Genomic DNA, 57,671 nt, shown 5'->3' on the forward strand with positions numbered 1-57,671 from the left:
ACACACGTAGCCCTCCGGCCAGCGGCACTCAAGCAGATAGTCCAGACACGCCTTCTCGTCGCCAAACCGCGACTGGAACTCCAGAATCGTCCGCGGAAAATCCGGTCTCGACATTTACCCAGAATACCTGAGCTAACCGGATACCCACTATGCAGCTTATGCCGACATCGGCATAAGCTGCAGAGCAAGACGCCATTGTCGGTGCTGGTACTTCCACCCTGCGACCAATAGGTGATGTGGTGGGCTTCGCACCACGGAGCCGGCATCGTGCACGAAGGAAACGCGCAGCCTTTGTCCCGGGCGGTAATTGCTTTACGGATGTGGGCCGGGAAGATCCTGGAGGACCGGCCGATATCCAACACCTGCCCTTCACCACCGAGGACCACGGGAACGATGTCGGCGTCGCAGGCGATTTTCCGTAACGTGGCCGCAGGGACCGGACCGCTGAACGTAAAGCTCCCCGTGCCGCGTCGCGATCCGCCGGAGCGCCCGGGTTGTCCAGATTGCCCGAGGAACGTGAGTTGCCCGGCTTCTTTCAGCGGCGTCAGGAGGTCCCGGTGATCGATGGTGGCCATGATCTGGGGCCGCTGGCCTCCGGCCGCGGGCATCGCCCCGGTGGCGAGGGCAATCTTGCAGGCGCCCAGCAATCCGTCCAGGAGTTTCTGCGCCCTCGTGCGGCGGTCCAGAGACGCGGCATCATCACCTGAACCACCCGGCAGACCATCTGTCCGACCGTCTGCCGGAGCGTTTGCCGCCCCGCTCCCGCCGCTCGCGTCCACCGCGTGGTCCCCGGATCCGGGCTCCCCGGACGTGCGCGTCCGGGGATTGGTGGCGGTGTTCATCACGGTGAGCAGGTGCTCGTACTGGTCCTGGGTGGCGAAGATTTCCACATGCTGCAGCCCGTGTTTGGGTTTCCGGAGGAAAGCGCCCTGGAGGTGGCGCAGGGCTTCTTCGCTGGGCTCGGCACCGTCCTGGTCGATCGCGTCGGTCCAGCGGCGGGCGATCCTGGCCAGGAAATCGGCGTCGTTCTCGACCGCTGTCATGGTCAGCGCGTGTTCCATGTCCGCGGCCGTCTCGGGACTGCACAGGGGCCGGACGCGTTCCAGAGCCATGGTGATGGTGGTGGCCGGCCGGGACGCGATGCTCCCACAGGCCAGGGCCGCGGCCACTTCCCCATACCGCGGCTCGATCCGTTGCCCCGTGAGCGAGCGGCCCGGCAGCAGGTCCTCCGCCAGGGCAAGGCGGCGCCGGGCCTCCGCCGCGCCGATCCGCAGCAGCGAGCGCAGGTGCTCGCCGGTGTTCCGGAACTCCCGGACCGCGGCGAGTGCGTCACCGGCAGCGAGCCCGCCGCCCTCGGCGTCGGCCCTGTCACCGGCTGCTCCACCTTCAGTTTCTGGGCTGCGGGGACCATCGCTGGAACCGCCCGCGCGGGCTTCGGCTCCCCAGCCCGTCGTCCAGCCGGTCCCGGCGGTCGGCTCCTGCTGCCGGATCCGGTGCAACTGCCCCGCGGCGACGAGCTGCAAGTAGTCCAGGGTGCGGGAGAGTTCCTCCACGCCGGAGGCAAACGCGGCCGAGTCCTGCAACCCCAGCGGCCCGACGTCGTCCACCGCGGTCCGCGCCAGCGACCGCAACGCTCCAAGAGCACCCTCCAGAACCCGCTGCGGACCACCGTCACCGCAGCCGTGAGCGCCCAAGCGGTCCTCGCGCGGATCCAGCGGAGCGAGCCCGCGCAGCCCTGGCGCGTGACCAGCCGCAGCCACCATCCGCGGCGCCCGCACCCCGCCGGGCACAGCGCCCTGGCGGCTGGTGAGATGTCCGATCGCTTCCATGGCAATACTCTGCCAGCAGGCACCGACAAAATAACCCGCTTACGATCGGGAACGCACCACACGTTATGGACAGTTCTGTACGCAACGTACATTTTGCTGCACTTTCCGTACTATCGAGCCCACGACCGATATCGCCATTACCGAAGCCCGGAACCATCTGGCAACCATTGTGGACACGGCACACCGCGAGCGCGAGCCGGTATTCCTGACCCGCCGCGGAATTCGGGTCGCGGCAGTGATTGATTCCGCCGAGCTGGAGCGCCTTCGCGAAGCCGCGGAAGAACTTGAAGACATCCGGGCCGTCGCGCAAGCTTCCGCCCGAGGGCCGCCGTCGAGTCCAAGCAGCCATCGAGTTGCTGGCCGAGACTCCGCCCCCCCGGCGCCAAGAAGCTGGCAGGGCGGGTCGAGGGGCGCGTCCGAACGGGAGATTATCGGATGCTCTACCAGATCGACGACGGCCGACTCGTCATCGTCGTCGTTCAGGCCGGTCGTCGCCGCGAAATCTACCGCGAGGGAGTCCGGCGGCAATATTCGCCGTTGTCAGTGGCGAGTGATCCTCAACGCGCTCGAGTCACCGACAGAAACTTCGGCCTCACCGCCGATCGGGAACGTGAAGATAGGCGAGGTGTGGCCGAAATCGGCATTGGCGAGCACCGGCAAGCCTACAAGAACGGGTTGTTTGGCCACGATCAACGCCAGCAGTTCCCTCGTCATTCGGCTTGCCTCCTGAAAGCGACCTATCACCAGACCCCGTATGCCCGCTGCCTCAGGCGTCTGCAAAAGCGACGCAAGGTCCCTCGCAAATGTGGCCGGGTGGCTTTCGAAGTCATCCTCCAAGAAGAGCAACGCAGCAACTCGTTGCTGCTGAATCCGCCGATTACCGTCAGGATTCCCGCTACTTCCTGATCCGAGAAGGCGGCATGAAGATCGTCAACTCGCGACTGCACCGACGACGTAAGAAGCCCATCCATTTCGTCGACGTGCTCCCCGAAGGAAAGTCGCAACCCCATTTCGGCGAAACGCCTCTCGATGTGGCTGGTGTTGTCGTGCTCCGTGACCACAGCGCGGCTCAATGCGGGCGCGACCACCCGCACCAAGTCACCGCTACGAAATTTGGGCGGGTAGATAGAAGGCATGTGCTCGACGCTAGCAAACGCAGTGCGCCCAACCACGCCGATAGACGGAGGTTTCACCTGAGGCAAGGTATGCAGTTCCGCGGACCTTGACCAAGAGTCATCGTGACCCTGTTGCAGGGTGACGCGCTTACCTAGTATTGGCCCATGAAGGAATGGGCCCGGCAGCACCCATATCTTGCCATGGCCATCGGCTATGTTCTTTTCTTTGTGTTCGCCACAGCTGTTTGGATGGCAGTTGGACGGCACAGCCTAGCGGACTCCGCTATCACCGCCTTTGTGTGGACATTGGGCTACTGGCTTCTTGCGGTCTTCGGAATACGGCGAAGCCGTAAGACCAAAGCCCGTCTCGAAGATAACGGCCAAATCATGGCCTACATCCGCTACCCGGGCTCCCGGCCCGGCTCGCTCAGCAGCATCTGGAACCAAGGTATCGCGACCCCCAGCGCCGGGTCTATCCATTTCCAGCCAGCGGTGTACGACACCCTGGAGCCGTCAGGACGGGCGACGACGATCAAGGTCCAGGGTCTGCTACCTGGGCGCCGAAAAGTCAGCGGCAAGGACCGTAAGTACATCCAGGTCTATGGAATCGAGGCAATGACCGTGTTGACGGACGAAGGCAATGTGGAGATCGCCGCGCACCCTGAATCACTGGACAGGCTGAGTGGGCTTCTAGGGCGTTAGGCAACCGGCTGCAAAGCCTACATATGCACGTGCAACCGTCGCGCCGCTTCGGAGATGGATCCGGTCAGCGAGGGGTACACGGTAAAGGTGCTCGCGAGGTCGTCGACGTGCAGTTTCTGTTTCACGGCAACGGCAATCGGGAAGATGAGTTCGGAAGCGTTCGGTCCGACGACGACGCCGCCGATCACGGTGCCCGAGCCCTTACGCGCGATGATCTTGACGAAGCCGTCCTTGGAGTTGCGCATCTTGGCGCGGGCGTTGCTCAGCAGGGAGAGCATGACGACGTCGCCCTGGTACTTGCCGGATTCGAGGTCGGCCTCGGAGACGCCCACAGAGGCGATTTCCGGTGAAGTGAAAATGTTGGAGGCCACTTGGTGGAGCTTGATCGGCATGACCGCGTCGCCCAGGAAGTGCGCAACAGCAATGCGGCCCTGCATGGCCGCGACCGAGGCGAGGGCCAAGATCCCGGTGCAGTCGCCAGCGGCGTAGATGTTCGGCGCGGTGGTGCGGGAAACGCCGTCGACCTTGATGTGGCCGGACTCCGTGACAGCGACGCCTGCCTCTTCCAGCCCGATTCCGGCCGTGTTGGGGATGGAGCCGACACAGACGAGGCAGTGGCTGCCCGAGACGGTGCTGCCGTCGCCGAGCGTCACCTTCACGCCGGCGTCGGTCCTTTCAACGGCCTCCGCGCGTGAGCGGGACAATACGCGCACGCCGCGGCGCTTGAAGACACCTTCAAGGACCTGGGCGGCGTCCGTATCCGAACCCGGCAGCACCTGGTCGCGGCTCGAAATGAGCGTGACGTTCGAGCCAAGGCCGTTGTAGGCCGAAGCGAATTCGGCGCCGGTCACGCCGGAACCGACGACGATCAGGTCTTCCGGAAGTTCCTCGAGGTTGTAGATCTGTGCCCAGTTCAGGATGCGCTCACCGTCAGGCTTCGCCGTCGGCAGTTCGCGGGGGTGGGCGCCGACGGCGAGAAGAATTGCGTCGGCCGTAATCGTCTTGATGCCGTCCGAGGTGATGACCTCGATGGTGTGGTTGTCCAGGAGCTTTCCGGAGCCCATCAGCATCTCCACGCCAAGGTGCTCAAGGGCCACCCGGATGTCGTCCGACTGCTCCCGCGCGAGGTGCATGACCCGGTCGTTGATGTGGCCCAGGTCAGCGCGCATCCCCGGCGCCACATCGCTGCCGTCGACGGCGAACTTGACTCCCAGCTCCCCCGCCTCGCCGACGCGGGTCATGAGATCCGCCGTCGCTATCAGGGTTTTGGAGGGTACGACGTCGGTGAGGACGGCTGAGCCGCCGAGCCCGGCGCGCTCGATGAGGGTTACCCGCGCTCCCAGGTGCGCCGCGACCATGGCCGCTTCATATCCGCCTGGACCTCCGCCCAGGATCGCGATTCGTGGTGAGCTGAAGTCAGGATGCATGGTCACAATGTTCAATTCTCACTTAATGCCGACGGACCCGCCACTAAGCCCCACCTGAGAACTCCTCCAGGGGCCCTTGCCGTCCCCACCAGTGCCCTGTTCAACAGCGCGCGCGGCACTGTAGTTTGTACCAGTGAGTAACACAGAGCTGATGAACACAGACCCATTCGAGGCCGCCAAAGCTGCGGCCGACTACATCGCGGCGGAGACCGGCATCGAATCCCACGACGTCGCGCTCGTGCTCGGCTCAGGCTGGGGCGCGGCTGCTGATCTCATAGGGGAAACGACGGCGACCCTCACGGCGTCGGAAGTTCCCGGCTTCCACGCTCCTGCCGTTGAGGGGCATGTGGGCACCATCCGCTCGGTCCTGACGAAGGAGGGCAAGCGGGCCCTCGTCCTGGGCGCGCGTACCCACTACTACGAAGGCAAGGGCGTCCGCGCAGTAGTCCACGGCGTGCGCACGGCCGCGGCAGCCGGATGCAAGACCCTGGTGGTGACCAACGGTTGCGGCGGCCTGAACGAATCCTGGACCCCCGGCACACCCGTGCTGATCAGTGACCACATCAACCTGACGGCGGCTTCTCCCCTTGAAGGCGCCACGTTCGTCGACCTCACGGACCTGTACTCCTCCCGCATCCGCGGCCTGGCCCGCGAAGTGGATCCCACGCTCGACGAAGGCGTCTACGCCCAGTTCACCGGCCCGCACTACGAAACTCCGGCCGAGGTCCAATACGCCAAGCGAATCGGCGCGGATTTGGTGGGCATGTCCACTGCTTTGGAAGCCATCGCCGCCCGGCACGCGGGCATGGAGGTCTTCGGCATCTCACTGGTGACCAACCTGGCCGCAGGCATCAGCCCGGTACCGCTGAGCCACCAGGAAGTCATCGAGGCAGGCCAGACGGCGGGCGCACGCATTTCGCGCCTCCTTGCGGACATCATCGCCAAACTTTGATCGAGGAGCCGCGGGGAGCCAAGGCTCCCCGGCTCCTCCGGAGTTCGTAGCACAGTAGAATTTGAGTGATTCTCCGCCGTAGTGCTCGACCCGGAAAGGACCGCCGATCATGACATCCGCGCCTTTCCGGTTTTTGCGAACGGGCCTGATCGGTTCAACCATTCTGGGGTTCGCCGCGGGTGGGCACTTGGCCGGCGGCGGAACCCTCCCGGCACCAGCCATTCTGACGGCGCTCTGCGCCCTGACAATCCTCCCCGTCGCCATCCTGACGCGCACCCGCCTGTCGCTGCCCGTCTTCGCAGGGCTGCTGGGGGCCGGGCAGCTCTGCCTTCACTGGGCGTTCTGCGCGCTGTCCGGGGCTTCCTCCACAGGGCCGGTGCAGTCCGGGCATGCCGGACATGTTCCCTTGGCGCCAGCCTCGGAAACCGTGAGCGCCATCGCCTCGACCCCCGCCGCGGCAAGCGACTGGCAAATGCTCGCGGCACACACAGTCGCTACCCTGGGCACGGCGCTGGTGCTTGCGCGCGGCGAACAAGCACTATGGGCCCTGGCGGCGTGGCTGCGCCCGTTGGTCCAACTGCCCGCTCCAACAGCGGTCCAACCACTTCGCGCCCCCACCCCTTGCCCGGCCCCGGACGTGCGTCCTCGTGCCCTTCCCGGCCTTCGCCTTCCCTCCCGGCGTGGCCCGCCGGCTTTGGTGTCCGCCGCCTGAGACTCTCCCCTTTCACCTACGGGCAGGGACAGGCGGCGACCCGCTGCCTTCGCCGGCCCGGACACACGTCCGGCCCGGTCCCTCACCGCTTTTCCTTTGTGAAGGGGCATCATTGCCATGAAGACCTCCCGCCGCCGTACCCTCAAGACTGCCTGCGCCGCCACGATGGCCGCCGGGCTGCTCGCCTTCGGCGTCTCAGCCGCCTCCGCACACGTCAACGTCAATCCCGACGACCCCGCAGCGGGCGGCTACACCCACCTGACTTTCAACGTCCCCAACGAGTCCCCGACGGCCAAGACCAACAAACTCGAAGTCTCGCTCCCGGCCGACACGCCGTTCAACTCGGTGTCGGTGAAACCGGTCGAGGGCTGGACGGCCGAGCTCGTCACGACCATCCTGCCCAAACCCGTCACGGTCGCAGGGGCAACAGTGACCAAGGCGGTCAGTTCGGTGGTTTGGACCGCGGACGCAGCGCACCAGATCGGGCAGGACGAATACCAGGCGTTCTCGATCTCCGTAGGTGTCCTGCCCGATGCCGGCACCACCATCACCCTGCCAGCGATCCAGACGTACACCGACGGCACGGTAGTGAAGTGGGACGAGAAAACCGTTGAAGGACAGCCTGAGCCGGAGCACCCGGCTCCCTCGTTCGTGACCACGGCCAGTGACGCCGACGCATCGGCGGCTCCCACATCCTCCCCGCCCGTGACCCCGGCTCCGTCAGCTGCGGCATCGACCACATCCAGTGACGCCGGATCCACGGCCGGCTGGTTCGGCCTGGCCGCCGGGCTCATCGGGCTGGCCGCGGGCGTCACCGCCCTCGTGCGAACCCGCTCCACGAAGGCCAATTAGCGCCGCCCACGAACAACCGAACTGCCCGCGCCGGACCCCGGCGCGGGCAGTTTTGCATCCCGCATCAGATAGCAAACCTGGACATTGGGCCGCAAGAACGAGCCCGGGGGCGCGTTCCGCCAGACCCACGTCGGATTCTGCTGGATCATTCCGTCCCTCTCAGGCTGCGGCCGCGAGATTCCGGAGTGTCTTAGTTTGTCCATTCGAATGATTGGGCAAAATCCGATGCGACGCCACCGAAGCGAGATGGTAGGAGGGGCTCAGGGTTGCCGGTGGGTTCACGCCCCCGATCCAGCCGACCTCGCAGCACGCAGCATGCGACACCCGTCAGACGTCGCCACGACAATTTTCCAACGCCTGTCAAGTCAATTCGCCCCCGCGTTAATGACGCGTGAGCTTTAAAAATAAATCAGATTTATTCAGAAACATTTGACCCGCCACACTTTCCATGGCACGCGCGCGGTGTAAAAATGTAAACGCTTGCGCACATATGTCTGACATGCGGCCGGAGGCCGGGAACGGCGCTCGAAACACGAGTTGCAGCCGCATTCAGCGCACGTCAAGCTTTGAACGGTCCCGGCAAGTCGACGTGCCGGACCGAAGGATGGGGGCTTCCTAAGAATCCCCCATCCACCCGACACGATGGCGTTCCTGACGACGCCATCGGTGTTACCGGGAACGCCGGAGTTCGGACCAGGGCTTGCGCCCATTCCACGTAGTCCAACCTCCGCGAGAAGAGCAAGCATGAAATCTCACTCAAACCCCAACAGGCCACGCCGCCGTCTGCGGTCGGCAGCCGCTTTTGCGGCCGCTGCCAGCGTGGCCGCTACGGTGCTCATGGCATCCCCGGCAGCGCAGGCAAACCTGCCTGCCGACAAGCCGGCCACCACGATGCCGGCCCCCACGCCGGGATTCCCGCTGCCGACGGTCCACACACAGGAAGCCTTTGATCCCGCAGCAGCCTTCACGTCCAAGTGGACGCGGGCGGATGCCAAGCAGGTCATGGCCCAGAGCAACCCGAACGTGGCCCCCGGCCAGAACTCCATGAGCCCCAACGTCACCATGCCGGAAATCCCCAAGGACTTCCCGGCGATGAACGACGACGTCTGGGTCTGGGACACGTGGTCCCTGACGGACCAGAACGCCAACCAGATCAGCTACAAGGGCTGGGACGTCATCTTCTCCCTCGTCGCCGACCGCCACGCAGGCTACGGCTTCGACCAGCGCCACTGGAACGCCCGCATCGGCTATTTCTTCCGCAAGACCAACGCAGACCCCGCGAAGGACAAGTGGAACTATGGCGGACACTTGTTCCTGGACAACACCTCCATCGGCAACACCGAATGGTCCGGTTCCACGCGCCTCATGCAGGGCGACCACGTCAACGTGTTCTACACGGCCACCACGTTCTACGACCGTGCAGAGCGCAACGCGGGCGGCGGCGGCATCGCTCCGGACGCGGTCATCGCCAAGGCTTTGGGCAACATCCACGCCGACCAGAACGGTGTGACCTTCGACGGGTTCCAGCACACGAAGCTGCTCGAACCGGACGGCAAGCTGTACCAGACCAAGGCCCAGAACGCCGGCTTTGCCTTCCGTGACCCGTACACCTTCGAAGACCCGGCCCACCCGGGCAAGACGTATATGGTCTTCGAGGGCAACACCGCCGGAAACCGCGGCGACTACAAGTGCACGGACGCCGACCTTGGCTACCGGCCTGGTGATCCGCACGCCGAAAACACCAATACAGTGAACACCACCACGGGCTCGTGGTTCCAGACCGCGAGCGTCGGCCTGGCTGTCGCAGACAACAAAGACTTGACCCAGTGGCACTTCCTGCCGCCGATCCTGTCCGCCAACTGCGTCAACGACCAGACCGAGCGCCCGCAGATCTTCATCCAGAATGAAAACGGCCAGAACAAGTACTACCTGTTCACCATCAGCCACCAGTTCACCTACGCCGATGGCATGCGTGGTCCCGACGGCGTCTACGGCTTTGTTGGCAACGGTGTCCGTTCGGACTTCCAGCCCGTGAACAACTCGGGCCTCGCGCTCGGCTCGCCGACCGACCTGAACCTGCCGGCGAACAACCCGAGCGGCACCCAGTCGGCACAGCAGAACGGCCGTCAGTTCCAGGCCTACTCGCACTACGTGCAGCCCGGCGGCCTGGTGCAGTCCTTCATCGACAACGTTGACGGAGTCCGTGGAGGTTCCCTCTCCCCCACGGTAAAGATCAACTTCGCCGGTGGAATCACGCAGGTTGACCGCAGCTTCGGCAAGAACGGCCTCGGCCCGTTCGGCTACCTCCCCACCAACGTCCGCGTCGGCGGGGAAGGCCTCTACAAGTAGGCCACAGTCAAAACCCGCCGGGCAGGCAGGGGATTTGCTGCCTGCCCGGCAAACATGGGGCGTCCGGTTCACCCCGGGCGCCCCGCTCCACAACCCAGGAAGTCCCATGCTCCACTCTCCCCAACGCCCGTTCCGGCCCGCCCGAAGGGCGGTACTCGCCGTCGTCGCCGTCGTCCTGGCAATGTTCGCGAGTTCCTGCACCCCGACGCCGGACGCCTCACCGTCCGCCGGGAACCCGCCGCCCGCCGTCGGAACTTCTGCCCCGGCGCCGTCCGAATCGGATCCGTGGCGGCCCGCCGCGCACCTGACGGCATCGCAAAACTGGATCAATGATCCCAACGGGCTTGTCTACGAAAACGGCACCTATCACGCGTTCTACCAGCACAATCCGCACGGCAACTTCTGGGGAGATATGTCGTGGGGCCACTCCACCAGCACCGATCTGGTGCACTGGACCCAACAGCCGGTAGCCATGGAAGGCTCCGCCAGCGAGGAAATCTTTTCCGGCGCCATCGTTCCGGATACCAACAACGCCTCCGGCCTGGGCACCGCTCAAAACCCACCGCTGGTTGCCCTCTACACCAGCTCATACGGCGACGGCGGGGCTCTGCCCAAGGGTAGCCAGGCCCAGTCCGTGGCCTACAGCCTGGACCACGGGACGTCCTGGACCAAGTACAAAGGCAATCCGGTGCTCAGCCTGAAGCCGGCGTCGAACAACTTCCGGGATCCCAAGATCACCTGGTACGAGCCCGGCAAATATTGGGTCATGACCACGGTGGTCGCTGACGCCCAAGTAGTGAAACTCTTCAAATCCACGGACTTGCTGCACTGGAACTTCCTCAGCGATTTCTCGGGGGTAGGCGCCCAAGGCGGTCTCTGGGAAGTTCCCGAGCTGCTCCAGATGGACGTCGATGGCGGCAATGGACTGAAGAAGTGGGTCATGATCCTGAGCATCAACCCCGGCGGCATCGCGGGAGGCTCCGGCATGCAGTACTTCGTGGGCGATTTCGACGGCACCCGGTTCACGGCAGAAAAAGCGGCAAAACCGGGTGACCCGCTGACGGACTCGCAATGGCTGGACCATGGAGCGGACTTCTACGCTGCCAACACCATCACCGCGGCTCCCGGCGGAAAGCCGGTGTTGCTCGGCTGGATGGGGAATTGGGACTATGCGCAGTCCGTACCGAGCACCCCGTGGCGCGGATCCATGGCCATCCCCCGCCAACTCACGCTCGTAGACACGGGACGCCGCTTCGAGCTCCATTCCACCATTGCCCAGGCTGCCACGGATGCGCTCACGGACGCAAAGACCAGTGAAGTACATGGCGAAAACCTCACCGTCACTGACTCCACGGAGTCCCTCGGCAGCGACTTTGGATCCCGAACCCAGCTGATCGACGCCGAAATGGACGTTGCGGGCTCCGCGGACGCAGGCATTGTACTGCGGGCTTCCGCGGACGGGAAGGCAGGCCTCCGCATCTCGTACAACCGCGCAACGCAGACTCTCAAAGTGGACCGCTCGGCAGCCGGAACCTCAAATTTCTCGCCGAAATTCAGCCCCTACCACCAAGCTTCCGTGCCCATGAAGGACGGCGAGGTCCATCTCCGTATCCTTCTGGATTCCTCGTCCGTGGAAGTCTTCACACAAGACGGATCGACTGTCATCTCGGACATCTTCTTCCCGCAGTGGGGCGACACGCGTGCGGCAGCCTTCAGCGCGGGAGGCGCGGCGAACTTCAAGCTCAGCAGCACACGGATGCACACCTGACACTCTGCAGCCCAACTGACTCGCACTAGTTGTCGTTTAGACGCCTCAAAACGACAACTACTGCGAGTCAGTTGGGTGGGGCGGACACCGCACTGTGACGGCTGACATAGCCGGTGACCTCCGCATTCATACTCTTTGACGATAGCTTTATCCCTATGACATCGAGCGATGCCGAATTTGAAAAGCTGATATCCGACGCCGGCGAGTGGGCTGCCCAGGACCCGGACCCGATCACTGCGGCGGCACTGGCCGAACTGACCGGACTCGCCTCCAGCGGCGTCGCTGCAGCCCGTCAACAGCTTGAAGACAGCTTCAGTGGAACGCTGCAGTTCGGTACCGCGGGACTCCGGGCAGCCCTCGGTCCTGGTCCCAACAGGATGAACCGCGTGGTGGTCAGGCGGGCAGCGGCAGGTTTGGCGGCCTTCCTCAAGGACGCCGTTGAGGCGGCTTCCCCCGGAACGCGGCCGCGCGCCGTCGTCGGCTATGACGCGAGGCACAACTCGGATGTCTTCGCACTAGAGTCTGCCGCCATCTTCACTGCCGCAGGAATCGACACCTTCCTGATGCCTTCAGCGCTTCCCACCCCACTGCTGGCTTACGCGGTCCGGTCCCTTGATTGCGACGGCGGCGTCATGGTCACAGCGAGCCACAATCCGCCGCAGGACAACGGATACAAGGTGTACCTCGGCGGCCGGACCGTGGAGGAAAGCGGTCGGGGGTCCCAGATCGTGGCACCCTACGATTCGCAGATCGCCGCAAGCATCGAAGCCGTGGGCCCTTTGGCTTCCATTGAACTGGCCGAATCCGGCTGGACTGAGCTGCCCGATTCCATCACCGGCGAGTATGAGGCCGCAATGGCCGGCCTGGCTGACGTCGAAAACTTCCCGGCCCGTGAGCTGAAGATCGTCCTGACCCCCATGCATGGCGTGGGCGGTGAGACCGCGGTGTCGGTACTCAATGCGGCAGGCTTTACGGACGTCTCGCTCGTGGAAGAACAAGCAACACCGGATCCGGACTTTCCCACGGTCAGTTTCCCCAACCCGGAAGAACCCGGCGCGCTCGACCTGGCTTTGGCTGCCGCAGCGCGTTCGGGTGCCGACATTGTGCTGGCCAACGACCCCGACGCCGACCGCGCGGCTGTAGCGGCAAAGGACCCTGATACTGGTGCTTGGCGGATGTTGCGGGGCGACGAAGTAGGCGCCCTGCTCGGAGCACATGTCGTCGCCCGGCACGCCGCGGACACCCGGCAAGGCGACACGAGCCGGGGCGTTTTCGCGAACTCAATCGTCTCGTCCCGGCTGCTTTCCCGGATCGCGGCGGCAGCAGGCTTCGCGCATGAGGAAACGTTGACGGGATTCAAATGGATCTCCCGGGTGCCGGGACTTGTGTACGGCTACGAGGAAGCCTTGGGCTACTGCGTGGCGCCCGAACTCGTCAGGGACAAGGATGGCATTTCCGCCTCCTTGCTCATCGCCGAACTGGCGGCGGCGGCCAAGGCCGAGGGAAAGACGATCTTCGACACCTTGGACGAGATCTACCTTGTGCACGGCCTGCATGCGAGCGACCAGCTCAGCATCCGGGTGGCTGACCTTGGTTTGCTGGACGCCATGATGAACCGGCTCCGGGCCGATCCGCCGGAGTCCTTCGGCGGTTCGGCCATCGAGACCTTTGTGGATTTGGCCGAAGGAAGCGAACAGCTGCCGCCTACGGACGGCCTCCTCTACCTGACCAAGGACCTAAGCCGCGTCATCATCCGGCCCAGTGGCACCGAGCCAAAGCTCAAGTGTTACTTGGAGGTCATCAAATCGGTCGGTTCCGCGGCGGAACTCTCAGAAACCAGGCACTCCGCGCGGACCACTTTGGACCACATACTCGCCGACGTCCGTGAAGCGCTGGGACTCTAGCCTAGAGTTCGACTTCGACGAAGCCATCAACTATGCGGGTCTTGAATACCGGAAGCCGGAGCCCGGGGTTGGAATAGCACTCACCGGTCTGCAGGTCGTAGACCTCCTTGTGCAACGGCGAGGCGATGGTGGCGCGTGATCCCCGGGAACCGGTGATGCCGCGGGCCATGACGTTAGCCAAGGTTGCGGGGTCCTGCTGGGCTACCGCATAGACATTGTCCGCGTCGAGGCGGAAGAGCGCCACCTGCACGCCGTCAATCAACGCTGCCTCGCCCCATGCCGGTTCCAGCTCGTCCAATGGGCATACACGGTGCCAACCGGACGCGGTCGGTGCGCTCGTCAGTTGTTCTTCCCGTTCCAGAATGACGGTCATGTCAACCCCTCTCGCTATGCCTGCAGCCGGACAAATGCTGCCCTTTCCTTTCAGGCCGTGGCCGCCGAGCGGCCATACCTTCAAGGTAGGCGGGGAGTGTTTCACCGGAACGCAGTCAATGTGTCCGGTGCGTAAAAGAGACCTCACACGTCCCGACATCCAATCGTGACCCAGAAGTTAAGACCACGAAACAAAAGGGAAACTGAAGAGAAACTGCCCGTCCGTAGTCTGAAGTGACAAGTTGCGGAGCACGTTCTGCGGCGTATGCGAAAGGCCACCAGTGACCGGACACACTTCCACCCCAGAAAACCAGCGCCGTATTGTTGTCGCCGGCGGAGGCCCTGCGGCCCACCGTTTTGCCGATGCCATGCATACCCGCGGTCTCGAGGGCTGGCACGTCACGGTCCTGACCGAGGAAGAACACGTTCCCTATGACCGGGTCACGCTGAGCAAGGCGCTGACCGATGTGGACTATGACCTCACCTTGGGCGACATGTCCATGTGGGAGCACGAATCCATCTCCCTGCGCACTGGCGAGCGGGTGGTCAAGATCAACCCCGATGCCAAGTCCGTGGAGACCGCGGCCGGCAACACCTACGACTACGACCACCTGGTAGTGGCCACCGGCTCGGACGCGGCACAGCTCCCCTTCCCCGGCGGCGAGCTCGCCCACGTCTACCGCACCCTCGACGACGTCTGGGCCATCAACAAGGCCATTGCCGAACTTACGGAGAAGCTCGGCCGGACCGTCAAGACCGTGACCATTGGTGGCGGCCTCCTCGGTCTGGAAGCGGCGGCCGGCACCATGGAGTTGGGCGCCCAGGCCACCGTCATCAACGGTTCGCGCTGGCTCATGAACGCCCAACTGGATGAGGGCGCGGGCCAGGCATTGGGCCGACTGGTCACTGCGAAGGGGCTGGAAGTCCTTACGGGAACCTACCCCGCCGAAGTATTGTCCGACGACGGCCAGGTCACCGGCGTCCTCATGAAGGACGGCCGCATCGTCCCCGCCGACATGGTCATTGCCTCCATCGGCATCCGCCCCCGCGATGAACTGTTCCGCGACGCGGAAGGCGACGCGGACGGCCTCACCGATGGCAAAGAACAGCTGTTCGAACTCGGCAAGAAGGGTGGCGTGGTCATCAACGACCACTGCGCCACCCCGGTCCCCGGCATCTGGGCCATCGGTGAGGTCGCGAACTTCGAGGGCATGTGCCTGGGGCTCGTGGCGCCGGCGAACACCATGGCCGAGATCGTGGCCGACCGGCTGCACGGCGGGCAAGCCACGTTCCCCGGTTTCGACACCGCCACCAAACTCAAGCTCTCCGGCGTGGACGTGGCCAGCTTCGGCGACGCCTTCGCCAGGACCGAGCACTCCCTGGAAATCGTCTACGCGGACCCGGCCCGGGGCGTCTACCAGAAAATCGTCACCACCGACGACGCCAAGACCCTGCTCGGCGGCATCTTCGTCGGCGACGCCACCCCCTACATGAGCCTGCGTCCCCTGCTCGGCCGGGAACTCCCCGCCGAGCCCGGCGCCTACCTCACCGCCGCCGGGGGCGGGGACGCCCCCGACACCGAACTGCCCGACGACGCGATCCTATGCTCCTGCAACAACGTCCCCGCCGGGAACATCCGCGACGCGATCAACGGGTGCGGCTCCTGCGAAGGCAACACCCCCGTCCGGGAACTGGGCGAACTGAAGACCTGCACCCGGGCCGGGACGCAGTGCGGTTCGTGCGTGCCGATGCTCAAGAAACTCCTCGAAGGGGAACTGAAGAAGTCCGGCATCGAGGTCTCCAAGGCCCTATGCGAGCACTTCGAGCTCTCCCGGCAGGAACTCTTCGACGCCATCCGCGTCCTGGAACTGGACTCCTTCGAAAACATCCGGGCCAAATACGGCACCGGCGCGGGCTGCGACATCTGCAAACCCACCATCGCCTCCATCCTGGCCAGCCAGAACAGCGAATACGTCCTGGGCGCGGGTCGCGGCACCCTGCAGGACACCAACGACCGCGCTCTGGCCAACATGCAAAAGGACGGCACCTACTCCGTGGTCCCGCGCATCGCCGGCGGCGAAATCACCCCGCAGGGCCTGGGCGTGATCGCCCGCGTTGCCGAGAAATACGGGCTCTACACGAAGATCACCGGCGGGCAGCGGATCGACATGTTCGGCGCCCGCCTCGAACAACTCCCGGGGATCTGGAAGGAACTCGTCGAGGCCGGCTTCGAATCCGGCCAGGCGTACGGCAAGAGCCTGCGCACCGTGAAATCCTGCGTGGGCTCGACCTGGTGCCGCTTCGGCGTCCAGGACGCCGTCGCCATGGCCATCAACCTGGAGATGCGCTACCGCGGCCTGCGCAGCCCACACAAACTCAAAATGGGCGTCTCCGGTTGCGCCCGCGAATGCGCCGAAGCCCGCGGCAAGGACGTCGGCGTGATCGCCACCGACAAAGGCTGGAACCTGTACGTCGGCGGCAACGGCGGCTTCCTGCCCGCCCACGCCCAGCTCCTCGCCCAGGACCTGGACGACGACACCCTCATCAAATACATCGACCGCTACCTCATGTACTACATCCGCACGGCGGACCGGCTCCAGCGCACCGCCCGCTGGCAGGAAGAACTCGACGGCGGCCTAAAACACATCGAAGACGTCATCATCCACGACTCCCTCGGTATCGCCAACGACCTCGAAACCGCCATGGCCCGCCACATCGACACCTACCAGGACGAATGGGCAGAAACACTCAAGGACCCGGAACGGCTCCGCCGCTTCCGCTCCTTCGTCAACGCCCCCGACCAGAAAGACGAAGCCATCACCTTCGTCCCCGAACGCGGCCAGATCCGCCCCGCCACCAACGAGGAAAAAGGCGGCGTCCTCATCGCCGGCACGATCCCCGTTCGCGGCCAGGACTAAGGAACAAGAAGCCATGCAGCTCACCATCGACCTCACAGGCCGCGTCGTTCTGGTCACAGGCTCGGCCCACGCCGCGCGGCAGGCCGTCCGGCGCTACGAAGCCGCCGGCGCCGTCGTCCATCGGCTCAGCACCCCCGACGGAGCCGACGCTGACGGCCCGCTGCCCGAACGCCCCTTCCTGGTCGCGGCCGTCGACGATGGCCAGCCCGGTTGGGAACCCCTGCTCGAACGCTGCCGGAAAGCGGGGATCCCCGTCGCCAGCGAACCGCCTGCAGGCGAGCCAGGCCAGGTCACCTTGGTCGGCGGCGGTCCCGGCACCATCGATCTGCTGACCACAGGCGCGGTCAATGCGCTGCGGGACGCCGACGTCGTCTTCTACGACCGGCTCGCCCCCTACGCTGAACTGGCGCAATTGACGTCCGCGGAAATGGTGGACGTCGGCAAGCGCCCCGGGCACCACAAAGTAGCCCAATGCGACATCGAAAAATTCATGGTCGACGCCGCCCTGGCCGGGAAGAACGTGGTCCGGCTCAAAGGCGGTGATCCTTATGTGTTCGGCCGCGGCGGCGAAGAAGTCAGCGCGTGCGTGCAGGCGGGCATCCCTGTCCGCGTCATCTCGGGCATCACGAGCGCCATCTCGGTCCCGGCCGCCGCCGGCATTCCGGTAACGCACCGCGAGGTCAGCCACATGTTCACGGTTGTCTCGGGCCACGCACCGCTGACCGAAAAGGAGCACACGCACCTGGCCGGGCTCGGCGGGACCATCGTGGTCCTCATGGGCATCGGAACCCTCCCCCAACTCGCCGCAGGGCTCCGCCGGGCCGGGATGGACCCCGCAATGCCCATGGCCGTCGTCGAACGCGGCTACCGCCCCGGACAACGCACTACCATCGCCGAACTCGGCACCATCGAAACGGCGGCCGCTGGCTGCACCAACCCGGCCGTCCTGGTCATTGGCGAAGTGGTCCGGGTGGCGGAAGCCAACCGCACTCACGCCGAAGCCACCGCAGACCTCAACCTCCTCGCGGCTTCCCTCCTTGAAGCCTGAAAGAACACACATGACTACGTTGAATGCGCTTGATTCCATCGATGCAGGCTCGCCGTTGGCGACCCCCGTACCAAACGACGATGCGCCACTGGACGGTTTCCGCATCGGGGTGACATCACACAGGCGTTCACGCGACTTGATCGAGGCGCTCGAACGGCGCGGCGCTTCCGTGCTGCACGCCCCGGCTTTGAAGATCGCTCCGGTCCAGGAAGACATTACGCTCATCGAGGACACGAAAACGATCATCGCGGCCAAACCCGATATCTGCATCGCCACGACCGCCTACGGAATGCGGCGCTGGTGTGAGGCCGCGGACTCTTTCGGCATCGGCGAGCAACTTCTCGACGTCCTGGCTGCCTGCCGCATGTTCGTGCGGGGACCAAAAGCCCGCGGTGCGGTCCGCGCCGCAGGCCTTGCCGACGTCGGGATCAGCAGTGACGAAACCACTGCCACACTGGTGGACATGCTCCTTCACGAAGGCGTCCGGGGGAAGACTGTCGCCGTGCAATTGCACGGCTACACCGACGTCCGCCAGCTGGAACGCCTCCGGATGTCCGGCGCAACGGTCCTCACCGTCACCCCTTACCGCTGGGTAAAGCCCGACGGCGAAGACAAGCTGCCGCGCCTGATCGAAGCTGCCTGCAGTGGAGACTTGGATGTGCTCACCTTTACGAGCGCGCCCGCGGTAGACGCCATGTGGAGTACTGCCCACGAAATGGGCCTGTACCGCCAGCTGATTGAGGCCCTCAAGACCCAGGTGACGGTTGCCGCCGTCGGGCCTGTCACCGCACAGCCTCTTATCGACGCCGGGCTCGCCCCGCTCATCCCGGACCGCTACCGCATGGGCGCGCTCATCCGGCTCGTCACCGAACACCTGGCCCTGAACCATGTGCGCCGGCTCGACACCCCCGCAGGGCATATTGAACTGCGCGGCCGCTGTTTGAAGGTCAATGGTTCCGTGGTGGAACTGGCCCCGGCTCCGCTGCTCCTGCTGCGAGCGCTTTTGGGAGCCGGGGGCGCCGTGCTGTCCCGCGAGGCGCTTTCCGATCTTCTGGAACTGCGCGGCTCGGTCCATGCCCTGGACATGACGGTGAGCCGTTTGCGCTCCTCGCTGCCGGACGGAAGGCTCGTGGAAACGGTGGTCAAACGGGGTTACCGGCTCCGGGTCTAGCCCTCGAGTGTCACGTGCCAAACCCGCCCCCCGGCCGTCGGGCCGCGATGTCGCACCGCGGGCCCGACGGGATGTGGATCAGGCTCGACGGCGCCGGATAACGATCGCGATCACGGCTCCGGTGAACACGAGCAGCGTGGCGAGCAGCCCCAGCCCGGCCATGCTGAATCCTGTCGTTGCGAGCCCGCCGTCCCTCGTCAGAGTCGTCGTGACCACGGGGTCGGTACCGCCGTCTCGGACGGTCACAGTCAGTGATCGCGCCGCTTCCACGTTGCCTGCGCGGTCTGTCGAGCGGTACGAGACAGAATGGCTTCCGGCCTTGTCGAAGTTCACCCCGTCCGCGGGCGCCCTACTCCACTCCTCTTCGCCGATTCGATACTCGGTGAATGCAACGCCGGAGAGGGCGTCCTCCGCATCGAACACAAGCTTGACCGTCGTGACCTTCGCATCGGCGACGGGCAATTGAACCGTGGTCACGGGAGCGGTCATGTCGATTGCCACACGCGCGCGTGCGATCTCCGAGATGTTGCCGGCCTTGTCGATCGCGCGCGCCTCGAGAATGTGAACGCCATCCTCAGCGAAGAGGATCTTCGTGGCGTATGGCCGCCACTCGCCGCCGTCGAGACGAGTCTCGACGCTCGGCGTCCGGGGGTCGTTGTCATCCGCGGTCGCCGAAACGGTGACCCCGACGGTATGCCAGCCGGATGCCGGAGTCACCGGCGCCGTGTTCAACCGCACCGTTGGCGCAACCTCGTCGACGACCGACGAGCACGGAGCCTTCGGGCGGTCGGCGCTAGCCTCTCCCCAGGTCGTGGATGCGTCGGCGGTGAGCGTCACCTCGAGCGTTCCGCCCTTCTTCAACCGATCCCAGTTGCTGTAGCTCGCGGTTTGGGGAGTGCCGTTGAACGAGACTCCGTCGATGTACTGCAGTTTCGATCCATCGGCGCCGTCTGCCTTGATGGTCAGAGTCGTGTCACCGAAGTCGAGGTCCAGCCGCGGAAAGCGTGGAGCGTGCAACAGCAGATCACCGGAACCGGGAACCGAAGGATACATGCCGAGCGCCGAGAAGGCGTACCATGCCGACATGGTTCCGAGATCGTCGTTTCCGGTGACACCGTTCGGCTTGTTGGTGAAAAGAGTTTGGGCCGCCCGGTTCACCGCCGACGCCTTCGCGGGTTCCCCATAGAAGTTATACATCCACGCAGCATGCAGGTTCGGTTCGTTGTTCGGATTGTACTCGATCCGGTTGTAGTCAAGCGCTCCGGTGACCCAGGATCCCCTCGCGGCACCGGACGGATCGGTGAAGACACGTCCAATGTCGAAGAATTTGTCGAGGCGGCTGATGGCCTGATCGACTCCGCCGATTGCCTCCGCGAGTCCGTCCGCGTCCTGCCAGGCAAGCCATTGGTATTGCCACGCCGTTCCTTCCAGGAATCCCCCGGTGTTGCCGCCCCAGCTGCCGTCGGCGTTTCTCTCGCGCGGGAAGCCTGTGTATCCAGTCTCGGTCGCGGCCCGGTTCCACACGTTCTTCCAGTTGCTCGCACGAGAGGCAAGACGCACAGCCGTGGCGTTGTCGCCCAATCCCTCCGCGACGAGCGAGACGGCACAATCGCCGACCGCGTACTCCATGGTCGCCGAACCGCCGTGGTGTTCGTCGGTGTCCATGCCCTTCTTCGGGGCCCAGCGGTTGGTGGGCACGTACCCCTTCGCGATGTAGTCGGCGATAGCGGAGCGCCCGGCGAACTGGCTCCCGGCGGGAGGCGCAGTGTCGATGTTCTCCAGCAGCGCCGCGAGCAGAAGTTTCTCATCGAGTTCGACCGCCGTGCCGGACAGGGTGTCCCCAGCGCCGAGCGTTACCCCGCCCTGCACCGCCCCGAACCGCCAGAGGTCGGCGAGGAAAGGGGAAGCCGGATCGCCCGTCATGACATTGGCCTCGTAGTTCGCATACGCCCAGCGCGGCAGCCAGCCACCCTGCTGCTGAATCGTTAGAACGCTTCTGGCCATATCCTGCGCGCGTTCCGGCTGCAGCATGGCGAGCAGTTGGTTCTGTGAGCGGTAGGTGTCCCACAGCGAGAACCACTGGTAGTAGGTCCAGCCGTCCGCCACGTGGTTCTTGTCGTCGAAGCCGCGGTAACGGCCATCGACGTCTGTCGAGGTGATGGGCTGGAGGAATGCGTGGTACAGCGCTGTGTAGAAGGTGACATTGTCGTTGGCGGTGCCCCCGTAGGTGGTGGCTTTCCGAAGTTCGGTGTTCCACTCCGCGACCGTCGCATCCTTGACGGCCTCGAAAGGGATGATGGCCCCGTTGTCATCGAGTCCCTCCTCCGCGAGATTGGCGATCGCACCGGCCATGCCCGTGAAGGAGAGTCCGGTCGAGAGCTGAACCGTGCGGTTCTCGCGGGTGTCGAAACTCGCCCAGGCGCCCTTCTGCCCGGCCCCGGATGGCTGGGCGGTCGATCCTGGCATGCCGCCGGTCTCATTCCAGGTTCCCGAGGACGCGAAAGGCCGGTCGAACCTCGTAGCGAACCAGGTGGTGTACTCGAAGTCCTTCCCCGAGCAGAATCCCTGCACGCGGATCTCGCTGACGACGGTGCGGTCACCGACGATCGTGATCGAGGAGTTCTTCACCTTGAGAGTTTGATTGGCCTGGCCGGTGTTGAGGAACACATTGGCGTTGCCGGTCGCGGGGAAGGTGTATCGCTGCACCCCGACGCGGGTGGATGCGGTGGCTTCGACGTCGATTCCACCGGAGGAGGTGAGCCTGGTCCTGTAGTAGCCGGCGGTACCGATCTCGCCGTCATGGGTAAGGGTCGCGGCATATCGGGTGTGATCGAAGGTGCGCCCGTTGGAGGTGTCGAACGCCTTGCCGGGGCCGACCTCGCCGGTCGTGGGGAGCACGGAAAGCAGACCGCCTTGTTCCCAGCATCCGGCGCCCGAGAGGTAGGAATGACCGAAGCCCCGAACCGTCGTGTCGTCGTATTGCCAGCCCGCGAAATGTTTGCCAGTCGGACTCACCTGGGCCATGCCGAACGGCGCCGACGCACCGGGGAAGGTGTTCCCTTCGTCCTTGGTGCCGATGAAGGTGTTGACGGATGCCGCGGGGTTGGCCATGGGGCCAGCCGCGGAGGCCGGCTGCGCCACAAGGGCCGGGCCGATCAGCCCCGCGACGAGGGCGATCGCAAGGGATGCCGCTGCGTGCGACTTCATGCGTCTGGCCCGTCTTGCCAGGATACGGATCTTCATTTGCTGTGTCCCCCTTGACATAGCCAGAAAGCGCATGGAAACGTTTCCAAGAGACGGTATCCCAGTATCCACGTAGCGTCAATGATGCTCCGGCGCGCCGGCCGTCCGATGGCCCGCCGTCGAATCCGCTCCGCACCCGCAGACAGACGTTGTTGGCGCGATCGTTCAGCGCTGACGGCAGCCATGGCCGCCGAACAGGTTCTTCACAGCCTGCTCGGCGGCCACGGTGTCGCCCCTTGCGGTCACGATGCTGAGGAGAGCGAAGTAGGAGGCGACGGCGCGAATCGCTACGAACCGACCGGTACCTGGTTCTTGTGGACCAGGTAGATGGCACCGGTGGTGACGTCTTCCTCTAGTGCTTCCAGGGTGCGGCCGCGGGTTTCGGGGACCTGCTTGATGACGAAGATCAGGGCCAGCGCCCCGACGACGGCGAAGAGGAAGAAGGTGCCGGTGATCCCGACCCCCGCGACCAGCGACGGGAAGAACAGCGAAAGGAACCCGTTCACGACCCAGAGGAAGAAGATCGAGACGCCGGTACCGAAGCCGCGCATGTGCAGCGGGAACACCTCCGACAGGTAGACCCACACCGCCACGTTCAGGAACGTCTGCATGGACCCGACGAAGGCAACCACCAGGAAGAGGATCACGTACGGGCGGATCGGGTTGCCCACGGGCAACATCATTGAGGCGAACCCGATGAGCAGGTGGCAGCTGGTAGTCAGCGTGAGACCGAGGATGAAGGTCTTGCGACGGTCGATCCGGTCCATCAACGACAAGGCGATGACCCCGCCGACCACCGCGATCACGCCGGGCGCGATGTTCGCGATGAGCGCGCCGCTCTCGTTGAAGCCCGACTCGACGAGCACCGTCTGTCCGTAGTACATGATCGAGTTGATGCCGGTCAGCTGTTGGGCGACACCGAGGCCGATGCCCACGAGCAGAATGCGGAACAGGTTCTTGTTACTGAAGACCGCACGCCAGCCGATCTGTTGGCTCTCCTGCTCCTCCTTGGCGACGTTCTCGACCTCACCGAGCTCCGCAAGCGCCCGGTCCTCGGAGCGGACGGACCGCAACACCGCGAGGGCCTCATCGTGCCGGCCCTTCTCCACGAGCCAGCGCGGGGACTCGGGCACTCGGAGCATGCCGAAGAACAGCGCGATCGCCGGCAACGCGCAGACCGCAAGCATGATGCGCCACACACCGGGGACGTCGCCCCACACGATGCCGATGATGGCGTTGACGACGAAGGCCGCCAGTTGGCCGACGACGATCATGAGCTCGTTACGGCCCGCCAGGGAGCCGCGGATCTCATACGGTGCCATCTCCGCCAGGAACACCGGGACCACCGCCGAGGCGCCACCCACGGCGAGGCCGAGCAGGATGCGACCGACGACGAGCACACCGAAACTCGGTGTGAACACGCACACCAAGGTGCCGAGGAAGAACAGCACCGCCAGCAGGATGATCGTCTTGCGGCGCCCCCACCCGTCGGAGATGCGTCCGCCCGAGAGCGCGCCTAGTGCCGCCGCGAAGACGAGCGAGCTGGCAACGATGCCCTCGGTGAACGGCGTGAGCGCGAGTTCGGCCGTCATTGGCCTCAGGGCGCCATTTATGACACCCGTGTCATAACCGAACAGCAGGCCACCGAAGGTGGCGATCAGGGCGACCAGGCCAAGGCGCTTACGATGCGGGCCGTTGGTCAAAGGTGGAAGCGCGACTGCGCTGCCGGCACTGCCGTGATTTTGAGTAGCAGACATCAGGACTCCTTTGTCTTGTGGTGCGGGTCATACACCCGCTCTGAACACCAGACTAACGCGCGAAAGACCCAAATGTAAGGTCAAACTAACAAATGACTTAATTGAGGCTTCTTCACTATGGGAAGATGAGGGCATGGGTCCTGACCGGCAACTCCGTCCCGCAACACAGAGCGATGTGGCTCGCGAAGTCGGAGTTTCCCGGACGCTCGTGTCCTTCGCCTTCCGAGATGCTCCCGGTGTCAGCGACGAGACCAAACAGGCCATCTTCGACGCGGCAAATCGTCTCGGCTACCGGCCCAACGCGGCCGCCGCCGATCTGGCGCGCAAGCATCGCTCCGCCGTCGGGCTCTATTTGATGGACATCCACAACGAGGTCTATGCCGACATCCTCAGCGGCGTAAGGATGTCACTCCCCCAGGCCCGCAACCGGCTCATCCTGAGCGTCTCCCAGACTATCGACGGCATGGATCCGGGAGCCGTGGACTCGCTGATCGAGGCACGGGTGGGGATCATCATCGCCGCAACGCTGCTGGATCCGGACGAACGAGTGCGGGAACTGGCCCAAATGGTCCCCATCGTCAGCGTCGCGAGGCCGGTCCCCGGCGTCGACAGCGTGTATTCGGACGACGACGCCGGCGCCCGTGCCGCCACCGAACACCTCCTCAGCCTCGGACACACCCGGATCGCCCACCTTGGCGGACCCGATTATGACGGCCATACGGTCCGCCGAAGAAGCTATGAGAAAACAATGCGCGGCGCCGGCATTGTTCCTTGGACCGTGCCGGCAGACGACTTCACACAAGATGCCGGACAGCGCGCCGCCGCCGAACTGCTTGACTCCGTGGACCGTCCGACAGCAATTTTCACCCACAATGACCAGTTCGCCTTAGCGGCACGCGAAGCCGCCTACGCCAGGGGCCTGGCCATTCCCGGGGACCTGTCGCTGGTGGGCTATGACAATTCACGGTCCGGCCGGCTTCACGGTATCGACCTGACGTCGGTCGACCTCCACGCGGTGGAACTGGGACGCATCGCCGGAACAGTGGCGATGGAGCGGCTCAATGATCCCGACGCTCCGATGGCGGACAAGCGCCTCACGCCCGAGTTGGTTGTCCGCAATTCAACGGCCCCCGCCCCCATGTGACCCAGCTCATTACCGACTGGTAACCATCAGGGAACGGGTCCCCGCCAAATGGCAACAACGGGGAAACACCACCGAAAAACCCCGCGCCTACGCTGGGCACAGGAACATCCACCACAGCTCAGTTCAGCGAAGGGACCCACCATGTCCAACACCCCGTCCGCAGGCTCCATCCACCTCGTCATCGCAGGAGCCGGGCCCGCAGCCCAGGCCCTGGTCCGCCAACTGACAGGCAGTAGCGCTACTTCGCGACAGCCGGGAACGGCAGCGTTCCACGGCACCATCACGGTCCTGAGCAACCGCGACGAGTGCCCCGATGCGCTGCTGGAGATAGCCGCCCTCCCCCAGGTCTCCGTGCGTTTCGGCCAGGCCGCGAGCTTCATCGATGTCCAGGCCCGCACGGTGACGACCACCGAAGGCCTCGAGTTCCCTTACGATCAGCTGGTGATTGCCACCGGGTCCTCCCCCATGTACCCGCCGGTCCAAGGCGCAGCACGCGGCCTCAGCTACTCCACGATCGACGACGCCGAGGAGATCGGCACCGCGGTCAAGGACATCACCAAGGTCCTGGGACGTCGTCCGCTGGGAATATTGGTTGGGACCGGTCCGGCAGCCGGCCAAGCCGAGGCGGTCCTGCGTGCCCGCGGAGTCCGGCCTGTCCGTACCACCTTGCGTCCAGCTGCCGTCATGCCTTCCGTCGCCGGTTCGGTCCTGCCGGCTACCGGGATCGTCTTCGAGGACGGGAGCAGCATGAACGGCGATCTTGTGGTGCTCGCAGAGGAACGGCTCCCCCGGAACGGGCTCGCTGAAAGTGCAGGCCTGCAAACAGCTCCAGACGGCGGCATCAGGGTGGGGCGCGACTTCGCCACTTCGGTGTCCGGCATCTGGGCGATCGGCGACGCCGCCTCGCGGGAGGGCATGCGCCTTGGGCTCGTCTTCTCCTCGAATGCCGCAGCGGCACACTGCGCCGCCCGGCTTGAGGAAGACGCCAAGCTCCGCAATTCCGGTCCCACACAGTCCCCGCGTTCCGCACGCTCCGCCGCCGCGGCCTGAGGCGGGCTGGGGGCAGGCTCAGGGGCCGAATACCCGGGCCGCCGGGCCCCCTGAGGGAGCCTCCACGGCGGCGGGGCAGTGTGGCAAGATGGTCATTTGACGAGCCGCGACCCTTGCGGCACACCGGGCCCGCCACGGAAGGACCTCCATGAGCAACGAAGCCTCCACCGCACTGGACAATAGTGCAAGCATCGCTTCATTCATCGACCACACTCTTCTCAAGCCAGAGGCCAGCGAAGCCGAAGTGCGCCAAGTCTGTGCCGAGGCGGCCGAGTACAAGTTCAAGTCGGTGTGCGTCAATCCGATTTGGGTCAAGACCGTGACGAAGGCCCTCAAGGGTTCCGGAGTGCTTACCTGCTCGGTTGTCGGCTTTCCGCTGGGCGCCACTCCCAGCGACGTCAAGGCTTTCGAAGCACGCGGAGCCGTGTTGGACGGTGCGGATGAAGTCGACATGGTGATCAACATCGCCGCGGCCCGTGCCGGGGACAAAGGCGCATTGGTGGATGACATCACGACCGTAGCGGAGGCGGTCCACGCGGGCGGAGCCATCCTCAAGGTCATCATCGAGACTGCCCTGCTGAACGACGAGCAGAAGGTCCTGGCTTGCGAGGCATCCGTGGAGGCCGGAGCAGACTTCGTCAAGACCTCAACCGGTTTCAACGGTGGCGGCGCCACGGTGGAAGACGTGGCCCTCATGCGCAAGGCAGTGGGCCCGGATCTCGGCGTCAAGGCCTCCGGTGGAGTACGTTCCCTGGCCGACGCACAGGCTATGATTGCTGCTGGTGCAACACGTATCGGTGCGAGCTCCGGAATCGCTATCGTCAAAGGTGGACAAGGTTCATCCGCGTATTGATTTTCCCGGCAGCCGCCATAGTTTTTGAGCCCCCCGGGGCCGAGGAGGAAAGCATGTCCCAGAACGCCAGCCAGCCCATCGAAAAAGAGAACCCGCTGGGCCAGAGCATTCTGCTCTTTGTGATCAGCATGGTCCTGTTCCTCGGCGCCATCTACTCCCTGACTTACCTGACGCTGCAGAACACGTGGCCGATGGCCATCTGCCTGGTCCTCTTTGGCCTCGCCTTCTGGATCCCGCAGACCGTCCTCGGCCGCTCCAACTCGGCTGGCGAAAGCTAACAACCAACTGCAAAAGCTGTGGCCCCGGACTTTTTAGTCCGGGGCCACAGTAGTTTAAATGTGGCTCCACGACCGGGGCCAAGTAGTACCACTCGTATTGGAGCGCGAAAGACGGGTAACACCACTCGTTGTTAGTTAAACACGGCCCATGCCAACATTTGGTCATCGATTGAATGGGCAATCGAAGCAAGGGTTGGAAATTTCGAATTCGTTGCCGCTGTCGCCTGTTCTGGGGAATACCAATTCAAAAAGGAGTCTCACTCATGCGCAAATTGAGCAAAAAAGGAAAAGTCTACGCGGCGGCAGCAGCAGTTGCCCTCGTCGCAGCAAGCGGCGGAGCTGCGTACGCTTACTGGACCACCACCGGAACCGGGTCCGGAGCGGCGGCCAACTCGTCCGGCGGGGGCACGGTCAGCCTTCACGCAACGTTCAATGCTGGTCTCGCACCGGGCAACGACACCTCGGTGGCGTATACGGCCGACAATTCCAGCAACACCGGAACGGTGGTCGGGGCGCTCTCGGCTACGGTATCCACCAGCGACCCCACACACTGCCTCGCATCCTGGTTTACGGTCACGGCCGTGACGTCGAATTCCGCCGTCGCGCCGAATTCATCCGCCACGTCCGTCGGCAGCGGAACCCTGACCTTCCTCAACGATCCCGCCAATCAGGATTCCTGCAAGGGCGCCACGATCACGGTAACCGTCGGCAGCCTCTAGCCGTCAAGCTGGTGGGCCTGCAATGGCCCACCAGCTTGTGCTGTCCGGTCATTCCAAAAACCACGTAGAAACCCAAAGGAGGCACAGGTGCCGAGCATCCCGGAGTTCTTCCGCTCGCCAATTCGCACCGTACGCGCAGGAGCCCTGCTGCTCTTGGCAGGCTTTCTAGTGGTGACCCTTACGTCAGGCGTAGTGCTCGCCGCAAGCAACAATCAAGCCGCCCAAAAGGGCATCACGCTGCAGCTTGCACCCACCAGCAGGTCCGCCACCCAGGGAACGTCGGCGAGCTTCAACGTCATTGTCCAGCCTACCGGCGGGTTTTCCGGGAATGTCTCGTTGTCGGCCACTGGGCTGCCGACAGGTGCCACGGCATCGTTTTCTCCCGCCGCCGTAGCCGTCGGATCCGGATCAGGGTCAGCGACCCTCAACGTGTCCACTACATCCGCCACGCCCTTGGGCACCTACTCCCTCAGCCTCAAGGGCAGCAGCGGAACTGTAGCCTCCGCCGTCGTCGTCGTTTCCTTGACGGTGACCGCCGGCCAGCACCAACCGTTCACCATCTCAGGCGGCCCCGCGGGACTTCTCGCGCCGGGCTACGGCGTGTCGATTGATCTCCAGTTGGCAAACCCGGGCAACACCAACCTCAACGTCACCGGCCTGACCGTTTCCGTCACGGGAATCACCCGGACCGCACAAGCCACGGCGAACAACCGGCCGTGCAATCCCTCGGACTACGCGGTGACCCAATTCAGCGGCAGCTATCCGATCACCGCCCCGCCGGGCAATTCCTCGCTATCAGGGAGCGGAATTCCGGCAGCTCAATGGCCGCAGATAAAAATGCTGAATAGCTCGCTCAACCAGGACGGTTGCAAAGGCGCCACCCTCCAGCTTTCCTACTCGGGGACGGGACAGGGTAACTGAGATGACTTCCAACGGATGGCTGAAGATCAGCGGGGGCCGGGGCGTCAAGGCCGCATTCCTGGCAGGCGCGCTCACCCTGGCACTCGGTACGGCGGCGGCGTATGCATATTGGACTACGAGCGGCTCCGCAAGCGGCTCCGCCGCCGCCGGCGACATGCAAACCGTCACCGTGGACGCGCTCGTTCCCGGAGACGGCCCGGCGTCGACGCTGATCCCCGGCGGGACTGCCGACGTAGTGCTGCGGGTGACCAACCCGAACCCCTACCCGGTCCAGGTGTACAGCGTCACGGGCAATGGACCCGTCACCTCCGACACCGCGCATCCTTCCTGCACCACCACGGGCATCACCTTCACCGGCTCCCCCGGTCCACTCAGCCCGACTGTTTCCATCGCAGCGAATTCGACCGCATTGGTCACTCTTCCCGGAGCGGCAGGTATGGCTGCAACCTCGCAGTCGGCCTGCCAGGGCTCCACCTTCCACCTTCCAGTCACGTTGGCGGTCCGAAAATGAGCATTCAACCGCGGCCCCATATGCCCCGCGCCGCCAGCTGGCTGAGGACTCGTGCGCCGTGGGTACTGATCGGAATCCTCCTGGTGTCCGGCATCGGTTCGGCGGCCTACGCGTTCTGGCAGTCCATCAGCAGCAGCAACTTCGCCGCTGCCGCTGGGGACGCCGTCATGCCTGGAAGCAAGCCATCCGCCTCTGCCACTGGCGCCGATATCTCAGTGAGCTGGATACCTGGTACGACGGCGGGGGGCCACGCTGTTACCGGCTACACCGTGGCCCGGTACAACGCGGCCACGGGCGGATCCAAGACCCCTGCGACAGGCGCCTGCGCGGGCACCGTTACGGTCGCCAGCTGTGCCGAACACAACGTCCCCGGAGGAATATGGTTCTACACTGTCACACCGGTCATCGCACTTTGGACCGGCACTGAAAGCCCTCGCAGTGATGCCGTCAGCAGTGACAGCACGCCGCCGGTGGCCTCCGTTGCGTCCATTTCCCCGACGCCCAACGCGTCCGGCTTCAACAACAGCAGCCCTGTCATCGTCAACCTCACAGCCCAGGACAACGCAGGCGGCTCCGGCGTCGCGTCGATCACCTACGCCGTTGATTCCGGCAGCCAGACCACGGTGAACGCCGCCAGCGCATCCGTCACCGTCAGTGGCGACGGAACGCATGTCGTGTCGTATTTCGCGACGGACAACGCAGGCAACGCCAGCACCTCCCAGAATCTTGCGATCAAGATCGACACGGTGGCACCCGGCGCACCTTCGATCATTGTGCCCACGTACGTGAACAGTGCCAACGTTGCCGCTGTCCCGGTCAACGGCACAGCTGAGCCCGGATCAACACTGACCCTTACAATCACCGATCCCGGTGCCGCGCACACGCTGGCACGGACAGTGACAGTCAACGGCTCCGGAGCGTGGACGGCAACCGGTCTCGACCTGACCTCCCTGAACCAAGGCACCGTCACGTATGCCGCCAAAGCCACCGACGCTGCGGGCAACACCGGCTCCACGGTGACCGTCACCAGCATCAAGGACACGCTCGCCCCGGCCGCTCCGACGATCTCCGCCCCGCTGTACGTCAACAGCACCAACGTTGCCAACGTGCCGGTCAGCGGCACGGCCGAGGCTGGCGCGGCAGTCACGCTAGTCGTCACCGACGCCGGGGCCGCCCATTCGGTGACGCAGACTCCAACGGCCAGCGGCACCGGTGCTTGGTCCACAACCGGGCTCAACCTGTCCTCGCTCAACCAGGGCGCCGTCACGTACACTGCAACCGCTACCGACGCCGCCGGTAATACCGGGGCTTTGGTCACGGTTACCAAAACCAAGGACACGCTCGCCCCCGGACTACCGACGATCAGCGTTCCACCATTCGTGAATAGCGCCAATGTGGCCAACGTCCCCGTCAGCGGCACCGCCGAGCCGGGCGCAACGGTTGCGCTGAGCGTCACGGACCCCGGTTCAGCCCACACGGTGCTACAAACCGTGACGGCCAGCGGAACCGGTGCATGGTCCACGACTGCACTCAACCTCACGGCGCTGAACCAGGGCACGGCCGCCTACCAGGTGACCGCCACCGATGCGGCCGGCAACGCCAGCGCCACTGCGACCGCGACGGACACGAAGGACACGGTTTCCGCCACTCCGGTGGTCAACGCTCCCGCCTATGTGAACGGTGCCAACGTGGCCAGTGTCCCGGTCAGCGGAACGTCCGACGCCGGAGCGTCAGTCAGCCTTACTGTCACGGACGTCGGCACCCCCACGCACACGGTCAGCCAAACTGTCACGGCCAATGGCTCGGGAGCATGGTCGTTCAGTGGACTCAATTTGGGCACGCTCAACCCTGGTGCCATCAGTTTCTCGGCAACAGCCACGGACCCGGCCGGCAATGTCAGCGCCGCGGGTACAGCAAGCAGCACCAAGGACGTCGTGGCGCCAACGGTTACAGGGGTCGCACTGACGAACGGTAACGGTAACGGAACCGCGGACGGCGGAGACTCCGTGGTCATCACTTATTCGGAACGCATCGACGCCACGAAGTTCTGCGCCAACTGGAGCAACACAGGAACTCAGAGCCTGAGTGGCAACGGCGACGTGGTGGTCACCCTCCATGACAACGGATCCAACGACACACTGACGGTCACCAGCGGTTCCTGCACGACCACCCTCAACATCGGGACAGTGACCTTGGGCGGAAGCTATATCAGCTCGGGGACGGCATCGTTCCAGGGTAACGGAAGCAACAAGTCGACTGTTCAATGGGATCCGGCGACCTCCAAGCTCACCATCGTCCTCGGAGCCAAGACCGGTACGGTGTCCACCGGCGTCACCGCTGGATTCCCGTCCTACACGCCGGTCGCGGGCCTCACTGACCTCGCCGGGAACGCCCTCGGCACAACGCCGTTTACCTCTGCAAGTAAGACAGGGTTCTGACGCCGGGCGCCCCGGCGTCAGAACCGGCAGTTTCTAAAGTCCACCGTCATCTACCCACCCCCAACATGAGGGCCAGGAGCGCCGGCCACTGGTTTCGGACCAATGCCCACGCCGCCAGGCCAAGGCCAACCATGGCGTAACCGCTCACGGGAATCAGGACGAGCCATTCCCGCCGCGAGCCGGCTTTGCCTAGCAACGGGATGGAGAATGCGCCGTTGGCCCGCCAGATCCCGCTGACCAGGGGCAGCTTGCGCCAGAACTTCGGCGGCTTGATGACGATGGGCCACAGCAGCGGCACTCCCCCGGTGGTGATCATGTCGCCCACAATATGGACTGCAACGCCGGTGAGCATGGACAAGGGCAGCCAGCTCCACTGGTGCGGGGCGAACCACGTGACCAGCCCGGCCATGGCAAGAGCGAAGACCCAGTTGGCGATCCACCCGGTATTCGGGAACAGCTTGAGGGCTTTGGCGGCCAGGTTGATCATGAACATGCACAACAGCCCGGCGCCCAAGGACAAACGACCCACGGGAGTATCCAGCTGGAACTGGGCGGCCATGGCGGCGAGCACCACAAAAGCCGAGGCGCCCAACAATGAATGGGTTCCCTGGCGGTGCCCGCCGCTGGCCTTCTCGATCCCGACGGCGATCACGTTGGACAGCGGCGGCAGCGAGTGGGCGATGGTGCTCGAGCGGTGGTCCCAATCGCACACCAAAGCAGTTCCCGCCGTCGTCATCGCTCCGATGAGGATTCCAGTGGCGTCCAGCGGGTACCAGCCCAAGGCGTACGGGCCGGTTGAAGCGATAGCTATCCACGCCGCGGCTCCGGACGCGGCGTGGTGTCCTCCCATCATCGCTTAGCCTGCGGTCTGCGAAGCGCTGGACGTCGGCGAAGCCGAGAAGATAGCTTCGATCACGGTGTTGGCCCACTCAAGGATCTCGGCGTCCTGCAGGTCGCGGCCGCCGATCCTCGCCGTCTTGGGCTTGGGGAGCAGCACGGCGTCGAGGGCCGGTTTGATCTGCGAGCCCGGGTACATGCGGTTGAGCCGCATGACCTTCGATTCGGGCAGCTGGGCAGGCGAGAATCGGATGAAGTTGCCCTGGAGAGCGACGTCGGACAGTCCGGCTTCGCGGGCACCCACCCTGAAGCGGGCGACGGCGATCAGGTTCTTCGCGGGCAGCGGCGGCTCACCGTAACGGTCCACGAGTTCAGCCAATACCTCGTCGATGGCCTCGTTGGTGATGGCCGCGGCCAGTTTCCTGTAGGCCTCCAGCCGCAGGCGTTCGCCGGGCACGTAGTCGTGGGGCAGGTGGGCATTGACGGGCAGCTCGATCTTCATGTCGGCGGCTTTCTCTTCAGCCTCGCCGCGGTACTCGGCCACGGCTTCGCCGACCAGCCGGATGTACAGATCGAAGCCGACCCCTTGGATGTGCCCGGACTGTTCCCCACCCAGCAGGTTGCCGGCGCCGCGGATTTCGAGGTCCTTCATGGCCAACTGCATACCCGCTCCGAGCTCGTTGTGGGCCGCGACGGCTTTGAGCCGTTCGAGCGCCACTTCGCCCAGGGGCTTCTCGGAGGGGTACAGGAAGTAGGCGTAGGCGCGTTCACGGCCACGGCCCACGCGGCCACGCAGCTGGTGAAGCTGGGAGAGGCCGTATTTGTCCGCGCCGTCCACAATCAGCGTGTTGGCATTGGAAATATCCAGGCCGGTCTCAATGATGGTGGTGCAGACCAGGACGTCAAAGCGCTTCTCCCAGAAGTCCACGATGATCTTTTCCAGGCGGCTCTCAGACATCTGTCCATGCGCCACTTCAACGCGGGCCTCCGGGACAAGTTCCCGGATCTGGGCGGCGATGCGCTCGATCGAGGACACACGGTTGTGGACGAAGAACACCTGGCCTTCGCGCATGAGTTCACGCCGGATCGCCGCTGAGGTCTGCTTGTTGGTGAAAGGGCCAACATACGTCAGCACCGGGTGCCGCTCCTCCGGCGGCGTGGCCAGCGTGGACGTTTCGCGGATACCCGTGAGGGACATCTCCAAGGTACGCGGGATGGGAGTGGCGCTCATGGCCAGGACGTCCACGTTGGTGCGCATCTTCTTGAGCGCTTCCTTGTGCTCCACACCGAAGCGCTGCTCCTCATCGACGATCACCAAGCCGAGATCCTTGAACTCGAAGTCCTTGGACAGCAGGCGGTGCGTGCCAATGACCACATCCACGGAGCCGTTCTTGACTCCCTCTATGGTCTCCTTGGCTTCCTTCGCACCTTGGAACCGTGACAGCGGCTTGACGCGCAAAGGGAACCCGGAGAAGCGCTCGGTGAACGTCTCATAGTGCTGCTGGGCGAGCAGCGTGGTGGGAACCAGAACTGCGACCTGTTTGCCGTCCTGTACCGCCTTGAACGCAGCCCGCACCGCGATTTCGGTCTTCCCATAGCCGACGTCGCCAGAGACCAGCCGGTCCATGGGGATCTCGCGTTCCATGTCGGCCTTGACCTCGTTGATAGTGGTGAGCTGGTCCGGCGTCTCCACATACGGGAAGGCTTCCTCAAGCTCCCGCTGCCACGGCGTGTCCGGAGCGAAAGCATGCCCGCGCGAGGCCATCCGGGCGGAGTACAGCCTGATGAGCTCGCCCGCGATTTCCTTAACGGCCTTGCGGGCCTTGGACTTGGTGCTCGCCCAGTCCGCCCCGCCCATCTTGCTCAACGACGGCGTATCGCCCCCGACGTAGCGGGTCACCTGGTCCAGCTGGTCCGTCGGCACGAAAAGCCGGTCGCCGGGAGCACCGCGCTTGGACGCCGCGTACTCGAGCACGAGGTACTCGCGAAGACCGGCGTCTCCCCCTGAGGGACCGGCAGATGAGCCAGCCACCTTGCGCTGGATCAGCTCCACGAACTTCCCGATCCCGTGCTGTTCGTGGACCACAAAGTCACCGGCGTGCAGCTGGAGGGGGTCGACGGCGTTGCGCCGTTTGGAGGGCATGCGCCGCATGTCCTTCGTGGACCCGGCCGAGGTGCGGCCCAAGAGGTCCGCTTCCGTGAGCAGCCCCAGCTTGAGGCCGTCCAAGACAAAACCGCGTCCGACGGCGGCAGTGGTCACCTCGATGATTCCGGCCTGGGGCTCGTGGGCCAGGGAGTCGACCCGGGAACACGGAATATCAGCATCATGGAACAACTCGGCGAGACGCTGGGCAGGCCCGGGTCCGTCCGTGGCCACCACGATGCGCCATTGGTCCCGCACGTGGGAACCGATGAATTCGAGCATCTCGGCGACGTCGCCCTGGTAGCCGCGCGGTTCACGGGCGTGCAGGTTCAGGACGTCGATGTCGAGGACCAGTTCTTCGTCCGTCGCCAAGGACGTGATGGACCACCAGGAGACACCGTGGGCCAGCGCCGCACTCCGGGTGTCCGTCAAGGATTGGAAACTCGCCGCATGCAAAGCTGAAGCGGCTTGGGAGCCCAATACTGAGTCGAGGTCGAGGGGCGCCGCCCCGCCGTCGGACGCCGTGGACCAGGCCGCCTCAAGGAACTCCTCGTTGGTGGCCGCGAGGTCATGCGCACGCGTGCGGACCTTCTCCGGTTCGATGACCACACCGATCGAACCGGCCGGCAGCTGGTCCACGAAAGGCACCATGGCGTCTACCAGGACCGGGGCCAAGGACTCCATACCCTCGACGGCGATCCCGCCCGCGATCTTTTCCAGCATGTCCGCGGCGGCTGGCATCTCGGCCTTGAGCTTAGCGGCGCGGGACATGACCGACGGCGTGATGAGGATTTCCCGGCAAGGCGCGGCGTGCAATTCGCTGGGGTGGTGCACGGCCGGGCCGGAGAGTGAACGCTGGTCTGCCACCGCAAACCAGCGCATCTGGTCCACCTCGTCGCCGAAGAATTCCACCCTGATCGGGTGGTCCTCGGTGGGTGGAAAAACGTCCAAAATACCGCCCCTGACGGCGAATTCACCACGATGGGTAACCATGTCCACGCGCGAATAGGCAGCATCGGCAAGGCGGCGTACCACGTCGCTGAAGGGCATTTCCTGCCCCACCTTCAATGTCACCGGGACCAGTTCTCCCAGGCCTGCCACGACCGGCTGGACCACGGCGCGAACCGGCGCCACGACCACCCGCAGGGGACCCGCCGTCGAGCTCTCCGGGTGGGCCAGGCGGCGAAGGACTGAGAGCCTGCGGCCCACCGTGTCCGAGCGCGGGGAGAGCCGTTCGTGCGGCAGGGTTTCCCAGCTCGGGAAGGCCGCCACCGAGTCCGCGCGAAGATAGGCGGCCAAGGCCGCGGTGAGGTCCTCGGCTTCGCGGCCCGTGGCCGTCACAGCCAACACCACAGCGTTGTCTTCAAGATCTTGGGTCGCGAGGCCGTCCGCCATCTCCGCCAGCAGAGCCGCCCTCAAGCCGGTTGGCGCGCTGATCTGGTAGTCGCTGCTGCGTTCACTGAAGGCCCGTGACGCCTCGGGCCTGACCCGCGCGAACGTCCGGTCCTCACCCAGGGCACGCCGCAATCCATCAAGCGATGGGACCGTGCCGGCAGGGCTGATTCCGGAGTTGACCGCAGACGGTTGGCCTTTGGGGCTCATTGATGGCACTCCTCGGGAGAGGGAAGTCGGATAGGGGACGGCAGCACGAAAACCCGAAATTCTCTCGAATCCCGGGGCGTTCCTAGCCTACCCCGACCACACCGTAGGATGTTTGGGAGCCGCAAGAGCTTTCAACCGAGATATTCACGGAGGACACCCATGGCCCTGAACGCATCCACCACCCTGCCCTACGGCGTTGACCGCGTAGCCGCTACTTTCATCGACGAAGACTTCCTGCGCCACACGAGCGAGTATGTCGGCGGCACTTTGGAATCATTCCAGATCGACGGCGACACCTCCGGCGCCTTCACCACCATCACGGTCCGCACCCTGCCCACCACGCGCCTCCCGGAGATCGCCCGCAAGTTCGTGGGCGAGAAGCTCACGGTCACCCAGACCGAGAAGTGGGACGCCCCGACGGCCGATGGCTCCCGGACCAGCAACATCTCCCTGAAGATCTCGGGCGCCCCGCTGGATGTCACCGCAGCGCAGCGCCTCGTGGCCGACGGCGGCAACACCCGCGTCGAGCTCGAAGGTGCCGTCACGTCGTCGGTACCGTTCCTCGGCGGCAAGATCGCCGACGCAGCCGAACCGATGGTGGGCAAGGCCTTGAACATCCAGTCCCAGCAGGCCCAGGCCTGGCTCGAAAGCCACTAGCGTGCAGCTGGCAGCCTGGCTCTCGATTGTGCTGATCGTCGCGGGTGCGTGGTCCCTCATCGTGTGGCCACAGTTCCTGCGCCGGGTCATGTCGGACCCCCGTACCCGCGACGCCAACGGGAAAGCCACGAAGTTCCTCAGCGTCCACGTCGTGCTGGTCACTATCTCGATGGTGCTCGGACTCGCGACCGCGGTCATCGGGATCACGGCGCTGCTCGCGTAACGCCCCTTCCGTCCCCAACTGTCCCCACCGCCACCCTCGCCTCGCAAGCTCGGCCAGGGAACCCTGGCGGCGTGGGCCCCCGCATTTGTTGTCGTTTTGACGCCTCATAACGACAATAAATGCGAGCCAGTTGGGGGGCCTCGGGTAAAATGGAATGCGGGTGCGCCGGGAAGTCTGGTCGGCAACAGTTTTGTCGAGCCCAAACTCCCCAAGGAGCCACATGGCGAACCGCCCGCACCCCGCTGCCCCGTCCAGGGTTTTCAGCCGCTCCAGCTTCCCCGAGTACCAACGGATCCTGGCTATCCTCCGCGCTGAAACCGTGGGTGGCGCGCTTTTGCTCGCCGCCACGGTGGCCGCGCTCGTCTGGGCAAACTCGCCCCTTTCCAATGGCTACTTCGCACTGCGCGAGGTCAAAATCGGCTACGCTCCCTGGCATCTTGAATTGAGTCTGGGCCACTGGGCCTCCGACGGACTTCTGGCCGTCTTCTTCTTCATCGCGGGACTGGAACTCAAGCGTGAATTCGTGGCCGGGGAACTGCGGAATCCAGCCAAAGCGATCGTCCCGGTCGCTGCAGCAGTAGGCGGTGTGGTCCTTCCCGCTCTCATCTACGTGGTCATCAACCTCGGCTCGGGCACGGAAACACTCAAGGGCTGGGCCATCCCTACCGCCACTGACATCGCTTTCGCTTTGGCCGTCCTTGCAGTCATCAACACGCATTTGCCCGCGGCATTGCGGACCTTCCTGCTGACACTGGCGGTGGTGGACGACTTGATTGCCATCGGCATCATCGCGTTCTTCTACTCGAGCGGACTCGAGCCCTTCATGCTGCTGGCCGCCGCCGTGCCGCTGGCGCTCTTTACCTTCCTGGTCCAGAAACGCGTCCGGAGCTGGTACCTGTTACTCCCTTTGGCTGCCGCCACCTGGGCATTCGTCCACGCCTCGGGAATCCACGCCACCGTGGCCGGGGTCCTGCTCGGTTTCGCCGTGCCGGTCGTGGCCTCAGGCAAGAAGGGTGAGCCTGCCGCCGGGCTCGCCGAAACCTTCGAACACCGTTTGCGTCCCTTCTCCGCCGGCTTTGCGGTTCCTGTTTTCGCGTTCTTCTCCGCCGGCGTGGCTTTGGGCGGGGCTGAGGGACTGGGAGCCGCCCTGCGCGATCCCGTGGCGGTTGGCATCGTCCTGGCCCTCGTGGTGGGAAAGACGGCGGGAGTGTTCGGCACCACATTCCTCATCACAAAGACCACCCGCGCGCGGCTGGATGACGGTCTGGCATGGATCGACGTCGCTGGACTCGCCATGCTGGCGGGCGTCGGTTTCACCGTCTCCCTCCTGATCGCCGAGCTGGGCTTCGGCACCGGTTCCCCGCACGATGACCACGCGAAAGTGGCCATCCTGGCAGGTTCCCTCGCCGCGGCGGTCCTTGCCGCCGTCGTACTCAAAGCCCGTAACCGGCACTACCGCAGCGTGGCGCTGGAGGAACAAAGGGACGACGACGGCGACGGCGTGCCTGACGTTTTTACCCGCGCCTGAAGTGCCGGGGCCGCATACGAGTAGCCCGCATTTTAATTGGAGTAATGCCGCTTTCAATTTGGGTGGTTGGCACGCTGTTTGGGCGGTATCGGCAGGAATACCTTGCTGCTATGGACGCGAATAGTATGGAACGAGTGTGGCATGGGGCCCACAGGAGAGCCCAAGAGAAGAACTGGTCATTGTTCTTTGTTTGGGCAATTCTCGGTCTCATGACGATTTCGGTGTTCATCGCAGCGGTACCCAAATGATGCGATGACAAAGCCAACGGTACAAAAAAGCTCGGACCGGTTTTGCGGGTCCGAGCTTTTCTTTGCCGTACGGTTTTCCAAGCGATAAATAGTCAGCCGTGAATGCCGCAGCATGGCTGCGTTGGAGCATTCGGCCCTTACTGCACCAGTCCGGCGACGGCGGCGAGAATTGTCGCGGCGACGAGGACGAGCAACAATCCCACAACCACGAATTCCGCCCGGCGGACCCGATGCTGGCTCCGGCGCCATTCGCGCCTGCTCTCCAGGATAATCATGCTTCGAGGCTAAGTCCGGACCGCTGCGTGAAATAGAGTGGACGGTACTCGACCTCCACCCACCCGCGTTAGAGAGCCCGGGACACCCCTTGGCTCGCCTCGGCCTGGCGCAGCGCGTCCTCCGCAGCCACCCATGCGAGCATGGCGCACTTTACCCGGGCAGGATATTTGGCAACCCCGGCCAAGGCGGCGGCGTCCTGGAGGAGCTCCTCATCCGCTTCCAGCTTGCCGCGCGAACGCATCAATTCCCGGAAGTGATCGATCGTGTGGCGGAGGGATACCGGGGACATGCCCGGTGCCATTTCACTGAGTATGGACGCCGACGCCATCGAGATGGCACAGCCGTCACCGTCCCAATGGATTTCCGTGACGGCCTGTCCGTCTCCGGCGGTGCCAAGACTCAGCCGGAGGGTGATTTCGTCCCCGCAAATAGGATTGAGCTGGTGGCTCTGACCTGTGGCGGGGTCGCCCGTTGCGGCAGCCGGAAGCTTGGCAAGGTCTCCGCCGCTGCGGGTCTTGGAGTGCTCCAGGATCAGTTGCTGGTACAGGGAGTCCAGGCCGCTCACGATGTGGCTCCGGCCGTTACGCCAAAGTAGGGCCTGATCTGGGCAACCGCATCAACCAACAGGTCGACTTCCTCGAATGTCGTGTACAGGTAAGTACTGGCCCGCGTGGAGGCGCTCAAGCCCAGCCTGCGGTGCAAGGGCTGGGCACAATGGTGGCCCACCCGCACAGCGATACCCAGCTCGTCGAGGTACTGCCCGACGTCGTGCGCGTGCACTCCGGCGACGTCGAACGCGGCAAGCCCGGTCCGTTCTTCCCCCGGCCCGGGGCCCAGCACACGCACGCCCTCGATGGCGCTGAGGCCCCTGACCAGCCTTTGGCCGAGCTCCGCCTCACGAAGAGCGATCCGGTGCATTCCTGTTTCGCTGAGGTAGTTTGCTCCGGCAGCGAGGGCCACAGCCTGCGAAATAGCCTGGGTTCCGGCCTCGAAGCGCTGGGGGGCAGGCAGGTATTGGGCTTCTTCCATGGTCACGGTCGTGATCATGGAACCGCCGGTCAGGAACGGTGGCATGGCATTGAGCAATTCGCTGCGGCCATAGACCGCGCCGATTCCCGTGGGCCCCAGCATCTTGTGGCCGGAGAATACGGCGAAGTCCACATCCAGGGCCTTGAAGTCCAAGGGTAGGTGCGGCGCGGACTGGCAGGCGTCCAGGACCACCAAGGCGCCCACTTCCCGTGCCATTGCGACCAACACGTCCACGGGGTTGATATTACCGAGCACGTTTGAAGTGTGGGTGAAGGCCAGGATCCTGGTGCGCGCGCTCATGAGGCGTGCTGCTTCCTCAAGACGCAGCGCACCTGCGTCGTCGAGGGGAATGTAACGTAGGCTCGCTCCGGTCCGCCGGCACAGTTCCTGCCACGGGATCAGGTTGGCGTGGTGTTCCATTTCGGTGACAAGCACTTCGTCGCCCGGTTTGAGGGCAAAGCGCCCGGCTTCCCCACCCGCCCGGCCTACGCTGGCGTTCGAAAACGAATAGGCCAGGAGGTTCAGCCCCGCGGTGGCGTTGGCGGTCCAGATCAGCTCATCGTCCTGCACGCCCACAAAATGTGCCACGGTGGCACGTGCGTCTTCGAAGGCGTCCGTGGCCTCTACAGCAAGGTGGTGCGCGCCGCGATGGACGGCCGAGTTCCGCTGTTCATAGAATTCCTGCTCAGCCTCGAGCACGCTCCGGGGGTTCTGCGAGGTAGCTCCCGAATCCAGGTAGACCAGCGGTTTGCCATTGATTTCCTGCTCAAGAACGGGGAAGTCGTTACGGATGCGACGCACTTCATCGTCATCGAGTGCGGAAACCTGGGCATCTCCCCACGCGGGGGTGGAAACCATTGTCAAAACCGGTGCTCCTTGTTAGGACTACGTGGCAATCGCCAGCGGCTGACCGCCAGGAGTGGCGGCGTCACCTAGTAATTGTCCCACCAATCGGCTTCACTGCCTTCATCCGCGGATCGTTGGCCCTACTCCTCCGGTTTCGCCAACTCGTCCCACAGTTCGGAAAGCTTCTGCCTGCGCGACACTCCGAGCTTGCCGTAAACCCGCTGCAGGTGGGCGTTGACCGTGTTCACGGCGATACCCAACCGGGCAGCCACCTCCGCGCTGCTCAGCCCGGAGGCCACCAAGGCAGTCACTTCGCGTTCACGCTGGGAAAGCTTGACGACGCCGGGAAGGACCGAGGACCCGGCCTCCGCACTGGCCGGGTGAGGCTCGTCAAAAACGAAAGCCTCCTCCTGGTCTGACGCTTGCTGAGGTTCACCTTTGCTTAGCTGTCCTGTTCCCATTTCCTGTCCCACTTCCTGTCCCGACGGCATCCCGGACTCGACGCTCCACACCAGCTCGGACACTCCGGCCCCCAGCTGCCGGTCTCCCCGGCTGCCGGTACGGGCGGCCAGGCCGAGATTCAACATTTCGAGCGCCCGGTGTCCCTTCTTGGCGGCAGAACCGGCAAGTTGCACCAGTTTCCGGTGCGAGTGTTCTGCGCCAATCAGCACTGACCGGGCGGCGGACGAATAGCTTTCGGCAAGCTGCGAGGCTAGATAATTCCCACCGCTGACCCGCGAGTCGTAGGCCGCCAGGGCTCGACGCACCTGGTTGACATCGCCCAGCAACCACGCAGCCGCGGCAAGTCCGCCGAGGGCCGGTGGCAGGAGCCCCTCAGGGTCGGCTTCATCCAGCCGCGCCTTGGCCTGGCGGAATTGTTCACACGCCAGTTCCAGGCTCCCCTGCCTGGCAAGTACGAGTGCCCTGTACAGATGCGCAGACCCGCCGAAATAGCTCATCCGGTTGCTGAAGCTTGAACTGCCGGCGCAGAACATTTCGGGGCCACCCCATTGCCCGCGCCAGATCAGATTGGACCCGTGGATGGTCAGCACAGTGGAGTGGAAGTCCACGGGGCACCGTGGCAGCCGCCCCACGGCTTCGAGGGCCAGCGTCGAAAGAGCGACAGCGTCCGCGAATCGTCCGCTGACGGCCAGCCCTTGGGAGACAAGCGCCATCAATAGCACGCTGGCCTGGGTGGGCGGTGGTGGATGGCGCTCCGTACGCAATCCAGGATCGACCAATTGGCTATGGCAAAGCCTTTGGAACAGCTCACCGTTGGCTGAAGGCCAGCTACCGTTCTGGGCATCTAGATACAGCTGGAGAACATCCAGTTCGTCCCGGACGGCAGACTCGTCAAGATGGCCTGGCTCGCCCGGTTGGATGCCGACGGCGGCAGCCTCCAGCCGCCGTCGGGCATCCTGGAGGACCGCCTGCAGCACATTGGCTCCGGGCGATGTCGGCAAAAGCGCATGCAGCAGAAGCCATACCGCGTGGGCGAAATCCAGAGTCAGGGCATCGGGGGTGTTTGCCACCAAACCCTTCAAGACCCTGACGGCCCCGGGGAAATCCCTTGTTTGGTAGAGCGCCCTTGCCAGTTCCACACCTGCAACCAGACCGAGTTCCGGCGCCCGCACCGCTTCCGCGGACCGCCGGGCCCTCCGATTGTCGTGGATGTCGTTTGCGGCAATGGCCACGGCCAAAAGATCGGCGTCGGGCACCGGCAAGCCGCTTTCCTGTTCGAGGTCTACGCGACGGAACAGCGTCCAGAGCGAGTCATCGGCAACGGGTGAGGACGTTGCGTAGATGCTCCGGCGAAGATCGAGGATCCGTGCAGCTCCCAGCTGCTGCCGGGCCAACCTCCCCTCGATGGCGTGGCTGAGCGTTGCCGTCCCTTGGCTGTCTTTCTGGATACGGATCGTTCCGTCGCCCCGCAGCGCTTCGATCGCCCGCTTTTGGGCAAGTTGATCAAGGACGGCCAGCGGTATCGGCTCCCCCACCGCCAGGATGTCCACGACCTGCCGCTGTGGCACGGAATAGCCCTCAAGCCGGTGGCGGGTCAGCTCAAGCGCTTGCGAACCGTCCATGCGGATCGGTCCGGACAACATCCAGGAATCAGCCTGCTCCACGATCTCGCCGCGCGCTGCGGCTTCGTCCAGAAGCAACTTCGCGGTCTGCAGGTTGCCCCCGGTGAGGGCATGGATGTCCCGGACCAGGCTGCGGGCAGCACGCCCGCCGAGGCGATCGTCAAGGAATTCGCGAAGCTGCTCTTCCGTGAGGTCATCCAGCGTCACAACGGAAAGCTGCCGCGAAACCACAGACTCCATGAGTTCCATCCTCAAGGGTCGGTCCGAGCGGTGTGTGGCAATCAGGCGGATGTCCGGTTCAACAAGCAGCTGGCTCAGGAGCCAAAGGGACATGTCATCCAGGAAATCGATGTTGTCCAGCACCAGCAAGGCGGCGGATCCGGAGGTCGCAGCGCCCCGCACTGCTTTGCGGCAAGCCGCCACGATGGAACCCGGCCACACCTTGTCCCTGGCCGGCAGGTCCGGAACAAGCGCCATGGCGATTCCAAAGGGAATATCCGCGAATGACTCCGAGACGTTGTGGGCGATCACGCTGAAGGACCCGGCCAGCACTGAAGCCGCGGCGTCCAAGAGGGTGGTCATTCCGGAGCCCCCCGGTCCCGAGATGACTATCCCGGCCGGTTCCGGCCCTGACAAGGCAATAACAATCTCCTGGAGCTCGGCTGCCCGAATAATCGGGGGCGAGGTGTGGGTCCCTTCGGTATCGTCCATGGTCCTGTCTCATCTTCGGGCCGCCGGACACACGTTCCTGACGGCTGTGGCACGGACCGGTGTCATTTCCAAACGTTACCTCCGGGTTTCAGCCCTGGATTGAGTGGTAACTACTTGGTTTTCCGGGGCTACTAGCGCGGAATATCCCCGCTCCACGGGGCCTCCAGGCCAGGTGCCAAGGCTTCGTTTCCAGCCCGGATCCCGCACCGGATTTGCACCCTCTGTTACCGCCCTGTGATCTAACTGTGTAAGCTGGTGCCGCAAGAGTAGGTTCTGGCTGGCTACTTCTGGGGAGTTGAAGCGCAGCCGATTTTCGTAACAACTCTGTCGTGACACACCATTTGGCCGTGTACGACGCTGCGGCGTGTTCGGCTGCAGATCGCCTTATCCATTGCCCAGGTCTCGTATGTCTATGTCCCCAACAGATATGTCACCCAAAATATGAAACACCTGTTCACAGCACTCGTCGCCGTGGCGCTCCTTGCCTTCGGCGGGTTCGCCACCATTTCAGCTGTCCAGTCATCGCACAAATCCTCCTATCAGGCCGGCGACCGCGGTTCATCTTCGCGGCCGAGCCCGTCGCCTTCCGCTTCATCCGCGCCAACGCGCACCGCGACGCCGACGCCGACGCCCAGCAATGTTCCGGCCGCGGCGCCGTCGAGCACACCCGCTCCAGCCGCGCCCGCTCCAGCCGCAACAGCCGCCGGCGCGCCCGCACCAACAGCAGCGCCCCTGCCTGTCACGGGAACATACCCCCTGCACACCAACATCGTGAGCACCACCTTCTGGGTAGGCGAGATCTTCAATGCCAGCCTCTCGGACGGCTCCCAGGTGTGCTCCACCTACAACGGCCAGTGGGCTCTGCAGCACACTGGCGTCAACATGGGGGCCACTCCGTCCAGCGCGAGCGGTTGCCCCGGCAGCACTTACGGCGGTTGCGACGGAGTCAGTTCCGGCACCGGCACGAGCTTCCAGTGCGCCACGGAACAGCGCGTAGCCAGCAACGGGTACTTCCCGCTGCACCAGCCCAAGCCCTTGCAGAACCCGTTCTATTTGGATCTGCCTTACGACGACGTCAATGACAGCGTCGCTTTCGCTGAGCGTTGCAAGGTGATTCCGTGGGCCGCCGCGGACAACGCCAAAACCGGCGTCAACCACTGTGCGGACTCGAGCTACAGCTACATGAAGAACGCATGGGTCCAGATCACCGGACCCAATGGCGGCGTTTGCTACGGACAAGTTGAAGATGCCGGCCCCTCGAGCGGTTCCCTCTACCACGATTCCGCCTACGTGTTCGGCGCGAACAACGCCCGTCCTGCCAACAAGCAGTTCTCCGGCGACCCGAGCCAGGGTGCTGGCATGGATGTATCCCCTGCCCTGAACGGCTGCTTGGGCTTTGCTGAGCTGAACGGCGACAATGACCACGTATCGTGGCGTTTCGTTGACCGCGCCAGTGTGCCGGCCGGTCCGTGGCTGAACGTTGTCACCACTTCGGGAGTCACCAACTAATATCCCGGGACCCCCGGGTCAGCAGGATACTACGCAGTCGTGGAGTGTCGGACGCCCATGCCACACAGCCGCAATGGCTGCCTGGCATGGGCGTCCGCGTGTCCGCTTACTAGGTCAGCGACTGTCCCTGCGACTGCGTCCTAGCCGGTCCGAACCACGGAAGGCCCCGGCGTCGCGATTTCCTGGGGTTGGCGTTGGATCCTCCGGACGGGGCTGACCCAGACTCCTGACGAACTCGACGAGTACGCCCTGGGCAAGACCTGAAGGCAAATGACTGCGTCCAGGATCCGCATCAGCGGAAAGAAGGGTGCCATCAACAGAAAGCGCGGGTTACGCATCGAAACAGCGGCAAGGACTGTCAAGAAGAGGTCCGGCAGGAAGACGCCAATGAGAACGTCCTGAGGGCGCAGGACACCTGACAGAAAGATAAAGACCTCCGATCGATTGCCGAAGATCCACACCTCGATGGCAGCGACGGACGATAGCAGGAATGCCGGCACCAGAAGCACGAAGAAGAGGCAACTGGCTACGAGTTCAACAATGTACAGCCCCAGGACAAACCAGAATCTGCTGAACTGCAGGCCGTGCCGCCTGACGGTCTGCCAGAAACCAAGAATCCACCGCCGCACCTGCTTGATGTAGTCCTTCAGGTTGTCCGGATCCTGGGTATACGCAACAGCCGCGGAGGGATGGAAGGCGATACGTCCCAGTTTCTTCGCATGGATTTCAAACGTCATGTTGAAGTCTTCGATCACCAATCCCGGCGCCAGGACCTCTATTTTTGCGAGCGCGCTGGTTCTGTACATGCTGGCAAATCCAGGCACGATGGAGACGACATTGGCCCCTTGCGCCGCTTGGCCGTATTTGAGGAGCAGTTGGACCACGATGTACAAGCGCTCCCGGTAGGCCACCAGGAAACGGCCGATCGCCGTCGGAGGTGCCGGGCTCATGATCGACTTGGCGCGTCCCGCGACGGCGACCACCGTGGGATCGTCAAACAGCGGCAGCCCCGTTTCGAGGTAGTCCGGCGTCGGACGCGTGTCTGCGTCCAGGAGCATGACCACTTTGAACCGCCTGCACAGATCGAAGTGGGCGATGCCCGCCGCGAGTGCCCCTGCCTTGCCACGGTTCGGTTCGAGGTCAAGGACCTTCACCCCTGCGGCCCGCGCAATAGCCGCGGTGTCATCAGTGGACATGTCCGAAACGACGTGGATGTTGCGTCGAGGGACCAAAGCCGACGCGGCGAGGATGGTCTCCCTGATGACCAGGGCCTCGTTGTGGGCCGCCACGAGGACCGCGACATTCGCCGGGGAGATGCGCACTCCCTTCGAACGATGGCGGCCCCGTTGACGTCGAGGGATCGGCGCCTTGCCGCCGCGCAGCCAGGCGATCCACCCGCGGATCCGGTAGGACACCCCCCGGGCGCGCCACGACTCCTCACCCGCCAGACGGACCAGCCCGGCAAGCGACCAAAAGATCGTGCTTACCCCCAGAACCAAAAAGATCGAAAGAACTATCACGGCGACGGAGCTCCCACTGTGTCGTACATTTCGTAATCATCGGTAGCAAGCTGGCCATCGCTGAAGAGGTTCATTCCAAAGCTGATGGCCTCGGCTCCTGCCGGAACGGGCGGCGTTTCCCAGATCGCCTGCTCGTAACTGGTGTTGGCCGCGAACCACGGACTGGCCGTCCAGTAGGTCCACGTGCCGAGCTTGTTGCGGTAATACACTTCAAATTGGGTCTGCGCGGTGGACTGGTACCACGCCCTGAGCGAATAGCCGTGGCCCGCGCTCACGCTCGGAGCGCATGCTCCGAGATCGAGGACGGGAAGCAGTTTTGCGTCACCGGACGAGTATTCGGTCACGTCCAGGCGGCGGGCCACCGCACCCGTGTGTCCCGGGGTCAAGGTGCTCAGGACCACAGCATTCTTGCCGTACGACGACACCTGCCAGCATTGCGGCAAGCCATACTTTCCGGCGATTTCCAGCCCCGGATTCCGAAGGGCGTTCGTTCCCGGTGCTGCCGGCGCCGCCACGGGACCATTCACCACGGGTTTCGCCACGCCGCCGATCACATCATGTACCGTGCGCACGGCCATGGTCCCTTGTTGGGTCCTGGCCGCCAGCCAAGTGGCGAATTGCTCGAACAACGCGGGGCTGATGGAGCGGGGACTGCCGCTGTTGTCGATGTCGTAGAAAGTCAGCTGCAACCAGCCTCCGGCCTTCTCGGCCTGCACCACAGTCGCCTCAAGGTCGGCCAACGTCCAGTTGCTGCCAACCTCTGATGTTGCCCGTGTCCGGAACAGGTCGGCGGGGCGGACAGTCTCTGCTGCCGCGCAGCCCACGCAGTCAATGGGTGTGGTTATCTCGCCGAGGCCTCGCGCGCTGTTGTAGCCGCAGGCAGCGACCAACTCCTCCGACTTCGGCGTTGAAGCCGCAAATGGATAGGCAAAGGAGGTGACCTTGAAGCCCCAGTCCGTGAGGTTCGCCCGATCGTTGCAGATCTGCCTCGACGCTTCGTCCGGTTCCACAGAAGTCACATCGGCAAGGGTGACTGTATGGCCACCGATCTCGTTTTGGTCCGCAGCGAGGCTATGGAGATTGTCCGTTGTCATGTAGTCAGGTGCGCCAACAAAACCCGAGTCGATGAAAAAGGTGCCCCGAAGGCCGTGGTCCTTCATGATCCGGGCGGCGTCCATCTGGCTTGACCGGCCCGCATCGAACGTCAAGCTGACAGATGAGAGCGGGGCGACCGAAGGCGTGGGGCTGCTGTTTCCGGACCCGGACCCAGAAGGACCCTGGCTTCGGCTGATCAGGGACGTTGCCCCTGTCAAGAGGAGCAGCACCGACACCCACGAGGCAGCCCATAGACCTGCCCGCTTCCTCGAAGTGCGGATCGGGCCGGATGCGATGCCCTTCCCCCGGGGACTCATCGCCAACCCGCGCTGCCGTGGTTCCTGAAGGGGCCGGTGGCGACTGGGGGAAGCCTCGGTCTCAAAGGCTTATTCACCACCGGCCCCCGCTCAGGGGCCCTCCCTATGAGGGCGCGCCGCCGTTGGGCAGCACCGTCAATTGGCGCCAGGTCTATGGGAGGGACCGTGCTGTATCCCCCAAGAGCAGTCTCGAACTCCAGGCAAACGCCTTCTCGGATAAATCCGCCGCGTCCTGATGCCGCTCGGACCAGAGCGTCCGTTTCCATTGCGAGACCTGTCTTTCCCCCGTTGCCCTCAACCAACTGACACCATCAGCGTATGAATCAGGACGACGACGGACACGAGTAGCATCTACCCGTCTTTACACTCAACCTTGACGTCCGGACAGCGTCACTACTCGTGCCCTGCACGCGGAACACGGGGATCAAACCCCGGGGCGCGGACGGGGGCGAATCCGATCTGTTCGTGGTCAAATGGTGCAATCAGGGCAGTCGGAGTTTAAGGATGGCGGAAGAGAGTGTCCAGGAAACAGGGAAGCGGCACTTCCGTTGCGCCTGAGGAAGGCAGTGCGCGGGACATCCGCCGTTCGCCCTCCCCCGCCAATGGACCTCGCCGCCGGCTGCCAGCCTTCGCCCGGGCTTGCATTGCCGCAGCCCTGGTGCTGGTGCTGGTGGGGATCGGAGGCTTGCTCGTGTGGCGGTTGACTTCGGACGCAAACGGCTCCCTCGGACCACCTTGGTTTTCCGGCTACGTCGACGTCACCGTGGTCCCTCAGTACGCTTTCGAAACACCCATGGGCGACGGCACCAAGAATGTCACGCTGGCGTTCGTGGTGGCACTGGCGGGACAGCCCTGCACACCCAGTTGGGGCAGCACCTACAGCCTTGATGCCGCGAAAAATTCGCTCGATCTCGAGGAACGCATCGCCAAGCTGCGGTCGAACGGAGGCGCGTTCGCTGTGTCTTTCGGCGGCTCAGTGAACAGTGAGCTCGCAAACTCCTGCCAGGATGCAGCCGATCTGCAAAGGGCCTACCGGGCCGTCCTGGAGCGCTACAACCCCGAGACCATCGACTTTGATATCGAGGGCGACAACCTGGCGGACAGTGCAGCCTGGCAGCGCCGGGCCGCAGCTATCGCTGCCCTCCAGAAGGAACGGAGCAGGGAAGGTCATGCCCTCTCAATCTGGCTGACCCTTCCGGTGACCCCGCAAGGACTGACCGACGCCGGAACCTCCGCTGTTGACCAGATGCTCGCCGCCGGTGTCCAGCTGGCGGGGGTCAATATCATGACCATGAACTACGGTTCAAGCCGGAGTGGATCGCAAAGCATGCTCGACGCCGGAACGTCAGCGGCCCAGTCCACCCACGATCAGCTCAGCATCATCTATCAGCGTTCAGGAATTACCCTCAACAGCGAGCAGATCTGGAGAAAGATGGGGTTGACTCCCATGATCGGCCGGAACGACCTCCCGGGCGAGATATTTGACCTTGATGCGGCTCGCGGGTTGAACTCCTTCGCCATCAGCAAGGGGGTTCAACGAGTGTCCATGTGGTCCTTGAACCGGGACATGCCGTGCCCGCAGGACACTCCGGAGGATCCGGCCAACCACGTGTGTAGCGGGATCGATCAAGGAACCCAGCGCTTCTCCGATTTGTTGAGTGCAGGATTCCACGCCAAACTGCCTTGACCTCGCCGAATAACAGAGGATCATGCTTGGATTGGACGTTCCATCCTGTTCTCGTTCTTGGCTTCTGACGGGCGGGCGAGGTGCCTCCCGTTGCCGTGCCGAAACAGCTTCTTAAGCCACTGCATGGATACCTCCAGTTTTCGAGGGACTGCCTGTACCGGATTGCTTGGACGGCCCCGGCGGCCGGTGCTACTTCACTTGGCTGACCGTGACGATGTTCAGCCATGGTCCCGCGGGAACCTGGTCCCGTGGCACGAACTGCCAGTCGACCTTGTCCGACTCGCCATCCAGCTCGGAGAAACCAAGGCATCCGTTGAGCGCCGGCGAGACGTCCATTCCGGCTCCGTTGAAATTCTTGTTGGCTGGACGCGCATCGTTGGAGCCGAAAACGTAGTCCTTGTCGTGATACTGGCCCGGACCGGCATCTTCAATCTGTCCGTAGCATTCTCGGTTGCCCATCCGAATCCGGACCCATTGGTTCTTCATGTAACTGAAGGAACGGTTCTGGGCATTGCCTGCGAAACCCGGATCGTTGGCCCACGGGATGACACTCGCCCGTTCCGCGAAGGCGGTGGGATCGTTGATGTCATCGTAAGGAAGATCGAGGTAGAACGGGTTCTCCTTCGGAGTCATGCTGGTCGGCGCGTAGCCTTTGGCCTGCGTTCTCGACTCGGTCCGGCAGCCGTTCGTCACGACGCCGTCACAGCCTCCGTAGCTCTGCATCCATTGGGAGTCGTAAGTGGACATCACTTGGCTCCCATCTGCCGCGTTGGGGTCAAAGATCTCGCCAACCCAGAAGGTCGTGGACACGATCCCGGTGTGCCAGGGATACCGGCCGGCTGTTGTGGCTGATTGGGTCGGACTCGGGCTCGGTCCACCGCACGCTGCCGTCAAGAGGGTCAAGACCGCAAGTGCAGCAACTCCGCCCCGGCTATGATGCCTCGGTCCGGATGCTGAGCGATTCACGTCGTGCTCCTGGAAAAGGGTTCGTCGGATCTTTCCTTGGACAAGGGCAGGCGACCGGTTAGTGCATACTCCACTCACCCAGCCGCCTGTCCTTAGCTGTAGGTTATGCCGTCCCTTCGATCAAGACGCGAGGGTGATCTTCCAACCTGCGGGATCCAGGACTTTTGCCGGCTTGTAGTCGGCCGCGACGTTGAGGATGATTTCATCCAAGGTGGTCTTCGGGTCGAAGCCAACCAGCCCGAAGGACTTGCTGTTGTCCGGAACCCGCCGGCGCATGTCCTCGTAGCCTTCCGAGTACGCCTGCTCATAAGGCACCAAGGTGATAGCGCTGCCGCTCCCAAGGAGTTCAACAATCCTTTCGGCCAGCGTCAGGATGGAAATCTCGTAGCTGCCACCGAGGTTGTATGCATTTCCGTAGGCAAGCGGTTCCTCGGAAATGCGGACGATGGCAGGAACGATGTCGCCGACGTAGGAGAAGCACCTGGTCTGGTGGCCGTCTCCATAAACGGTGAGGGGCTCACCGACGAGCGCCTGCCGCACAAGTCGCGGAACAACCATTCCATAACGACCTGTCTGCCGCGGACCGACCGTGTTGAAGAGCCGCACGATGGCAACCGGCAACCCGAATTGGCGCCAGTATGCATGGGCGAATGCCTCGTCAATACCCTTGGCCGCGGCGTAGGTCCACCGGGATTTGAGCGCGGATCCCAGGATGCGGTCCGCTTCCTCCGAGAGGCTGTCCGAGGTGTTCTTGCCGTAGATCTCGCTTGTGGATGCCAGCAACAGTGAGGCACCTGATTCAAGGACCGAGTCCAGGACCACTTCGGTGCCATGGATATTCGTGCGGAGGCTCTCCAAGGGGTGGTCGACAATCAGATTCACGCCAACCGCGGCTGCCAGATGGAAGACCCTGTCGGCACCCGCCACCACCTTGTCCACTGCATCACGGTCGAGGATGGTGCCCTCGACGAAGTGGAAGTTCCTGTGGCCGATGACGCCTTTGAGATTCTCCAAGCGTCCGGTCGACAGGTTGTCCAGCACGGCGACTTCGTCCCCCGCCGCCAACAAGTGCTCAACAAGATGGCTTCCTATGAACCCGGCACCGCCGGTTATTGCTGTCTTCATTACTCCTGCTTCCGTCGAAAACCTGGTGGATCTAGAGCCGGGTTACGTTGTCGGCCTTGGGCAAGCGGTACGTCGTGTCCAGGACTGCTGGGGCTCCGGCCAACCAGTGAAGTTCCATCTGGCTGTGCCTCGTGTGCAGGATCACCAGATCCGCACCCCAGTCGGCAGGCGACTGCTCGGATTGGAGTGTCCCGCCGTGACCATCGGGAGCCGTCTGGCACCAAGGATCGGAGAATGCCACTTCCGCCCCATCGGCAATCAAGGCGGCAATGATTTCCAACGCCGGGGATTCCCGGAGATCTTCGACGTCGGGCTTGTACGCGACCCCGAGCACCATGACGCGGGCACCGGCAACACCGTGGTTGCGGTCCGACAGGATACGCCGGGCCTTCTCCACCACCTGGTGCGGCCTGCCTGCAATCCCGGCCATCGCTTGCTCGATCACCGGGGCCGTCAAGCGGGCCTTGCGCAATTGCCACAGCAAGTAGTGGGGGTCGCACGGTATGCAGTGTCCGCCGACTCCAGGACCTGGGGTGAACGCCATGAATCCATACGGCTTGGTGGAAGCCGCATCGATAACGTCCATGACTTCCATGTTGAGTTCGTGGCAGATATCAGCGAATTCGTTAGCCAAGGCGATATTGACAGCCCTGAAGGTGTTCTCCACCAGCTTGGTCATTTCGGCGACATCCGCCGACGGTACAACGTGAACCAGCTTGGTGCTGGCGCTCAGAAGCCGTTCGGCAACTTCGCCGCAGGCCGGGGTCACTCCGCCAACTACCCGGGGGACGTCTTCGTGTGAGAACGAATCCACGCCAGGGTTGATGCGCTCGGGCGAGAAGGCCACGAACACGTCACGGCCTGGAATAAGTCCCCTGGCAGCCAAGGGCAAAGCCAGAAGGTCGCGCGTGGATCCGACGTACGTTGTAGAGGTCAGCATCAGCAACTGGCCAGTGGTGGCGAAATCGACCACCGAGGCACAGGCCGCCCGGAGAATCGAGAGGTCCGGGACCAAGTACTCGTCTACGGGGGTGGGAACGCACACAACCACGGCCGCCGCGTGGGCAAGCAACGACAAATCGCTGCTCAGCATGAAGGTCGGGTCCAGCAGCGCGTTGCTGAGCCGCTCCCTGTCGGAGTCCAGAAGATCTGCCCGTTGCTCCCGGATCACGGCCAGGCGGGCGTCGGACACGTCAAGGCCGAGAACACGCCGACCCGAGGCGTTGATGGCCAGGGCCGTGGGCAGGCCGACATAGCCCATGCCTACGATCGCCACGTCGAAAGTAAAAGCCTGGTCCTGTGTGGTTGTCCGTGTTCCCGCGCCCTCCGGCCAAGCTGGTGCCTGCGTGTGCAAGGACTGCGCGTTCCCGCTGGGCTCTGCCTTGAGGGTCTTTACCTTCGTGTTCGGTGCCATGGTCAGTCGACCTCCCGGTGCCTGTTGTCTCCAGTGTGAAAGAAAGCCGGCGACGAAACGGGACGTGCCCTGGTCTCAGAGGGCACATGACCGCCCGCCGCCGGCTCGATTGTGGGGGTACCCGCCGAATGCGGGAGACCGGTTGCATTGGAGTTGACTTCTCGCCGGATTACCGGGTGGTTTTCCTGAAGCAAAGAATTCTTCCTGCGTTTCATCTCGAGACCCACTTATCCCCAAATGAGTGGCGGTTGCCATCAGGAAAAGCGTATTAACGAACCCCTAGGGCGGGCGCGAGTGGGCTCTACCCGTCTTTGGATACGCGGCCCCTTCCGAGGCCATTGACTACCCGTCCGGGCACTTTTAACCACTCGATTCAGTACTCGCTTTGAGGCCTCGCGCCCTTTGCGTGCCCTTTATTGGAGAGCACGACGGCGGAAGGCGGCTTCCGGGAAGCGGCCACCCCATCGCAGGGGGCAGATGAGTCGCGCGGGCGGCTAGCCCACGCCCTGCGTGCCGTGGGCACCGTTCATCAAGTCTTCCCGGTGGCTGATGCCAAGCTTGGCAAACATCCGGTACAAGTGACCTTCAACGGTGCGCAATGACAGGCCCAAGCTGAGCGCAATGTCCTTGTTGCTCGATCCCGACTGCACAAGCGTTGCGATTTCCTGTTCGCGCCTGGTCAGCTTCTGGAGATCCGGAGAGCCGCCTTCAACCGCCGGTCCGGCCTTGTCGAGAGCCGCGGTGCGGCGCTTGAGGAGTCGCTGTCCTTCGAGCTGGCGCGCCTTGTCCCCTCTGCTTTCCAGGATCCTTAGGGCGTAGCTGGCGCAGTCGGCGGCGGCAAGCTCCAGTCCGTCCTTGGATGCCGAATCACTCAGCTCAATGAGGCGATCAGCGTCTTTGTGCGCGAGGGCAAGCCCGACACTCAAGGCGAACTCCGCAGTGCGGCCTTCGCTGCCCTCGGCCACTGCTATCAGCCGACGCGCCACACCAGGGTCACCCAGTCTCAGGACCAACATCAGAATGTCGATCTCAGCACCGATAGCTCCGTCGGCGGCCGCGGAATCCGCAAGGGACATGAGTCTCGCGATCGCCGTTTGCGTTCCGGTATGCTCGGCTCGCGCCACTGCCGCATGACCTTGTGCCAGCAGCGACGGGTGCACGCCTTCCCGGATCAATGCGTCGTATTCGCTTGAGTACGTCATCGCAGTGTCCCGGCGTTTCAGGATCGACGCCGCGTACGCGGCGGCAGCAACGGCGTCGGGCAGGTCGCTTCCCATGTCGGAGACCCGCAGCATGCTGACCGCCTGGCGGAGCCGTGGCAACGCCACCCCCAGGTCTCCGCGGCGCAGTTCCACCATCCCGGCAGCGAGGTGGAGCATCCCTCCTGAATAGATCAGGGAGTTCGGTGCTTGGGAAACATGGTTCTTGAGGAACGTTTCAAGAACACCGAACTCGCCTGCCTGTTGCAAGGCCAGGATGTAGCGGCGCATCACCATTCCTGCATACTGGAGGCTCCAGTCGCCGCTTGAGGCGACCATCTCCTGTATCTCCATCAGAATCTGGATGGCGGAAACCGGCCGTCCCGTGACCGCCATGGCCTCTGCGAGGAGGGTGCCCGCCACAAGGCGGGACTCGTCGTCGTCCGCTTCTTTCCAGATCTGGCGGAGTTCCCGCTCCGTCTCGATGTAGTGGCCTTCGGTTTGGAGGCCCTCCAGCGAAAGGAGCCTGCTTCCCAGCTTCCCGCGTTCCAGCTCATCAGGGTCGATGCCCTGGCGGGATTCGGCGAGCCTGGCCAGGGCCGCCTCCCATTCGTACGCTGCCTGTTTGATGGCGTTCGGCCCGACGCCTTGTCGCCCGGCAAGCTGGGCCGCCAACATCGATGCCTGCCGGACTGTCCGCGGATCATTTGTCCGATCCACGACCCCGGCAAGCGAGGACACTGCACCCCTGATGTCGCCCCGGTACCATTTGGCGCGCGCCACCTCCACCTGGGCTGCCAGTCTCAGGGAAGGATCCTTGATTGCTCCGGCTACCCGTTCCACGTAGCTGGGGATGAACAAGCGGTTGGCCAGCTGGGCCGCTTCCAAGATGTCGGAGTCCGGAACCTCGGTGCCCGATTCCAATCCCCAGGAGACGTAGCGCAGCAGTCCGTCCATGGTCTGCGGCTTGGACTCCATGAGGTTCACGATGCGCCGCCGGATGGTCATGCTGTGGGCGGTCGGGACCAGCTGGCGGATCACTTCGCCAACCAGCGGCTGGGCCAGCCGGACATGCCGGGCGGGGTCGGACGCGATCTCGATGAAATGCAGCTCCTGCAGTTCGTCCACGGCGCTGGAGTCGCTGGCCTGTTGCACTACGTTCAGCGGGACAGGCTCCGCCAGTGCCACGGTTTCCAGGGTCTCACGCTGTGCGGCGCCCAGCATCAGGATCTGGTTCCGGACAAGGTCCATCAAACGCACGCTGGTGCCCCGAAGCTCGCCCGAAAGCATCCAGGCGTCGTTCCGGCAGATCAACTGGCCCAAGGACTTGGCGTGCTCAATGAGTTCCAGCAGGAACATCGGGTTTCCGCCGGAGTACTTGCTGAGGACGGCGCTGGTACCTTGGACGACGGGCGCATCCAAGGCCTGGGCGCAAAGTTGGTTGACTTCCTGCTCGTTGAGCGGCTGCAAGTCGAATCGGTCCACGAGCCCCTCGGACCACATCGAGAAAACCTCTGCTGGCGGCGCGGGATACGGACGGCACAAGAACACGACTTTGGCGGCTTCCGCCGCCGCCAACTGCGCCAGGACAGCCACGCTGCTGTCATCGATGTGGTGTGCGTCCTCGACGATCAGGACGGCTGGTGCCGGATGCGGCTGGCCTGCCGGGTTCAACGCCGCGACTACGGCCCTCAGGACCGACAACGGTTCATTGATCTGGCCTGGGGTCAAGGCTGTCAGCAGTGGTGCCAAGGCGGCAAACGGTACAGAGGCCAAGGTGGGACCCGCAAAGACCCTGAAGGGGCGGACACGGTGCCCCAATTCATGGACCACTTCGTTAATCAGCGCCGTCTTGCCGATGCCTGCGTCGCCGAAAAGCAAGACTCCGGGGCCGTTGACATCGAGAAGGCAGTCGACGACGGCTGCCATCACGTTGAATCGTCCTACGAGTGCATCAGCCGAAACCACCTCAGTCATTTCGCACCACCTTCGACGTTGCCAAGCGCGAAGCTCAGCTCGGAGCGTTCCACGATTTTCAGCTTGCCGAAGATCTGGTAGAGGTGCCCCTCCACCGTGCGTACTGAAACATGGAGCTTCGCGGCGATACCTTTGTTGCTCTCCCGGTTCGCTGCCAGCCTGGCGATCTCCATCTCGCGGGCCGTCAGCTTCAATCCCTCTTGGTTGCCGCTTTGCGGGGTGCGCAAGCGCTGCCTGCACGTCTCCGCGAGCTGGCGCGCCTTCCTGAGGACCGTCTTGTCCAACTGAACCTGGTCCATGTGCAAGACGGTCTCGGCGATATCGAAGGCGAACCTGTCGTTCTGCATGTCTTCGGCCAACCGTGCTGCCTCAAGAAGAAGCTCTGCGCTTCCGGACATCGTCGCCCGTGCGTACGCAACGCAGAGTTCGGCGAATCGTCCCTGGCAGCGGAGGGCCGAGTCCAACAGCCTTGGAGCGGCTGCCACCGCGCCGAGCCGGACGGCTGAACTGAGGCAAAAGATCTCGTGACCGGGGGCACCCTCGTCCCGGTCGGCGTCGGCCAGGCGGAGGAGCTCCTCGACGGCGGCCTCCGGGCCGTTGACTCGATCCCGGGCCAACGCCGCGAGGTACCTCTTGGTCCGCTCC

Annotated in this window: 43 protein-coding genes and 3 pseudogenes (1 of these 46 running past the window's edge); 25 read left to right on the plus strand and 21 right to left on the minus strand. The window is 64.0% G+C overall.

Features of this window, described 5'->3' with window-relative positions:
- Both AB4Z38_RS03730 and AB4Z38_RS03735 read right to left on the minus strand, forming a co-directional pair.
- Positions 1-114 (minus strand): annotated as a pseudogene (locus tag AB4Z38_RS03730) (IS1595-like element ISAbc1 family transposase); the annotation flags it as partial.
- 92 nt (positions 115-206) lie between these two features.
- A pseudogene (locus AB4Z38_RS03735) lies at positions 207-1,829 on the minus strand (DUF222 domain-containing protein); the annotation flags it as partial.
- 136 nt (positions 1,830-1,965) lie between these two features.
- Here AB4Z38_RS03735 and AB4Z38_RS03740 point away from each other — a divergent pair.
- A pseudogene (locus AB4Z38_RS03740) lies at positions 1,966-2,103 on the plus strand (type II toxin-antitoxin system prevent-host-death family antitoxin); the annotation flags it as partial.
- A gap of 266 nt (positions 2,104-2,369) precedes the next feature.
- Here AB4Z38_RS03740 and AB4Z38_RS03745 read toward each other — a convergent pair.
- Positions 2,370-2,675: a hypothetical protein gene (locus tag AB4Z38_RS03745; protein ID WP_441428466.1), complete on the minus strand. Its 306-nt coding sequence runs from the start codon at positions 2,673-2,675 to the stop codon at positions 2,370-2,372.
- The gene (locus AB4Z38_RS03750; protein ID WP_441428467.1) at positions 2,570-2,965 is read right to left on the minus strand and encodes an LD-carboxypeptidase; all 396 of its coding nucleotides are present in this window, start codon (positions 2,963-2,965) and stop codon (positions 2,570-2,572) included. Before AB4Z38_RS03750 ends, AB4Z38_RS03745 begins: the two co-directional genes overlap by 106 nt.
- Positions 2,966-3,109: 144 nt before the next feature.
- Here AB4Z38_RS03750 and AB4Z38_RS03755 point away from each other — a divergent pair, with 144 nt between their 5' ends.
- Complete coding sequence (locus AB4Z38_RS03755) at positions 3,110-3,646, plus strand: hypothetical protein (RefSeq protein ID WP_441428468.1); 537 nt, start codon at positions 3,110-3,112, stop codon at positions 3,644-3,646.
- 17 nt (positions 3,647-3,663) lie between these two features.
- Here the strand turns inward: AB4Z38_RS03755 and AB4Z38_RS03760 are convergent, their stop codons facing one another.
- Positions 3,664-5,079, minus strand: a complete 1,416-nt coding sequence (locus tag AB4Z38_RS03760; RefSeq protein ID WP_441428469.1) for an NAD(P)H-quinone dehydrogenase — start codon at positions 5,077-5,079, stop codon at positions 3,664-3,666.
- Between the two features lie 145 nt (positions 5,080-5,224).
- On the opposite strand from AB4Z38_RS03760, the gene AB4Z38_RS03765 reads away from it, so the two are divergent.
- The 6 genes from AB4Z38_RS03765 to AB4Z38_RS03790 all read left to right on the plus strand — a co-directional run bounded on the left by AB4Z38_RS03765 (position 5,225) and on the right by AB4Z38_RS03790 (position 13,610).
- Complete coding sequence (locus AB4Z38_RS03765; RefSeq protein ID WP_441428470.1) at positions 5,225-6,025, plus strand: purine-nucleoside phosphorylase; 801 nt, start codon at positions 5,225-5,227, stop codon at positions 6,023-6,025.
- Between the two features lie 109 nt (positions 6,026-6,134).
- Positions 6,135-6,737, plus strand: a complete 603-nt coding sequence (locus AB4Z38_RS03770; protein WP_441428471.1) for a hypothetical protein — start codon at positions 6,135-6,137, stop codon at positions 6,735-6,737.
- Between the two features lie 117 nt (positions 6,738-6,854).
- Complete coding sequence (locus AB4Z38_RS03775) at positions 6,855-7,589, plus strand: YcnI family copper-binding membrane protein (protein WP_441428472.1); 735 nt, start codon at positions 6,855-6,857, stop codon at positions 7,587-7,589.
- Between the two features lie 744 nt (positions 7,590-8,333).
- A complete protein-coding gene (locus tag AB4Z38_RS03780) occupies positions 8,334-9,938 on the plus strand; it encodes a glycoside hydrolase family 68 protein (RefSeq protein ID WP_441428473.1) in 1,605 nt (534 codons plus the stop codon).
- A gap of 106 nt (positions 9,939-10,044) precedes the next feature.
- Entirely contained in the window at positions 10,045-11,706 is a 1,662-nt protein-coding gene (locus AB4Z38_RS03785; protein WP_441428474.1) for a glycoside hydrolase family 32 protein, read from the plus strand.
- A 155-nt stretch (positions 11,707-11,861) separates the two neighbouring features.
- The gene (locus AB4Z38_RS03790; RefSeq protein ID WP_441428475.1) at positions 11,862-13,610 is read left to right on the plus strand and encodes a phospho-sugar mutase; all 1,749 of its coding nucleotides are present in this window, start codon (positions 11,862-11,864) and stop codon (positions 13,608-13,610) included.
- Between the two features lies 1 nt (position 13,611).
- On the opposite strand, the gene nirD is transcribed toward AB4Z38_RS03790, so the two are convergent.
- Positions 13,612-13,983 carry a nitrite reductase small subunit NirD gene (gene nirD, locus AB4Z38_RS03795; protein WP_441428476.1) on the minus strand — a complete coding sequence of 124 codons (372 nt, stop codon included), beginning with the start codon at positions 13,981-13,983 and terminating at the stop codon, positions 13,612-13,614.
- A gap of 280 nt (positions 13,984-14,263) precedes the next feature.
- Between nirD and nirB the strand changes: the two genes are divergently transcribed.
- Genes nirB through AB4Z38_RS03810 form a run of 3 tightly spaced genes read left to right on the plus strand, consistent with a single transcriptional unit; the run spans position 14,264 to position 19,119 of the window.
- A complete protein-coding gene (nirB, locus tag AB4Z38_RS03800) occupies positions 14,264-16,900 on the plus strand; it encodes a nitrite reductase large subunit NirB (protein WP_441428477.1) in 2,637 nt (878 codons plus the stop codon).
- 13 nt (positions 16,901-16,913) lie between these two features.
- Positions 16,914-17,948, plus strand: coding sequence for a uroporphyrinogen-III C-methyltransferase (gene cobA, locus AB4Z38_RS03805; RefSeq protein WP_441428478.1), 1,035 nt, complete (start codon positions 16,914-16,916; stop codon positions 17,946-17,948).
- A 10-nt stretch (positions 17,949-17,958) separates the two neighbouring features.
- The gene (locus tag AB4Z38_RS03810) at positions 17,959-19,119 is read left to right on the plus strand and encodes a uroporphyrinogen-III synthase (RefSeq protein ID WP_441428479.1); all 1,161 of its coding nucleotides are present in this window, start codon (positions 17,959-17,961) and stop codon (positions 19,117-19,119) included.
- A gap of 78 nt (positions 19,120-19,197) precedes the next feature.
- Here AB4Z38_RS03810 and AB4Z38_RS03815 read toward each other — a convergent pair whose 3' ends face one another.
- Positions 19,198-22,362: a GH92 family glycosyl hydrolase gene (locus tag AB4Z38_RS03815; protein WP_441428480.1), complete on the minus strand. Its 3,165-nt coding sequence runs from the start codon at positions 22,360-22,362 to the stop codon at positions 19,198-19,200.
- A 287-nt stretch (positions 22,363-22,649) separates the two neighbouring features.
- A complete protein-coding gene (locus tag AB4Z38_RS03820; protein WP_441428481.1) occupies positions 22,650-24,119 on the minus strand; it encodes a sugar porter family MFS transporter in 1,470 nt (489 codons plus the stop codon).
- Positions 24,120-24,252: 133 nt separating this feature from the next.
- On the opposite strand from AB4Z38_RS03820, the gene AB4Z38_RS03825 reads away from it, so the two are divergent.
- From AB4Z38_RS03825 to AB4Z38_RS03860, 8 genes are all read left to right on the plus strand, one after another.
- A complete protein-coding gene (locus tag AB4Z38_RS03825) occupies positions 24,253-25,263 on the plus strand; it encodes a LacI family DNA-binding transcriptional regulator (protein WP_441428482.1) in 1,011 nt (336 codons plus the stop codon).
- 141 nt (positions 25,264-25,404) lie between these two features.
- Positions 25,405-26,313 carry an FAD-dependent oxidoreductase gene (locus tag AB4Z38_RS03830; protein ID WP_441428483.1) on the plus strand — a complete coding sequence of 303 codons (909 nt, stop codon included), beginning with the start codon at positions 25,405-25,407 and terminating at the stop codon, positions 26,311-26,313.
- Between the two features lie 148 nt (positions 26,314-26,461).
- A complete protein-coding gene (gene deoC, locus AB4Z38_RS03835; protein ID WP_441428484.1) occupies positions 26,462-27,166 on the plus strand; it encodes a deoxyribose-phosphate aldolase in 705 nt (234 codons plus the stop codon).
- Positions 27,167-27,219: 53 nt separating this feature from the next.
- Positions 27,220-27,444: a hypothetical protein gene (locus AB4Z38_RS03840; protein ID WP_441428485.1), complete on the plus strand. Its 225-nt coding sequence runs from the start codon at positions 27,220-27,222 to the stop codon at positions 27,442-27,444.
- A gap of 263 nt (positions 27,445-27,707) precedes the next feature.
- Positions 27,708-28,163: a hypothetical protein gene (locus tag AB4Z38_RS03845; RefSeq protein ID WP_441428486.1), complete on the plus strand. Its 456-nt coding sequence runs from the start codon at positions 27,708-27,710 to the stop codon at positions 28,161-28,163.
- A gap of 87 nt (positions 28,164-28,250) precedes the next feature.
- Positions 28,251-29,084, plus strand: a complete 834-nt coding sequence (locus tag AB4Z38_RS03850; RefSeq protein ID WP_441428487.1) for a COG1470 family protein — start codon at positions 28,251-28,253, stop codon at positions 29,082-29,084.
- Position 29,085: 1 nt separating this feature from the next.
- Positions 29,086-29,595: a hypothetical protein gene (locus tag AB4Z38_RS03855; protein WP_441428488.1), complete on the plus strand. Its 510-nt coding sequence runs from the start codon at positions 29,086-29,088 to the stop codon at positions 29,593-29,595.
- Positions 29,592-32,033, plus strand: coding sequence for a beta strand repeat-containing protein (locus AB4Z38_RS03860; RefSeq protein WP_441428489.1), 2,442 nt, complete (start codon positions 29,592-29,594; stop codon positions 32,031-32,033). The genes AB4Z38_RS03855 and AB4Z38_RS03860 overlap by 4 nt, the downstream gene beginning before the upstream one ends.
- Before the next feature lie 46 nt (positions 32,034-32,079).
- On the opposite strand, the gene AB4Z38_RS03865 is transcribed toward AB4Z38_RS03860, so the two are convergent.
- Together AB4Z38_RS03865 and mfd are read right to left on the minus strand one after the other, a co-directional pair.
- Positions 32,080-32,886, minus strand: a complete 807-nt coding sequence (locus tag AB4Z38_RS03865; RefSeq protein ID WP_441428490.1) for a metal-dependent hydrolase — start codon at positions 32,884-32,886, stop codon at positions 32,080-32,082.
- A gap of 3 nt (positions 32,887-32,889) precedes the next feature.
- Positions 32,890-36,615 carry a transcription-repair coupling factor gene (gene mfd / locus AB4Z38_RS03870; protein ID WP_441428491.1) on the minus strand — a complete coding sequence of 1,242 codons (3,726 nt, stop codon included), beginning with the start codon at positions 36,613-36,615 and terminating at the stop codon, positions 32,890-32,892.
- A 159-nt stretch (positions 36,616-36,774) separates the two neighbouring features.
- Between mfd and AB4Z38_RS03875 the strand changes: the two genes are divergently transcribed.
- The 3 genes from AB4Z38_RS03875 (at position 36,775) to nhaA (ending at position 39,023) form a co-directional block, all read left to right on the plus strand.
- Positions 36,775-37,272, plus strand: coding sequence for a DUF2505 domain-containing protein (locus AB4Z38_RS03875; RefSeq protein ID WP_345449620.1), 498 nt, complete (start codon positions 36,775-36,777; stop codon positions 37,270-37,272).
- 1 nt (position 37,273) lies between these two features.
- On the plus strand, positions 37,274-37,495 hold the full coding sequence (locus AB4Z38_RS03880; protein ID WP_441428492.1) for an SCO4848 family membrane protein: 222 nt from the start codon (positions 37,274-37,276) through the stop codon (positions 37,493-37,495).
- 220 nt (positions 37,496-37,715) lie between these two features.
- On the plus strand, positions 37,716-39,023 hold the full coding sequence (gene nhaA, locus AB4Z38_RS03885; RefSeq protein ID WP_441428493.1) for a Na+/H+ antiporter NhaA: 1,308 nt from the start codon (positions 37,716-37,718) through the stop codon (positions 39,021-39,023).
- A gap of 385 nt (positions 39,024-39,408) precedes the next feature.
- On the opposite strand, the gene AB4Z38_RS03890 is transcribed toward nhaA, so the two are convergent.
- From AB4Z38_RS03890 to AB4Z38_RS03905, 4 genes are all read right to left on the minus strand, one after another.
- Positions 39,409-39,546, minus strand: coding sequence for a hypothetical protein (locus tag AB4Z38_RS03890; protein WP_441428494.1), 138 nt, complete (start codon positions 39,544-39,546; stop codon positions 39,409-39,411).
- A gap of 68 nt (positions 39,547-39,614) precedes the next feature.
- Positions 39,615-40,112: a Fe-S cluster assembly sulfur transfer protein SufU gene (sufU, locus tag AB4Z38_RS03895; protein ID WP_441428495.1), complete on the minus strand. Its 498-nt coding sequence runs from the start codon at positions 40,110-40,112 to the stop codon at positions 39,615-39,617.
- Positions 40,109-41,440 carry an aminotransferase class V-fold PLP-dependent enzyme gene (locus AB4Z38_RS03900; RefSeq protein ID WP_441428496.1) on the minus strand — a complete coding sequence of 444 codons (1,332 nt, stop codon included), beginning with the start codon at positions 41,438-41,440 and terminating at the stop codon, positions 40,109-40,111. Before AB4Z38_RS03900 ends, sufU begins: the two co-directional genes overlap by 4 nt.
- Before the next feature lie 122 nt (positions 41,441-41,562).
- Positions 41,563-44,217, minus strand: a complete 2,655-nt coding sequence (locus AB4Z38_RS03905) for a LuxR C-terminal-related transcriptional regulator (RefSeq protein ID WP_441428497.1) — start codon at positions 44,215-44,217, stop codon at positions 41,563-41,565.
- Positions 44,218-44,658: 441 nt separating this feature from the next.
- Between AB4Z38_RS03905 and AB4Z38_RS03910 the strand changes: the two genes are divergently transcribed.
- Positions 44,659-45,726, plus strand: a complete 1,068-nt coding sequence (locus AB4Z38_RS03910) for a hypothetical protein (RefSeq protein ID WP_441428498.1) — start codon at positions 44,659-44,661, stop codon at positions 45,724-45,726.
- Between the two features lie 140 nt (positions 45,727-45,866).
- Here AB4Z38_RS03910 and AB4Z38_RS03915 read toward each other — a convergent pair whose 3' ends face one another.
- Both AB4Z38_RS03915 and AB4Z38_RS03920 read right to left on the minus strand, forming a co-directional pair.
- Positions 45,867-47,246: a glycosyltransferase family 2 protein gene (locus AB4Z38_RS03915; protein WP_441428499.1), complete on the minus strand. Its 1,380-nt coding sequence runs from the start codon at positions 47,244-47,246 to the stop codon at positions 45,867-45,869.
- Positions 47,243-48,424 carry a polysaccharide deacetylase family protein gene (locus AB4Z38_RS03920; protein WP_441428702.1) on the minus strand — a complete coding sequence of 394 codons (1,182 nt, stop codon included), beginning with the start codon at positions 48,422-48,424 and terminating at the stop codon, positions 47,243-47,245. The genes AB4Z38_RS03915 and AB4Z38_RS03920 overlap by 4 nt, the downstream gene beginning before the upstream one ends.
- Here AB4Z38_RS03920 and AB4Z38_RS03925 point away from each other — a divergent pair.
- Both AB4Z38_RS03925 and AB4Z38_RS03930 read left to right on the plus strand, forming a co-directional pair.
- On the plus strand, positions 48,372-48,686 hold the full coding sequence (locus AB4Z38_RS03925) for a hypothetical protein (RefSeq protein ID WP_441428715.1): 315 nt from the start codon (positions 48,372-48,374) through the stop codon (positions 48,684-48,686). The two genes, AB4Z38_RS03920 and AB4Z38_RS03925, sit on opposite strands and share 53 nt — an antisense overlap.
- Before the next feature lie 489 nt (positions 48,687-49,175).
- Positions 49,176-50,345, plus strand: a complete 1,170-nt coding sequence (locus AB4Z38_RS03930; RefSeq protein WP_441428500.1) for a chitinase — start codon at positions 49,176-49,178, stop codon at positions 50,343-50,345.
- A 189-nt stretch (positions 50,346-50,534) separates the two neighbouring features.
- On the opposite strand, the gene AB4Z38_RS03935 is transcribed toward AB4Z38_RS03930, so the two are convergent.
- From AB4Z38_RS03935 to AB4Z38_RS03955, 5 genes are all read right to left on the minus strand, one after another.
- Positions 50,535-51,311: a hypothetical protein gene (locus tag AB4Z38_RS03935; RefSeq protein WP_441428501.1), complete on the minus strand. Its 777-nt coding sequence runs from the start codon at positions 51,309-51,311 to the stop codon at positions 50,535-50,537.
- A gap of 120 nt (positions 51,312-51,431) precedes the next feature.
- The gene (locus AB4Z38_RS03940; RefSeq protein WP_441428502.1) at positions 51,432-52,436 is read right to left on the minus strand and encodes a dTDP-glucose 4,6-dehydratase; all 1,005 of its coding nucleotides are present in this window, start codon (positions 52,434-52,436) and stop codon (positions 51,432-51,434) included.
- A gap of 31 nt (positions 52,437-52,467) precedes the next feature.
- Positions 52,468-53,850 carry a nucleotide sugar dehydrogenase gene (locus AB4Z38_RS03945; RefSeq protein WP_441428503.1) on the minus strand — a complete coding sequence of 461 codons (1,383 nt, stop codon included), beginning with the start codon at positions 53,848-53,850 and terminating at the stop codon, positions 52,468-52,470.
- 494 nt (positions 53,851-54,344) lie between these two features.
- Positions 54,345-57,026: a LuxR C-terminal-related transcriptional regulator gene (locus AB4Z38_RS03950; protein WP_441428504.1), complete on the minus strand. Its 2,682-nt coding sequence runs from the start codon at positions 57,024-57,026 to the stop codon at positions 54,345-54,347.
- Positions 57,023-57,671, minus strand: the final stretch of a protein-coding gene (locus AB4Z38_RS03955; RefSeq protein WP_441428505.1) for a LuxR C-terminal-related transcriptional regulator. 2,147 nt of this gene lie beyond the right edge of the window; the window shows 649 of its 2,796 coding nt (coding positions 2,148-2,796); its start codon lies beyond the right edge, outside the window; its stop codon occupies positions 57,023-57,025. The genes AB4Z38_RS03950 and AB4Z38_RS03955 overlap by 4 nt, the downstream gene beginning before the upstream one ends.

Origin of the sequence: Arthrobacter sp. 2RAF6, from assembly GCF_052115205.1 — a bacterium.
Taxonomy (GTDB): domain Bacteria; phylum Actinomycetota; class Actinomycetes; order Actinomycetales; family Micrococcaceae; genus Arthrobacter.

Coding starts and splice junctions, on each gene's coding strand:
- AB4Z38_RS03750 (WP_441428467.1), bottom strand. CDS start 2,965: ATGCCTTCTATCTACCCGCCCAAATTTCGTAGCGGTGACTTGGTGCGG.
- AB4Z38_RS03755 (WP_441428468.1), top strand. CDS start 3,110: ATGAAGGAATGGGCCCGGCAGCACCCATATCTTGCCATGGCCATCGGC.
- AB4Z38_RS03765 (WP_441428470.1), top strand. CDS start 5,225: ATGAACACAGACCCATTCGAGGCCGCCAAAGCTGCGGCCGACTACATC.
- AB4Z38_RS03770 (WP_441428471.1), top strand. CDS start 6,135: ATGACATCCGCGCCTTTCCGGTTTTTGCGAACGGGCCTGATCGGTTCA.
- AB4Z38_RS03775 (WP_441428472.1), top strand. CDS start 6,855: ATGAAGACCTCCCGCCGCCGTACCCTCAAGACTGCCTGCGCCGCCACG.
- AB4Z38_RS03780 (WP_441428473.1), top strand. CDS start 8,334: ATGAAATCTCACTCAAACCCCAACAGGCCACGCCGCCGTCTGCGGTCG.
- AB4Z38_RS03785 (WP_441428474.1), top strand. CDS start 10,045: ATGCTCCACTCTCCCCAACGCCCGTTCCGGCCCGCCCGAAGGGCGGTA.
- AB4Z38_RS03790 (WP_441428475.1), top strand. CDS start 11,862: ATGACATCGAGCGATGCCGAATTTGAAAAGCTGATATCCGACGCCGGC.
- nirD (WP_441428476.1), bottom strand. CDS start 13,983: ATGACCGTCATTCTGGAACGGGAAGAACAACTGACGAGCGCACCGACC.
- cobA (WP_441428478.1), top strand. CDS start 16,914: ATGCAGCTCACCATCGACCTCACAGGCCGCGTCGTTCTGGTCACAGGC.
- AB4Z38_RS03810 (WP_441428479.1), top strand. CDS start 17,959: ATGACTACGTTGAATGCGCTTGATTCCATCGATGCAGGCTCGCCGTTG.
- AB4Z38_RS03815 (WP_441428480.1), bottom strand. CDS start 22,362: ATGAAGATCCGTATCCTGGCAAGACGGGCCAGACGCATGAAGTCGCAC.
- AB4Z38_RS03820 (WP_441428481.1), bottom strand. CDS start 24,119: ATGTCTGCTACTCAAAATCACGGCAGTGCCGGCAGCGCAGTCGCGCTT.
- AB4Z38_RS03825 (WP_441428482.1), top strand. CDS start 24,253: ATGGGTCCTGACCGGCAACTCCGTCCCGCAACACAGAGCGATGTGGCT.
- AB4Z38_RS03830 (WP_441428483.1), top strand. CDS start 25,405: ATGTCCAACACCCCGTCCGCAGGCTCCATCCACCTCGTCATCGCAGGA.
- deoC (WP_441428484.1), top strand. CDS start 26,462: ATGAGCAACGAAGCCTCCACCGCACTGGACAATAGTGCAAGCATCGCT.
- AB4Z38_RS03840 (WP_441428485.1), top strand. CDS start 27,220: ATGTCCCAGAACGCCAGCCAGCCCATCGAAAAAGAGAACCCGCTGGGC.
- AB4Z38_RS03845 (WP_441428486.1), top strand. CDS start 27,708: ATGCGCAAATTGAGCAAAAAAGGAAAAGTCTACGCGGCGGCAGCAGCA.
- AB4Z38_RS03855 (WP_441428488.1), top strand. CDS start 29,086: ATGACTTCCAACGGATGGCTGAAGATCAGCGGGGGCCGGGGCGTCAAG.
- AB4Z38_RS03860 (WP_441428489.1), top strand. CDS start 29,592: ATGAGCATTCAACCGCGGCCCCATATGCCCCGCGCCGCCAGCTGGCTG.
- AB4Z38_RS03865 (WP_441428490.1), bottom strand. CDS start 32,886: ATGATGGGAGGACACCACGCCGCGTCCGGAGCCGCGGCGTGGATAGCT.
- mfd (WP_441428491.1), bottom strand. CDS start 36,615: ATGAGCCCCAAAGGCCAACCGTCTGCGGTCAACTCCGGAATCAGCCCT.
- AB4Z38_RS03875 (WP_345449620.1), top strand. CDS start 36,775: ATGGCCCTGAACGCATCCACCACCCTGCCCTACGGCGTTGACCGCGTA.
- nhaA (WP_441428493.1), top strand. CDS start 37,716: ATGGCGAACCGCCCGCACCCCGCTGCCCCGTCCAGGGTTTTCAGCCGC.
- AB4Z38_RS03890 (WP_441428494.1), bottom strand. CDS start 39,546: ATGATTATCCTGGAGAGCAGGCGCGAATGGCGCCGGAGCCAGCATCGG.
- AB4Z38_RS03905 (WP_441428497.1), bottom strand. CDS start 44,217: ATGGACGATACCGAAGGGACCCACACCTCGCCCCCGATTATTCGGGCA.
- AB4Z38_RS03910 (WP_441428498.1), top strand. CDS start 44,659: ATGAAACACCTGTTCACAGCACTCGTCGCCGTGGCGCTCCTTGCCTTC.
- AB4Z38_RS03925 (WP_441428715.1), top strand. CDS start 48,372: ATGAAAAAGGTGCCCCGAAGGCCGTGGTCCTTCATGATCCGGGCGGCG.
- AB4Z38_RS03920 (WP_441428702.1), bottom strand. CDS start 48,424: ATGGACGCCGCCCGGATCATGAAGGACCACGGCCTTCGGGGCACCTTT.
- AB4Z38_RS03940 (WP_441428502.1), bottom strand. CDS start 52,436: ATGAAGACAGCAATAACCGGCGGTGCCGGGTTCATAGGAAGCCATCTT.
- AB4Z38_RS03945 (WP_441428503.1), bottom strand. CDS start 53,850: ATGGCACCGAACACGAAGGTAAAGACCCTCAAGGCAGAGCCCAGCGGG.
- AB4Z38_RS03950 (WP_441428504.1), bottom strand. CDS start 57,026: ATGACTGAGGTGGTTTCGGCTGATGCACTCGTAGGACGATTCAACGTG.